The sequence below is a fragment of the Sphingomonas sp. CFBP8993 genome (assembly GCF_034044895.1).
In the GTDB taxonomy this organism is placed as follows: domain Bacteria; phylum Pseudomonadota; class Alphaproteobacteria; order Sphingomonadales; family Sphingomonadaceae; genus Sphingomonas.
The window spans coordinates 113,291-170,961 of sequence record NZ_JAXCWU010000001.1; the positions used below are offsets into that span (position 1 = coordinate 113,291).

At 66.6% G+C, this 57,671-nt stretch carries 47 protein-coding genes (2 of these 47 running past the window's edge); 19 read left to right on the plus strand and 28 right to left on the minus strand.

The window, feature by feature from the left end:
- A protein-coding gene (locus SOM26_RS00520; protein WP_320450776.1) for an amino acid adenylation domain-containing protein crosses the window boundary here: on the minus strand, window positions 1–823 show its 5' end (the start). The gene continues 1,631 nt to the left of window position 1, outside the view; the window shows 823 of its 2,454 coding nt (coding positions 1–823); it begins with the start codon at window positions 821–823; its stop codon lies off the left edge, out of view.
- Here SOM26_RS00520 and SOM26_RS00525 point away from each other — a divergent pair.
- Window positions 822–2,051: a glycosyltransferase family 4 protein gene (locus tag SOM26_RS00525; RefSeq protein WP_320450777.1), complete on the plus strand. Its 1,230-nt coding sequence runs from the start codon at window positions 822–824 to the stop codon at window positions 2,049–2,051. The genes SOM26_RS00520 and SOM26_RS00525 overlap by 2 nt on opposite strands.
- On the opposite strand, the gene SOM26_RS00530 is transcribed toward SOM26_RS00525, so the two are convergent.
- The gene (locus SOM26_RS00530; RefSeq protein ID WP_320450778.1) at window positions 1,975–3,291 is read right to left on the minus strand and encodes a glycosyltransferase; all 1,317 of its coding nucleotides are present in this window, start codon (window positions 3,289–3,291) and stop codon (window positions 1,975–1,977) included. The genes SOM26_RS00525 and SOM26_RS00530 overlap by 77 nt on opposite strands.
- A complete protein-coding gene (locus tag SOM26_RS00535; protein WP_320450779.1) occupies window positions 3,263–4,390 on the minus strand; it encodes a glycosyltransferase in 1,128 nt (375 codons plus the stop codon). Before SOM26_RS00535 ends, SOM26_RS00530 begins: the two co-directional genes overlap by 29 nt.
- A 148-nt stretch (window positions 4,391–4,538) precedes the next feature.
- Here SOM26_RS00535 and SOM26_RS00540 point away from each other — a divergent pair, with 148 nt between their 5' ends.
- Complete coding sequence (locus tag SOM26_RS00540; RefSeq protein ID WP_320450780.1) at window positions 4,539–5,690, plus strand: acyltransferase family protein; 1,152 nt, start codon at window positions 4,539–4,541, stop codon at window positions 5,688–5,690.
- A gap of 2 nt (window positions 5,691–5,692) precedes the next feature.
- Window positions 5,693–6,388 carry a small ribosomal subunit Rsm22 family protein gene (locus tag SOM26_RS00545; RefSeq protein WP_320450781.1) on the plus strand — a complete coding sequence of 232 codons (696 nt, stop codon included), beginning with the start codon at window positions 5,693–5,695 and terminating at the stop codon, window positions 6,386–6,388.
- On the opposite strand, the gene SOM26_RS00550 is transcribed toward SOM26_RS00545, so the two are convergent.
- Window positions 6,354–7,829, minus strand: a complete 1,476-nt coding sequence (locus SOM26_RS00550; protein WP_320450782.1) for an oligosaccharide flippase family protein — start codon at window positions 7,827–7,829, stop codon at window positions 6,354–6,356. The genes SOM26_RS00545 and SOM26_RS00550 overlap by 35 nt on opposite strands.
- Window positions 7,830–7,890: 61 nt before the next feature.
- Between SOM26_RS00550 and SOM26_RS00555 the strand changes: the two genes are divergently transcribed.
- From SOM26_RS00555 to SOM26_RS00570, 4 genes are read left to right on the plus strand one after another with little or no spacing between them, the layout of a single operon-like run.
- Window positions 7,891–9,447 carry a DUF6418 domain-containing protein gene (locus tag SOM26_RS00555; RefSeq protein WP_320450783.1) on the plus strand — a complete coding sequence of 519 codons (1,557 nt, stop codon included), beginning with the start codon at window positions 7,891–7,893 and terminating at the stop codon, window positions 9,445–9,447.
- Window positions 9,444–10,442, plus strand: coding sequence for a glycoside hydrolase family 71/99 protein (locus tag SOM26_RS00560; RefSeq protein ID WP_320450784.1), 999 nt, complete (start codon window positions 9,444–9,446; stop codon window positions 10,440–10,442). The genes SOM26_RS00555 and SOM26_RS00560 overlap by 4 nt, the downstream gene beginning before the upstream one ends.
- Window positions 10,442–11,626: a glycosyltransferase family 4 protein gene (locus tag SOM26_RS00565; protein WP_320450785.1), complete on the plus strand. Its 1,185-nt coding sequence runs from the start codon at window positions 10,442–10,444 to the stop codon at window positions 11,624–11,626. Before SOM26_RS00560 ends, SOM26_RS00565 begins: the two co-directional genes overlap by 1 nt.
- On the plus strand, window positions 11,623–12,810 hold the full coding sequence (locus SOM26_RS00570) for a glycosyltransferase family 4 protein (RefSeq protein WP_320450786.1): 1,188 nt from the start codon (window positions 11,623–11,625) through the stop codon (window positions 12,808–12,810). The genes SOM26_RS00565 and SOM26_RS00570 overlap by 4 nt, the downstream gene beginning before the upstream one ends.
- On the opposite strand, the gene SOM26_RS00575 is transcribed toward SOM26_RS00570, so the two are convergent.
- The gene (locus SOM26_RS00575; protein ID WP_320450787.1) at window positions 12,804–13,454 is read right to left on the minus strand and encodes a sugar transferase; all 651 of its coding nucleotides are present in this window, start codon (window positions 13,452–13,454) and stop codon (window positions 12,804–12,806) included. The genes SOM26_RS00570 and SOM26_RS00575 overlap by 7 nt on opposite strands.
- Window positions 13,455–13,812: 358 nt before the next feature.
- On the opposite strand from SOM26_RS00575, the gene SOM26_RS00580 reads away from it, so the two are divergent.
- From SOM26_RS00580 to SOM26_RS00600, 5 genes are read left to right on the plus strand one after another with little or no spacing between them, the layout of a single operon-like run.
- Window positions 13,813–14,439, plus strand: a complete 627-nt coding sequence (locus tag SOM26_RS00580) for a polysaccharide biosynthesis/export family protein (protein ID WP_320450788.1) — start codon at window positions 13,813–13,815, stop codon at window positions 14,437–14,439.
- A complete protein-coding gene (locus SOM26_RS00585; protein WP_320450789.1) occupies window positions 14,436–15,767 on the plus strand; it encodes an outer membrane beta-barrel protein in 1,332 nt (443 codons plus the stop codon). Before SOM26_RS00580 ends, SOM26_RS00585 begins: the two co-directional genes overlap by 4 nt.
- Before the next feature lie 8 nt (window positions 15,768–15,775).
- Entirely contained in the window at window positions 15,776–18,010 is a 2,235-nt protein-coding gene (locus SOM26_RS00590) for a GumC family protein (RefSeq protein WP_320450790.1), read from the plus strand.
- Window positions 18,011–18,012: 2 nt separating this feature from the next.
- Complete coding sequence (locus SOM26_RS00595) at window positions 18,013–18,780, plus strand: Crp/Fnr family transcriptional regulator (protein WP_320450791.1); 768 nt, start codon at window positions 18,013–18,015, stop codon at window positions 18,778–18,780.
- On the plus strand, window positions 18,746–19,324 hold the full coding sequence (locus tag SOM26_RS00600; RefSeq protein WP_320450792.1) for a 4'-phosphopantetheinyl transferase superfamily protein: 579 nt from the start codon (window positions 18,746–18,748) through the stop codon (window positions 19,322–19,324). Before SOM26_RS00595 ends, SOM26_RS00600 begins: the two co-directional genes overlap by 35 nt.
- Here the strand turns inward: SOM26_RS00600 and SOM26_RS00605 are convergent.
- The gene (locus SOM26_RS00605; protein WP_320450793.1) at window positions 19,264–20,199 is read right to left on the minus strand and encodes a ferritin-like domain-containing protein; all 936 of its coding nucleotides are present in this window, start codon (window positions 20,197–20,199) and stop codon (window positions 19,264–19,266) included. The two genes, SOM26_RS00600 and SOM26_RS00605, sit on opposite strands and share 61 nt — an antisense overlap.
- A 154-nt stretch (window positions 20,200–20,353) precedes the next feature.
- Here SOM26_RS00605 and SOM26_RS00610 point away from each other — a divergent pair, with 154 nt between their 5' ends.
- A complete protein-coding gene (locus SOM26_RS00610) occupies window positions 20,354–21,469 on the plus strand; it encodes a hypothetical protein (RefSeq protein ID WP_320450794.1) in 1,116 nt (371 codons plus the stop codon).
- On the opposite strand, the gene SOM26_RS00615 is transcribed toward SOM26_RS00610, so the two are convergent.
- Window positions 21,466–21,681, minus strand: coding sequence for a hypothetical protein (locus SOM26_RS00615; protein WP_320450795.1), 216 nt, complete (start codon window positions 21,679–21,681; stop codon window positions 21,466–21,468). The genes SOM26_RS00610 and SOM26_RS00615 overlap by 4 nt on opposite strands.
- A 314-nt stretch (window positions 21,682–21,995) precedes the next feature.
- Window positions 21,996–23,351 (minus strand): serine hydrolase domain-containing protein, encoded by a 1,356-nt coding sequence (locus tag SOM26_RS00620; protein ID WP_320450796.1) that lies wholly within the window; start codon window positions 23,349–23,351, stop codon window positions 21,996–21,998.
- Window positions 23,352–23,467: 116 nt separating this feature from the next.
- Here SOM26_RS00620 and SOM26_RS00625 point away from each other — a divergent pair, with 116 nt between their 5' ends.
- On the plus strand, window positions 23,468–24,103 hold the full coding sequence (locus SOM26_RS00625) for a glutathione S-transferase (RefSeq protein WP_320451255.1): 636 nt from the start codon (window positions 23,468–23,470) through the stop codon (window positions 24,101–24,103).
- Window positions 24,104–24,391: 288 nt separating this feature from the next.
- Here the strand turns inward: SOM26_RS00625 and SOM26_RS00630 are convergent, their stop codons facing one another.
- From SOM26_RS00630 to SOM26_RS00675, 10 genes are all read right to left on the minus strand, one after another.
- A complete protein-coding gene (locus SOM26_RS00630; protein WP_320450797.1) occupies window positions 24,392–25,003 on the minus strand; it encodes a response regulator transcription factor in 612 nt (203 codons plus the stop codon).
- Window positions 25,000–26,094, minus strand: a complete 1,095-nt coding sequence (locus tag SOM26_RS00635) for a sensor histidine kinase (protein ID WP_320450798.1) — start codon at window positions 26,092–26,094, stop codon at window positions 25,000–25,002. Before SOM26_RS00635 ends, SOM26_RS00630 begins: the two co-directional genes overlap by 4 nt.
- Entirely contained in the window at window positions 26,091–26,846 is a 756-nt protein-coding gene (locus SOM26_RS00640) for an ABC transporter permease (protein ID WP_320450799.1), read from the minus strand. Before SOM26_RS00640 ends, SOM26_RS00635 begins: the two co-directional genes overlap by 4 nt.
- Window positions 26,843–27,754: an ABC transporter ATP-binding protein gene (locus SOM26_RS00645; RefSeq protein WP_320450800.1), complete on the minus strand. Its 912-nt coding sequence runs from the start codon at window positions 27,752–27,754 to the stop codon at window positions 26,843–26,845. Before SOM26_RS00645 ends, SOM26_RS00640 begins: the two co-directional genes overlap by 4 nt.
- Window positions 27,751–28,701 (minus strand): acyl-CoA thioester hydrolase/BAAT C-terminal domain-containing protein, encoded by a 951-nt coding sequence (locus tag SOM26_RS00650; RefSeq protein WP_320450801.1) that lies wholly within the window; start codon window positions 28,699–28,701, stop codon window positions 27,751–27,753. Before SOM26_RS00650 ends, SOM26_RS00645 begins: the two co-directional genes overlap by 4 nt.
- 175 nt (window positions 28,702–28,876) lie before the next feature.
- Window positions 28,877–29,689, minus strand: a complete 813-nt coding sequence (locus tag SOM26_RS00655; protein WP_320450802.1) for an MFS transporter — start codon at window positions 29,687–29,689, stop codon at window positions 28,877–28,879.
- A 14-nt stretch (window positions 29,690–29,703) separates the two neighbouring features.
- Complete coding sequence (locus SOM26_RS00660) at window positions 29,704–30,249, minus strand: cytochrome b (protein WP_320450803.1); 546 nt, start codon at window positions 30,247–30,249, stop codon at window positions 29,704–29,706.
- On the minus strand, window positions 30,246–31,667 hold the full coding sequence (locus SOM26_RS00665; protein WP_320450804.1) for an efflux transporter outer membrane subunit: 1,422 nt from the start codon (window positions 31,665–31,667) through the stop codon (window positions 30,246–30,248). Before SOM26_RS00665 ends, SOM26_RS00660 begins: the two co-directional genes overlap by 4 nt.
- Window positions 31,664–34,771, minus strand: a complete 3,108-nt coding sequence (locus tag SOM26_RS00670) for a multidrug efflux RND transporter permease subunit (protein WP_320450805.1) — start codon at window positions 34,769–34,771, stop codon at window positions 31,664–31,666. Before SOM26_RS00670 ends, SOM26_RS00665 begins: the two co-directional genes overlap by 4 nt.
- Before the next feature lie 3 nt (window positions 34,772–34,774).
- The gene (locus tag SOM26_RS00675; RefSeq protein WP_320450806.1) at window positions 34,775–35,851 is read right to left on the minus strand and encodes an efflux RND transporter periplasmic adaptor subunit; all 1,077 of its coding nucleotides are present in this window, start codon (window positions 35,849–35,851) and stop codon (window positions 34,775–34,777) included.
- A 182-nt stretch (window positions 35,852–36,033) separates the two neighbouring features.
- Between SOM26_RS00675 and SOM26_RS00680 the strand changes: the two genes are divergently transcribed.
- From SOM26_RS00680 to SOM26_RS00695, 4 genes are all read left to right on the plus strand, one after another.
- Window positions 36,034–36,711: a response regulator gene (locus SOM26_RS00680; protein WP_320450807.1), complete on the plus strand. Its 678-nt coding sequence runs from the start codon at window positions 36,034–36,036 to the stop codon at window positions 36,709–36,711.
- Window positions 36,696–37,763, plus strand: a complete 1,068-nt coding sequence (locus tag SOM26_RS00685) for an ATP-binding protein (RefSeq protein WP_320450808.1) — start codon at window positions 36,696–36,698, stop codon at window positions 37,761–37,763. The genes SOM26_RS00680 and SOM26_RS00685 overlap by 16 nt, the downstream gene beginning before the upstream one ends.
- A 251-nt stretch (window positions 37,764–38,014) precedes the next feature.
- On the plus strand, window positions 38,015–39,004 hold the full coding sequence (locus SOM26_RS00690; protein ID WP_320450809.1) for an amidohydrolase family protein: 990 nt from the start codon (window positions 38,015–38,017) through the stop codon (window positions 39,002–39,004).
- A gap of 291 nt (window positions 39,005–39,295) precedes the next feature.
- A complete protein-coding gene (locus SOM26_RS00695; protein WP_320450810.1) occupies window positions 39,296–41,650 on the plus strand; it encodes a bifunctional diguanylate cyclase/phosphodiesterase in 2,355 nt (784 codons plus the stop codon).
- Between the two features lie 566 nt (window positions 41,651–42,216).
- On the opposite strand, the gene SOM26_RS00700 is transcribed toward SOM26_RS00695, so the two are convergent.
- Complete coding sequence (locus SOM26_RS00700; protein ID WP_320450811.1) at window positions 42,217–42,594, minus strand: response regulator; 378 nt, start codon at window positions 42,592–42,594, stop codon at window positions 42,217–42,219.
- 37 nt (window positions 42,595–42,631) lie between these two features.
- Window positions 42,632–44,956: a PAS domain-containing sensor histidine kinase gene (locus tag SOM26_RS00705; protein WP_320450812.1), complete on the minus strand. Its 2,325-nt coding sequence runs from the start codon at window positions 44,954–44,956 to the stop codon at window positions 42,632–42,634.
- Between the two features lie 440 nt (window positions 44,957–45,396).
- Between SOM26_RS00705 and SOM26_RS00710 the strand changes: the two genes are divergently transcribed.
- Window positions 45,397–46,212 (plus strand): transporter, encoded by an 816-nt coding sequence (locus SOM26_RS00710; RefSeq protein WP_320450813.1) that lies wholly within the window; start codon window positions 45,397–45,399, stop codon window positions 46,210–46,212.
- Window positions 46,213–46,630: 418 nt separating this feature from the next.
- Here SOM26_RS00710 and SOM26_RS00715 read toward each other — a convergent pair whose 3' ends face one another.
- From SOM26_RS00715 to SOM26_RS00750, 8 genes are all read right to left on the minus strand, one after another.
- On the minus strand, window positions 46,631–49,873 hold the full coding sequence (locus SOM26_RS00715; RefSeq protein WP_320450814.1) for an efflux RND transporter permease subunit: 3,243 nt from the start codon (window positions 49,871–49,873) through the stop codon (window positions 46,631–46,633).
- Between the two features lie 4 nt (window positions 49,874–49,877).
- A complete protein-coding gene (locus SOM26_RS00720) occupies window positions 49,878–51,026 on the minus strand; it encodes an efflux RND transporter periplasmic adaptor subunit (RefSeq protein ID WP_320450815.1) in 1,149 nt (382 codons plus the stop codon).
- Window positions 51,026–52,315, minus strand: coding sequence for a TolC family protein (locus SOM26_RS00725; RefSeq protein WP_320450816.1), 1,290 nt, complete (start codon window positions 52,313–52,315; stop codon window positions 51,026–51,028). Before SOM26_RS00725 ends, SOM26_RS00720 begins: the two co-directional genes overlap by 1 nt.
- Before the next feature lie 60 nt (window positions 52,316–52,375).
- The gene (locus SOM26_RS00730) at window positions 52,376–52,672 is read right to left on the minus strand and encodes a hypothetical protein (protein ID WP_320450817.1); all 297 of its coding nucleotides are present in this window, start codon (window positions 52,670–52,672) and stop codon (window positions 52,376–52,378) included.
- 289 nt (window positions 52,673–52,961) lie between these two features.
- A complete protein-coding gene (locus tag SOM26_RS00735) occupies window positions 52,962–54,161 on the minus strand; it encodes a GTP-binding protein (protein ID WP_475527922.1) in 1,200 nt (399 codons plus the stop codon).
- Window positions 54,162–54,401: 240 nt separating this feature from the next.
- Complete coding sequence (locus tag SOM26_RS00740; RefSeq protein WP_320450819.1) at window positions 54,402–55,397, minus strand: SDR family oxidoreductase; 996 nt, start codon at window positions 55,395–55,397, stop codon at window positions 54,402–54,404.
- A gap of 250 nt (window positions 55,398–55,647) precedes the next feature.
- Window positions 55,648–57,096 carry an efflux transporter outer membrane subunit gene (locus tag SOM26_RS00745; protein ID WP_414711993.1) on the minus strand — a complete coding sequence of 483 codons (1,449 nt, stop codon included), beginning with the start codon at window positions 57,094–57,096 and terminating at the stop codon, window positions 55,648–55,650.
- A protein-coding gene (locus SOM26_RS00750) for an efflux RND transporter periplasmic adaptor subunit (protein ID WP_320450821.1) crosses the window boundary here: on the minus strand, window positions 57,089–57,671 show its 3' end. Its footprint extends 593 nt past the window's final position; 583 of the gene's 1,176 nt are visible here — the last part of the coding sequence; its start codon lies off the right edge, out of view — the gene reads right to left on this strand; its stop codon occupies window positions 57,089–57,091. The genes SOM26_RS00745 and SOM26_RS00750 overlap by 8 nt, the downstream gene beginning before the upstream one ends.

Here is a 57,671-nt window from a genome sequence, read left to right on the forward strand (position 1 = left end):
CGCCGGCCAGGATGCGCAGGCCCGGCACGCCGGTCCAGCCATGCTCCAGAAGCGCGCGCCACGTCGACGGCGTCCCCTGCGCGAGGTCGGGGCGATACTGAGCGAAGGCGGCGGCGAGCCGTTCGGGATCGGCCGCGACCGCCTGCTCCACCAGCGCCAGCGATCCGCCGGTGAAGAAGGGCAGGAACATGTCGGGCACCGACAGGTCGAAGCTGACCCGAGTGAGGCCGAGCATCCGTTCGCCGCGCGAGAAGCCGGGGCTGACCGCCATCGTCGCCATCAGTGCGACGAGCGAGCCATGTTCGATCTCCACCCCCTTCGGCCGGCCGGTCGAGCCCGAGGTGAAGATGACATAGGCGAGGTGTCGCGCCGTGATCGTGGCGAGCGGGGGCGGCGCGGCAGCGGTCCCCGTGTCTTCCGCGATCAGGACCGGTACGCCGACATCTGCGACGACATGCGCATGTCGTCGGCTCGCGACGATCAGCACGGGTCGCGCATCCTCCAGCATGGGGGCCAGCCGGGCAGGGGGGATCGTCGGATCGATCGGCAGATACGCCGCACCGACCCACAGGATCGCGAGCAGCCAGGCGGGCAGGTCTACGTCTCGGGCGAGGCACACCCCGATCAGGCGCTCCGGCGCACCCGTGCCGAGCCGTGCGGCAAAGGTCTCGACCCGCGCCGCCAGTTCGGCGTAGCTGCGCCGCTCGCCGTTCGCTTCGACCGCTAGCGTATCGGGGTCGCGGCGCGCATGATCCGCGAACACCTGTGGCATCGAACGCCAGCCGGCGGTGTCGGTCGATGCCGTCGTCTCGTCATGTTGCATGGGGCCCCCCATCGTCCCGCGCGGCCGTATCGGCTCACGCATCGCCACGCTGATGGCGGATCGCCAGCGGCGCGATACGTCGAATGATGCATGGTGGCGGGATCGCGGTGGCTACACGACCATCATGCCGATATCCGCACGCCTGTTCTTCAACGGAAAATTCTATGCGGGCGGCACCAATGGCGTGCATCGCGTCGCCGACCGCTTGCTGCGCGAACTGGATGCGCTGGCGGTGGCTGGAGAAGCGCCGGCCGAATGGGACATGCGACTGCTGCTGCCTGCGCGGCCCACCTGGGCACCGGCTTTCGCCCGGATCGTGCCAGTGCCGCAGCGGCTGGGACACAGCCAGTTGTGGGAACAGGCGATCCTGCCTTTCGCGGCGAGGACCGGCGTACTGGCGAGCTTCGCCAACCTGGCGCCGGGGCTGCACGGCGCAAAGCTGACCATGGTGCATGACGCGCAATTTCGCCTGTCACCCGAAAGTTATCCGGCGAAGCTGCGCTGGGGATACCGGCTGCTGGTGCCGCGCGGCGCTTCGTCGAGCCGCGTGGTGCTGACCGTGTCGGACTATGCGCGCGACAGCCTGGCGACGTTCGGTATCGCGCCGGCGGCGATCACGCAGGTGCTGCACAATGGCGCGGACCATGTTCTGGAGACGGCGGCCGACCCCAGCGTGCTCACGACGCATCGACTGGTGCCGGGGGGCTATACGCTGATGTTCGGGTCGGTCGCGGATTATAAGAACGTCGCGGTGGTCTTCGCGGCCTATGCGCGGGGGCGGATCGACCTGCCGCTGGTCGTGATCGGGCCGTCGCGCGCGACGCTGGAGGCGGCGGGGCTGCATCCGCCTGCCGGTGCCGTCTTTGTCGGCGGGGTGGACGATGCGGGGCTGCGCGCGCTGTACGAAGGGGCGCACTGCCTGCTCTATCCGTCGCGGACCGAGGGGTTCGGCCTGCCGCCGGTCGAGGCGATGCTGTGCGACTGCCCGGTGGTGGCGGCACCCGCCGGGGCAATTCCCGAAATATGCCGCGACGCGGTCGTCTATGCGGGCATGGACGATGCCGCCGAGTGGGAGTGTGCCGTGCTGACGTTGGCGCGGCCCGAATGGCGCGCGGCGAAGATCGCGGCGGGCCGGGCGCGGGCGGCGACGTTCACCTGGGCGGCGGCGGGGGGCAGGCTGGCGGTGATTCTGGAGACGCTGTTGGCGACGGCGAAGCCCGCGCGCTGACCCGGCGCGCGGTGTCGCGCAGGTCGAGGCCGAACTGGCTTTCGGCCAGTTGCATGATGCGCGCCGCATGCCGTTCGGGCGACAGGAAGGCGCGCAGGGCGTCGTGTTGCCGGGTCGGCACGGGCGGCGTGCCGAGCATTCCGGTCAGTTTCGCGGCCAGATCGCCGGGCCGCCCCGGATCAAATGTCTGGCCACCGCCGAAGCGCCGCACCAGCTCGGCCGATCCCGCGCGTTGCGATACCAGCACGGGCACACCGGCGGCCATCGCCTCCGGCACGATCAGGCCCCATGTCTCGTTCCACAGCGAGGGCAGCACCACGACCCCGCACGACCGCATCGCCGCCGCCATTGCGTTACGCGGTTTCCACGGGTGGTGGGTGATGCCCCGTGTCTGAGCGAGGCGGGGTTGCAGCGCGCCCTCGCCGACGAACAGGCCAGTGTGGCCGCCCGCGACGATCGCGTCGATCAAGGGGGCGATACCCTTGTCGCTTTCCAGCCGACCGAAATAGCCGATGTCGTGCCGGGGGTGCGGCGGTGGCGACCATGCCTCGCCGAGCGGCAGCGGGTTGTACAGGATGGCGTGGCGCTCGCCCTGGAGCAGCGGCGCCGCAGTGCGCTGCGCATGTTCGGAGAGGTGGAGGAACAGCCGTCGGCCGGGATCGCCATGGGTGGCAATCTGGCGCACCGCCTGCCGGGCGACGCGGCCCAGTTTCTGGACACGGCCCTGGCGATCGCAATTCGCAGTCAGGCAGGCCGCATGCATCGGCCGCCGCGTGCAGGGCTGCGCTTGCTGGAAGTCGTAATACAGGCCGTTGGGGCAGGGCCAGAAGTAATCGTGCATGTATATCATCGCCGGAAAGCGGCCGACGACGCGCAACGCCGCCGGTGACAGGTAGCGCGTCCATTGGTGAAGGATGATCAGTGTCGTGTCGGGGTCGGCATCGGCGAGTTCCCCTGCCAGCGCCACCTGTGCGGCGGGATTCCAGATCGCGCGCAGCATGTCCCCGGCACCTCCCGCGCGCAGGTCGCCGCCGCCTAGGGAGGCGAAGCGGTCCGCTGCGATCCCCCCGCCGCCGCCGAAACCCGCGACGGCGCGGACATCCGCCCCGGCGGCACGCAGCGCGCGATAGCTGTCGAGCGCGGCATGGCCCGCCCCGCCGCTGCCCGGACCCTCGCCACCGATATAATCGGACAGGAGGACGACCCTGCCGCTACGCAAGCGCTGGCGTTCCAGGATCATATTGCGGGTCGGCGGCGGGGGGCGAAGACAGGTCGGCATAGAGGGTGGCAAGTTCGGCGTTCATGCGACGCGCGGTGAACTTCTCTTCGTAGCGCAGGCGCCCGGCACGGCCCATCGCCTGCCACGTCGCGCGGTCATGCCGGGAAAGGGCGCGCATCAGCCGCTCGGGACTGTCGGGGGGAACCAGATAGCCGGTGACGCCATCGACTATGATTTCGCGCAGGCCGCCGACGCTCGACGCCACGACCGCGCGCGATCCGCACATGGCCTCCAGCGCCACGAGGCCGAACCCCTCCCAGCGCGACGGGATCGCGACGACGTCGGCGGCGGCGATCTCTGTCGCGACCTCCGACAAAGATCGCCAGCCGAGATACTCGATCTGCGGCGTATGGGGGCGCGGCGTGCTGGCGGGCCCGGCCACCGCCTTGCCGATAACGCGCACGGTGACGCGATCCTGGATCGGGGCTACCGCGTCGAGCAGGGTGTCGAACCCCTTTTGCGTATCGAGCCGACCGACGAACAGAACGCGCACCCGCTCGTCCACCCATCGTGCGGGCCGGTCGCTGTGCAGGTCGGCGATGCCGTTCAGCACCAGCGTCATGCGTTCGGCTGCGATGCCGATGCGCAACCCCTCGCGCTGTTCATGTTCCGAGATCAGGACGATGCGGTCGGCGCGGGGCGCCAGATCGCGCTCGATCCGTTCGATCAGACGTCGCTTCATCCCCGACGAACTGCGGTCGAACGCCCAGCCGTGCGGGCAATAGACGATGCGAAAGGGAGGGCGTTTCCCCCATCCGTACATCAGCCGCAGGACGCCGCCCGCGACGCTGGAATGGACATGGACGACCGTCGGCGCGAACTGCGCGATCTGCCGCCGGATCGCCGCCGCCAGCTTCAGGATGCTGAACGCGGACCGCTCGCGCCGTTGCCAGGTGACGAGCAGGCGGCGGTCGACGCCGCTCAGATGTGCGGCATGTTGCGCGGGCACCAGTGCGCGAATGTTCGCCTCGCCGAAACGCCGTGCCTGATCGGACAGGATTTCGGTGAGATAGGTGCCGACGCCGCCCTGTGCGGACTCGGCAATGTGAAGAATCTTCATCCGGTCCCCGAAGCGATGGTGGCTGTCGATCGATCTAGCGGCGGGAAGGACGGGGCATTGCGTCATTTGAGGTGAAGCCCGGCGCTGCGCTGTGGTGGTTGGCGCCATGGATCGCGATGGCCGGGACAGGGATGGAAGCCGGCAGGCAGTGCAGCCGGTCGGCGCGGTCGCGCCGGTGCGCGGGGACACGCTGTGGACCGTGCAGGTGATGCGCGGCGTCGCGGCGCTGATGGTCGTCGTCGGCCATAGCCAGAGCGCGGTGGTCGGCATCGTCGCCGCGACCGGCGGCGGCTTCGCGCGATCGACGCTGGTGCCTTGGGGGGCGGGGGTCGACCTGTTCTTCGTGATCTCGGGCTTCATCATCGTCCACGCCTCGACCCGCTTGTTCGGCCGACCCGGCGCTCGCGCGGAATTCCTGCGGCGGCGATTGGTGCGGATCGTGCCGCTCTACTGGCTCGTCACCACGCTGTTCCTCGCATTGCTGGCGGTCGCGACGTGGAAGGGGGGCGACCGCTTTCCCGATGCGGCGGCGATCCTGGCCTCCTATGCTTTCCTGCCGGCGGATACCTATGGGGACGGGCGGCTGTTTCCCGTCTTCGACCTCGGCTGGACGCTGAATTACGAGATGCTGTTCTATGCGCTGCTGGCGCTGGTCGTAACGCTGCCACGGGGGCGGGCGCTGGCGGCGATGGCCGTCCTGCTGGGGCTTGGCGTCGCGATGGGCACCGTCCTGCCGGGCCCGTCGGCATTGTGGTTCTGGACGCGGCCGATCATCCTCGATTTCGCGCTGGGGATGCTGATGGGTGCGTTCTTCGCGCGCGGGATCATCCTGCCGCGTGGGGTTCGTATCCTGCTGGCGGTCGGCGGCGCGGCGCTGTTGCTGGCCGATCCCGCCCATATCTTCGACGGACCGATTGGCATGACCGTCGCCAATGCCTGGCCGCGCGTGCTGCTCGCAGGGATGCCGGTCGCGGTGGTGCTGGCGGCAGCGGTGCTGGGCCCGGAGCCGCGCCCGCCGCGTCTCGCCCTGCCGTTCACCCGGATCGGCGATGCCTCATATTCGCTCTATTTGTTCCACCCCTTCGCGTTGATAGCCACCGAGAAGCTCGGGCAGAAGCTGCCCTTCGTTCGCGAGTCCGCCGGTTGGCCGCTGGTCGCCGCGACGGTCGCGGTGGCGATCCTTGTCGCGCTTGCCGCCCACCGCTGGATCGAACGACCCATGACCGCTGCCCTGGCGCGGCGGTTCGTGCGGCCTGCACCCAAAGGCGCGTTCGCCCCCGCGACCCCATCAGGAGAATGAAGATGCCGAGTTTGCGCCAACGATGGCGGCACTGGACGGGCCGCGCCGATGCCTTTGCCCCCGAACCCGGTCTGGAGGCGATCTATCGCGACCTGTTCCTGCGCGAACTGGCGTTGCTGGGCGAGGAGGACCGCTTCTTCCCGACCGGCGGCGCGGCGAATTACAGCCTGTTATACCTGATCCTGCGCATCGGTGCGGAGTTCCAGCCGGCGTCGGTGCTGGATGTCGGCGCGGGACAGAGCACGTTGCTCTGGGCGATGCTGCAACGGCGCGGTTGCGTCGGCGAGGTTCTGACGCTGGAGAATGACCCCGAATGGGGTGCACGGATCGCAGGCCAGGTCGGCCATGAGGTGCTGGTGACGCCGCTGCGGCGGATGCGGGTCGGCGGGCGGACAATGATGACCTATGACTGGACAGCGGCACAGGCCGGTCGGCGGTTCGACGCGATCGTCTGCGACGGGCCACGCGGCACGCCGCGACATTCGCGCGGCGGCATCCTGTCGATGCTGGGCGACCTGCCGCCCGATTTCGCACTGGTGCTGGACGATGCCGAGCGCGACGGCGAGCAGGATACGATCGCGCAGGTCCATGCGCGGTTGCAGGCGGACAAGCGCGACTATGCGGTCGGCGTACTCCGCGCCGCCAAAAGCCAGGCGGTGTTCGCTACGGGGCGGTTCCTGCCGGCGACGTTCCTGTAATCGGCGCGTCGGTCGTCGCGGACAGCGGGGTGTCGCGTGCCAGCAGCACCGCCAAGGTGCGCCGGACGTGGAGGTGGAGACACGCATAGCTGCCGAGGACGACCACGGCATAGAGCGCGGTGGCGCCGATCCACTCCGGCCAGCTCGCCGGATGCGTGCCGATCCCCAGCGCCACCGCCGCGACGCCCGCGCCGCTGGCGAACATCGCGGGCAACAGCGCATGGGCAAGCCGCCGCAGGCCCAGTCCGGTCAGCGCCACGATCATCGCGATGAACGCCAGGCTGAGCAATGTGATCGCGGCGGTATAGGCATGAACCAGCGCCATCAACCCGTATGGCAGCGCGAGGACGAAGGTCGCGACGAGCACGATGGTGTTGACCACGCTCAACGCGAATTGCGCGCGGGCGTGGCCGGCGACCATCAGCAGCGCGCCGTTATACGATGCGATCGCCTGCAACGCGCCAGCGGGGGCCAGCCACGCGACGATCCCCGGCACCGCCGCCCAGCGCGGCGACAGCAACGCGGAGACGGGAAAGGCCAGGCCGAAGGTCAGGTACAGCATCGCCGGCACGACCACGAGCGCGGTCGCCGCGAGCACGCTTTCCACCATCTCCTGGGCGCGGGCCCCGTGCGGGTCTTGATCGCGCAGCGTCGCCATCAGAATGCCGCTGGTCGGCCAGGTTATCGCCATCAGCGGCGCGAGCATGAACTGATAGGCCAGGCCATAGACTCCGACCGCCGCCGCCCCCAGCCATGCGCCGATCAGCAGATTGTCGCTGTTGCGCGCCAGGAAGCTGAGGATATTGTTCGCCAGGACCCAGCCGCCGAACGACAGCAGCGTACCGAGCTGGCGAAAGCGGGTATTGGGGCGCAACGCCGTCCGCGCCGTCCACCAAAAGGCCGACAGCCGCATCGCCTGCACCAGCAAATTATAGAGGACGAGCGACCAGACCCCAACGCCATGCCAGGCGGCGACCAGCGCGGCGGCGGCGGCGATGGCGATCCCCCCCGCCTCGATCCGCGCGATCAGCGTATAGCGAAGCTGTCTCTCCAGCAGCGCACGGGGTGTCGCCGCCGAGATCGACAGCACTACGACTCCCCCCATCGCCGCCATCACGGGAGCAAGGCCCGCCATGCCGATCGCGTGTTCCAAGGGCCAGGCGGCGGCGACCAGCAATACGGCGCAGGCAACCCCGCCGGTCATCATCGCCCCCATCGCCGCGCCCGCCTCGTCGCGGGACAGCGTCGGCGCGCGGGTGATCGCGCTGGTCATGCCGAGGTCGGTCAGCATAGCGATCAGCACGACGAACGGCGTGGTGAACACGATCAGGCCATAGTCGCCGGGCGCGACGAAGGCGGCGATGGCGATGTTCATCCCGAACTGGATGGCGTTGCGGTAGAGACTGAGCCCCGACATCGAGAGAATATTCTTACCGAGCACGACGGCTACTCCTGTGGGCGGCACCGCCCTGACCATGACGGAGGGCGCGGCCTTGCCTCATTTGACGCATCGGGCGGCGGGTCGCGGTCGTACCGCCGGTGACATGATCCGGGCAATGAACAGCGGCGGCACGGCCGCCATGGACGAAGCGGCGGGCAAGGACACCCGGTCGACCCGGCCATTGCCGTTGGGTGCGATAGTGGCGCTCGTCGCACTGCTTGCGGCCAATTGGTCGCTCGCCGCGGCGTGGCCGAACATATTGTTTTCCGGCAGCTCGCTGGTACTGTTCGGTGGTCTGTTGCTGCTGCTCGGCCGGATCAGTCCGGCGGGGCTGATCCTGCTCTTGCCGCTGGTCATCACCCGCGGCGCGACGCTTGTCTCGTTGCTGGTGATCGAGGCCGGGGCCTATATGCCGGAGGTCAACCGGCTGGGCGAACCCGGCGATGCCAGCGCGTCGTTCTTGGCGTTCACCGCCCTGTTCTTCCTCGTCTTCGCGCTGGTGTTCCGCCGGCTCGAGGCGACGGTCCTCGCCTATGCGCGCGCGCCGCTGCTCGACATGGTGGTGGCATGGCTCGGCTGGCCGGTCGTGCTGCTCTGCATGGCGCTGGGCGGCATCGCCTTCCTCCACGGGCTGCAGGGCGGGTTTCCGCTGTTGGCGGGGGTCGACCGCTTTCTCTATCGTCGCGAATATAGCAGCGGGCTGGTGTTGATCCTGCTCGACAACAAGTTTCTGTTCGCGGCCATGCTCGGCGCGGTCGCGTTCGCCCCGCGCTATCAGCCGCTGCTGAAGACCGCTGCGATCGTGGCCTTTCTCGGTCTCACCGGCTTGTATTTCCTGTTCGGCGACAAGTTCTTCACGATCTTGGCCGAAGTGGCCTTTTTCGCAATGCCGCTGCTGCTCACGCGGCAGGGACGACTGGCGGGGACGATGCTGCGGCTGGCGGTGCCGGTCGGCGCGCTGCTGTGCGCGGCATTGGGCGCGACCCTGTACATCTATTCGGGCTATGGCCGCCTGCCGCTCGACCGAACGGTGACGCTGGTCGGCGAACGGATCGCGGGCCAAGGCGAGTTGTGGTTCATCGCCAGCCGTGACGCGCGGCGGATGACCAACTGGGACGCCCATCTGGTCGATCGCAACATCGATACGCTAGGCGACAAGTCGCCCCCCGCCTCCGCCTTCGCCAATGGCGTAGAGACCTATTATTTCATCGAGCGCTATTCCCCCTCCAAGCTTGCCGCCAGCTTCCGCAAGAACCAGGGCTGGGTGCAGTTGACCATGGGGACCGAGGCGATGGCGCTGGTGATGTTCGGCTATGCCGGAGTCGCCGTCATCATGGCCTTGCTCGGCGCGTTGGTGGCGTTCGCCGCGCTGTACCTCCGGCGGGCGTTCGAATCGGGCTTTCCGCTCAGCCTATTCTTCGCTGTCTGGACGTTCCTCCAGATCTATTTCGCGGTCCAGCAGGCCTCGCTGTGGAGTATCGCCGCGCCGGGGCAGATCAACCGGTTGCTGCTGTTCTTGACGATCGAGATCGCACTGCTCGCGGTCAATCGCGGGCAGATCCGTTCGGCCTGGGGCCGGGCGCGGGCGGCGACCTTCAGCACGGGGCGGCATTCATGATCTCACGACGCAGCATCATGGCGGGCGGCATCGCGCTCACGGCCGCCCCCGCCATTGGCAAGGGGGGAGGGCGCTACCCACGACAGGTGCTGGCCTTCTATTACCCCTGGTACGGCAATCCGGCGACCAGCGGGAACTGGTCGCACTGGCAGGGGCCGAAGAACGAAGCGCCGCGCCAGAGCCCAACGCTGAACCATCCGCGGCTCGGCCTGTATGACAGCCACGATCCGGCGGTGATCCGCACCCATTTCGCGCAGATGAAGGCGGCGGGTATCACCGCGCTGATCGTCAGCTGGTGGGGGATCGGGTCGTTCGAGGACAAGGCGATGCCCGCGATCCTCGCCGCTGCGGCGGCGGTGGGGCTGCATGTCACCGTCTATCTGGAACAGCAAAAGGATGGCGCGGCAGGCGCGGCGCGGGATATCGCCTATCTGACCCGGACCTACGGCGCGCATGGCAATTGGCTGCAGGTCGCCGGGCGGCCGGTACTGTTCCTCTACCTCCAGGCGCTGCGCGACCTGCCTGCGCGCGACTGGCGCAAGGCGGCGGGGCGGGCGTTCCTGGTCGGTGATGTGTCGCCGCGCGAGACGGCTGATTTCGCCGCCTGGGCCCCGTTCATGGATGGCATCCATGTCTATGTCCTCGCCCCCTATCTGAAGGGGATGACCCCGCCGCAGATGGCGGCCTGGGCGGACCGGACCTATCCGGTCTGGCGGCGGATGGCGGGGGGCAAGCTGTTCTGCGCCACGGTGATTCCCGGCTTCGACGACACGCGCGTGCCGGGCCGAGCGGCACCGAGGCCGACCGTCGGGCGGTTCGATGGCGCAACCTATACCACGCTGTGGGATGCAGCGATCCGCCATAATGCCGACTGGGTGCTCGTCACCAGTTTCAACGAATGGCACGAGGGGTCGGAGATCGAGCCGTCGCGCGAATATGGCGATCGCTACCTGACGCTGACCGCGCCCGCCGCCCGCCGGTTCATGCGCCGCTGATGCGTATCCTGCACATCAGTTCGGTCTATCCGCCGCATGTCGTCGGCGGCGCGGAAAAGGTGGTCGCGATGCTCGCCGAGGCCCAGGTCGCACGCGGGCATAGGGTCGGTGCGGCCTATCTTACGCGCGAAGCGCAAGATACCGGCGAACGGCATGGCGTGATCGTGCTGCCGCAGCGGAGCCGCAACCTCGTCTGGATGGAGGAGGTGTTCGCGGCGCCGCGTGCGATGCGCACCGCCAACAAGCTGGGCCAGATGGTCGACTATCGTGCCGCCGCCGATTTCGGACGGACGATCGCCGCGTTCCGGCCGGATATCGTTCACACCCATTCGATGGTCGAACTGCCGCCGATGATCTGGTCGGCGATCGCTGCCAGCGGCGCGAAGAGCGTCCATACGCTGCATGATTACGACCTGATCTGTTCACGCGCGTCGCTGTTCCGCAACGGGCGGTCGTGCGAGACGCTACATAGCTCATGCCGGGTCACGGGTGCGTGGAAGGGGCGGTTTGCGCGGTCGATCGATGCGGTCGCGGCGGTGTCCGCCCCGGTGCTCGCCACGCATCGCCACTTCGGCCTGTTCCGCGAACTGGGCGACGATCGGGCGCGGGTGATCTGGAACGCGGTCGATGTTCCCGCCGCCGGGCCGCGAGCGGTGCGGCGTGGCGACATCACCTTCGGTTTCCTCGGGCGGCTGGTGCCGGAAAAGGGGATCGAGACCTTGCTCGCCGCCTGTCGCTTGTTGCCGCCGCACGGCTGGTGGCTGCGCGTCGCGGGGCGGGCGCAGGAGGGCGATGCCGCCTACCGAACGCTGGCGGAGGGGTTGCCGGTCGAATTCCTGGGGTTCGCCGATCCCGACGCCTTCCTCGACACGATCGACCTGCTCGTCGTGCCGTCGATCTGGCGCGAGCCGTTCGGCCTGACGGTGGTCGAGGCCTATGCGCGCGGCGTGCCGGTGATCGGATCGCGGCTGGGCGCGATCGCCGATCTGGTGGGGGCGGTCGGCGAGGAATGGCTGGTCGCGCCCGGTGACGCGGCGGCGTTGGCGGCAAGGATGGCGGCGGTGATGGCGGAGGGCCGCGAGGCGCTGCCCCAGCCACCGGCGTTCGCGAATGTTCTGGCGGCGGTAACGCCGACGCGGATGCTCGACGGCTATGACGCGCTTTACGCCGAGGTGCTGGCATGAGGGTGCTGCACCTGTCCAGCCTCTACCCGCCGCACATCGTCGGCGGGGCGGAGCGATCGGTCAGCATGCTCGCCGAGGCGCAGGCCGCCGCCGGGTGGGACGTCGCCGCCGCCTGCCTGACGCCGGGAGAGGCTGTGGAGGAGGAGCGGAACGGCGTGCAGGTATTCCGCATGCCGCACGGCAACGACTTCTGGCTGGAGGACTGGCTGGAGCACACCCCTCGCCAGCGCGAATGGGCGAAGTTCAAGCAACAGGCGAATTTTGCGATCGAGCGGCGCTTCGGCGCCGTGCTCGACGCCTTCCGGCCCGACATCGTCAACACCCATTCGATGGTCGATATCTCGACCCGCGTCTGGCACGCGGCGCACCGGCGCGGCATCCCGATCGTCCATACGTTGCGCGACTTCGACCTGCTATGTGCGGCCAGTTCGATGTATCGCGAGAGCGGGCCGTGCACGCACCGACACCTCAAATGCCGCATCCTGACCTTCGCCAAGCAGTTCGACCAGCGGCTGGTGTCGGCGGTGACGGCGGTCGGCGAGGAGGTGCTGGTGCGACATCTGCATTATGGATTTTTCGACGACATCCCGCCTGACCGGCGACGGGTGATCTGGAACACCGCGAAGGTGGAGGGGGTGGCTTTGGACTATGCCAAGCCGCCGCTCCACGGGCCGATCGTCTTTGGCTATCTCGGCCGGATCAGCCCGGAAAAGGGCGTCGATACGCTGTTGAAGGCGGCGCGGCTGTTGCCGCCGACGGGGTGGCGACTGGAAATCGCGGGTGCCGCGCTGGGGCCGCTCGCCCCTTATCTGGCGTTGGCCGAGGGGCTGCCGGTCCAATTCCTGGGGTTTCAGACGCCGAGGCACCTGTTCGACAGGATCGACGTGCTGGTCGCGCCGTCGTTATGGGCCGAACCGCTGGGGCGCACGGTGCTGGAAGCGTATCAGGCGCATGTTCCCGTCATCGGCGCACGCAGCGGCGGGATTGCGGAGATTATTGCCGACGACGCGTGGCTGGTGCCGCCCGGTGATGTCGAGGCGCTGGCCGAGCGGATGACGCGCCTGATCGAAACGGGCCGCCCCGGCGCGCCAGCAGGGCGAGACCGGGTGATCGCGCGGACCACACCGGAGGCGGTCGCGACCGCCTTTACCGCGGTCTACGACACGGTCCTTCGTCCTCAATAGGCGCCGTGGCCGGTCAGCACGCTGCGCGCCGTGCCGATCAGCACGCGGGCGTACAGACGGGGCGACATCCGCCTCGCCATCAGGCTGTCCATCGCGACGCGGCGGCGATAGCTGGTGTCGTTGCGGCCGCTGATCTGCCAAATCCCCGTGATGCCGGGCCGTACCGAGCAATAATCGGCGAAATGCTTGCCATAGCGGCGTACTTCGGCGGCGACGATAGGACGCGGCCCGACGAGGCTCATCTCGCCGCGCAGGATGTTGAACAGCTGCGGCAACTCGTCGAGACTGGTCTTGCGGATGAACCGGCCGATCGTCGTCACGCGCGGGTCGCGACGCAGCTTATGGTCGCGATGCCATTCGGCACGCGCGGCCGGATCGCTGGCCAGGAGTCGGGCAAGACGCGCGTCGGCATCCAGCGCCATCGACCGAAACTTGTAGCACAGGAAGGTGCGCCCCTCCTTGCCGTAGCGGCGATGTCCATAAAATGGCGATCCCCCGCGGTTGCCGATGGCGATGAGCAACGCCAGCACCAGCATGACTGGTGAGAGTATCGTCAGCGCCAGAAAGGCGAGCGTGACATCCACCGCCTGGAGCAGGCGGGGACGGGCGTGGAAATAGGGCGAGGGGTTTCGGGTGGCGATCATGGGGACACCTCACGACTGGTGATAACCGCAGGAAAACGCGCCCTCGCCATGCATGAGCCCATCAATTGATGGGATTTGCAGCCTTCAAAGGTCAACCTGGCCCCACAAACATCTAATGATGTAATGATTTATCAACGATTTTGAAAAATGCATTATAAGTTAATGTCGCTCCGGTGGATGTCGCATACTAGACATATCATAAGAGTTGAATTGCGAGCCGGGCGGCCAGCAGCCGTCTCGTCGAGCGTCGTTTGTTTCGATGTAATCATCGCGTAAATTCTGGACGTGCGGAATATTTCCGTGCGGAGCCGAAAATTTGACCATTCAAGCAAGGCGGGTGACCGCCGAAGGAGAACGCATGTCCACGCAAGGCCCGTTCCGTGCGTCCGCAATCATGCTGGCGGCGGCATTGATCGTCGGAGTGCCATTCGCCTGGCCGGTGGCGGCACAGATCGGCGACCCGGCACGAACAGGCGTGCCAGCAAGCGCTGCAACGCCCGCCGATCCGGCCGCGACATTGCCCATCTACGCCTATGCGCTGTCAGGCGGCGACCGGGTGCGCGTCGTGGTGTTCGGCGATCCCGCGCTGGGCGGTGAATTCACCATCGGGGGGTCGGGCTTCATCTCGCTGCCGCTGATCGGCGAGGTCGATGTGCGCGGCCTCACCTCGACGCAATTGCAGGACCGGATCGTCGCACGGCTTTCGGACGGCTATGTGAAGGACCCGCGCGTCGCGGTGGAAGTGCTGACCACCCGCCCGTTCTACATATTGGGCGAGGTCAACAAGCCCGGCCAATATCCCTTCGCCAACGGGCTGACCGTGCTGGGCGCGGTCGCCCAGGCGGGGGGCTATACCTATCGCGCCAAGACCAAGCAGGTGCTCATCAAGCACGCGGGTACCGACGCCGAGGTGACGGAAGACGTCACGGCCAAGACGATGGTCGCCCCGGGCGACACGATCCGCATCAAGGAGCGCTGGTTTTGATCCTTTCCCTGGACATCAGGCGCCTGGCGCGCGGCGCATCGCTGCTGGTCCTCGTATGCGGAACGGCGGGCGCAGCGGCGGCGCAGCTGGTGCAGGATGTGCCGACCGTGATCGTGCCGCCCGAGCCGCCGATCACCACTGCCCAGTCGGTCTTCACCCGTTCGCGGGACGTGGGCGTCGCCGACCGCATGCTGCCCGCCTTCACGGCGCAAGGCACGACGGTGGGTGCGTTCGACGTGTTTGCCGGCTTGTCGATCGGGGGGCTCTATACGTCCAACCTGTTCGCCAACAACGTCGACCGGCGCAGTGATTTCGCCGCCGTCATCCGACCCGAACTGACCGTGCGCACCAGCAGCGGGCCGTATCAGGTCGCCGCCTATGCGCGTGGCGATATACGCCGTTACGCCCGCTATACGAGCGAGAATACCGAGGAGGGGCTGGTCGGATTGCAGGGTAGCGTCGCCGTGGGGCCGCTCAGCGCGCTGACGGCCGGGGCCAGCTACGGCACGTTCATCACCCCGCGCTTTGCGGCCGACTCGCCGATCAACGCCGCCAAGCCGATCGAGTATAACGCGCTCAACGCCTATGCGAGCGGTACGATCGAGAGCGCCAGCACCCGCGTCATCGTCCGTGGCGACGTCGCGAACCTGCGCTATCGCGACACGACCGATACCGCCGGCGGCACGTTGTTCACCCGCGACCGCGATCGGACCCGCTACCAGTTGCTGGTCCGCGCAGAGCGGGCGTTGAGCCCGGCTGTGTCGATCTATGGCGCGGGTAGCGTCAACACGATCGACTATCGTTTCGCCACCACCGGCAACCGCGATTCGAAGGGCTATGGCCTCTATGTCGGGTCGAGTTTCGAGGTGACGTCGCTGCTGCGCGGAGACGTGCGCGTCGGCTATATCCATCAGAATTTCGACCTTGCCGGGGTCAAATCGTTGTCGGGGCTGGGGACGCTGGGCAAGCTCGTCTATTTCCCCAACCGTCTGTGGACGATAACCGCGACGGCGGAGAGCAGCATCCAGGACAGCGGTGTCCCCGGCACCGGCGGGGTGCTGCATCGCGGCGGATCGCTGCGCGCCGATCACGAACTGCGGCGCTACATCATCTGGTCGACCGAGGTCGGTTATTACCGCGACACCTATCGCGGGATCGAGCGGCGCGACCGGCTGCCTTATGTCGATGCGGGCCTGACCTATCTGTCGCGCAACCATTGGAATGCGCGGCTCGGCTATCGGTATTTGGCGCGTGATTGCACCTGCGCCGTCGGGGTCACGGACTTCGGCGACCATCGCGTGTCCGCAACCCTGACCTTTCAGAATTGATCCCCCCAGTGATCGGAGCCGCAACGATGGCCAGCCTGCCCGCACGTTATGACGGCATCCACGCGATGCCCGCCATTCAGGACCGCCCCGCAATCCATGGCGGGATGATGGACCTCATCAAGACCTATCGCCGGCACCTGGTGCTGTTCCTGGCGGTTGCTGGCGGGATCATGCTGCTGGTGGCGGCTTATACCTGGGCGCAGACGCCGCGCTATACCGCGACGGCCACGTTGGTGATCGCGCCGCGCCCGGCGGAGATCGGATCGGACCGGACGAGCGCGTTGAGCGATCCCGCGGCGGATTCGAGCGTCGATACGCAGGTTGAACTGCTGCGCAGCCGTACGCTGGCCGGGCTGGTCGTCGACCGCCTGGGTCTGACCGAGGATGCGCGGTTCGACGATCTGATGCGGACGCCCTCCGTCCTCGCCCCTATCCTCGATCGCGTGCCGATGCTGGCGGCGACGCCGAAGCCGGTGCCCATGGCGGCGCGGCGCGATGCCGCGATCGAGCGGCTGGTGCAGGGCATCGACGTGCATCGGACCGCGCAGACTTTCGCCCTCTCCCTGTCGTTCGAACATCACGACCGCCAGTTGGCGACGGCGATCGTCAATAGCTATGCGCAATCCTTCGTGGGGCAATCGGGGTCGGTAAAGCGCGAGGGCTCCGAGGCTGCGGCGGCACTGCTGCGCAGCCGATTGGACGGCGCACGCCGCGAGGTCGAGGCGGCGGACAGTGCCCTTGGCCGCTACAAGGTCGCCAACAATCTGATGAGCGTGCAGGGCGGCACGATCGCCGAGCAACAATTGTCGTCGCTCGACGGCCAGGTCGCGCTCGCCCGTGCCGGTGAGGCGGAGGCGACGGCGCGGTTGCAGACGGCGCGCCAACAGCTTGCCCGTGGCTCGCAGGGGGATGATCTTGGCGAAGCGCTGGGCTCGCCCGTCATCCAGCAATTGCGCAGTCAGCGCGCCGTCGTCAGCGCCCAGGTCGCCGATCTCGACGGCAAATACGGCGCGAAATATCCGCCGCTCGCCGCCGCGCAGCGACAGGTGGCCGACATCGATTCGCAGATCCAGGGCGAGATCAAGCGCACCATCTCCAACCTCGAAGCCCAGCGCGAGGTGGCGTCGCGGCGCACCGGGTCGCTGGCGGGTAGCGCCGGGGGGGCGCGGGCGCAGGTGGTGAACAACAACGTCGCCTCGATCGCGCTCGGCGGATTGCAGCTGCGCTCCGACACTGCGCACCAGAGTTATGCGCAATTGCTCACCCGCCTGAACGAGATCGGGACGCAGGGCGCGACCACCCAGTCGGATGCGCGCGTCGCCAGTTTCGCGGCGGTGCCGACACGGCCCAGCGCGCCCAACCGGCCGATCAACCTGCTGGTCGGCGCACTGTTGGCGACGGCGATCGGCCTAGGCGTCGTGTTCCTGCGGCAGGGCACCGATCACGGCATCAGCACGCTGGAGGATGTGGAGGGGCGGTTGCAGCTTCCCTATCTCGCGGGTCTTCCGACGCTGGGCTCGGCGGTGCGCCATATCGGTGGCAGCGACCCGATCAGTGCGCTGGTCGACCATAGCGGATCGGCCTATGCCGAGGGCTATCGCAACCTTGCCGCATCGGTACTGCAATCCGCCGCCAGCGGCTCGGTGCGGACGATCGCGCTGACCTCCGCCCTGCCCAACGAGGGCAAGACGACCGCCTCGATCGGCCTTGCCCGCATCGTCGCGATGAGCGGGGTTCGCACCGTGCTGGTCGATGCCGATATGCGCCGCCCCAGCATCGCCAATGCGCTCGGCCTGCGGCCTGCGGTCGGGTTGCAACAGGTGCTGGAGGGTGCGGCGACGCTGGACGAGGCGCTGGTGCCCGATGTGGACTCGCCGCTCACTATCCTGCCGATGTTGCGCGCGGGCCTCAGTGGATCGGCGGCGTTGGGGAATGGCAGCTTCGATACGCTGATCGAGGATCTGAAGGCGCGGTTCGATGTCGTGATCTTCGATGCCTCACCGGTGCTGCCGGTGGTCGACGGGCGGTTGGTCGCCAAGAAGTCGGACGCGACGGTGCTGCTGGTGCGCTGGCGAAAGACGCCCGATGCGGCGGTCGAGATGGCGATCCATCTGCTCCAGACGTTGGGTGTCAAGGTGAGCGGCGTGGCGCTGAGCCGTGTCGATCTCCATGCGCTGGCGCGGTCGGGTTATGGCGATCCGGCGCGTTTCATGGGCTCCTACAGCACCTATTATGCGAATTGACCGTGAGTGTCGCGACGCCCGCCGATCCGCGCGGCACCGGCCGGGCGCTCAGCACCGAATTGCTGCTGTACCGATTGCGCAATCTCACCACGCTGGCGTCCCACGAGATCGAGCTGGTGCTGTCGCTGGGCGAACAGCCCAAGCCGCATGCCGCCGGCACCAGCATCTGTCCGCATGAGGATTGCAGTCCGCATCCTCGGCTGATCGTCGGTGGTTGGGCGTGCCGGCCGCGCATCCTCCCCGATGGACGCCGCCAGATGCTGGGCCTGTTGCTGCCGGGCGACATGATGGGCGATCGCGGCGAGCGGCGGCCGCTGGCGCTTAATCCGGTGGTCGCGCTGACCCCGGTGCGGACGATCGGCATCGGTCGGCTGGTGCAGGCGGTGCGGCATCAACCCGACGATCATCCGGGTCTGGTCCGCGCGCTGGCCGCGATCGACCGGGGAGAGGAGATGGGGCTGCTCGACCATATCGTTCGCCTGGGCTGCCAGAATGCGTTGCAGCGCGTGTCGCACCTGTTGCTCGAACTGCACCAGCGATTGTCGGCGATCGGCTTCGTCCATGCAGGCACCTTCCCGATGCCGCTGACGCAGGATACGCTGGCGGAATTGCTGGGCCTCAGTCTGGTCCATATCAATCGCATCGTGTCGCAGTTGCGTCGCGAAAAACTGGTGACGATGCGCAGCGGGATCGTGATGATCGCCGATTTTCCCCGACTGGCGCTATTGGCGGACCGTGCCGATCCGACCCGCGACAGCCCTGCAGTCTGACCTGGACGGCACGCTGGCGCCCTGCATCCGGCCGCTAGTCGCGGTCCGGCACCACAGGGGGTGGCGGGCGGTACTGCCGGAGGGGGTGCTGACCTTCGGCGACGAACCTATCCATCGGGCAGGGGGGATTGCCAGCCGCAGCGCCGTGCCCGGTTGTCATGCCGAAATGGTGGCGAGCAAGGGTCGGATCGGCCTGGATGTCGAGACGCTGGCGCGGATCGCGCTGAACGCCGCCCCGGGCGATCCGTGGCTGGCACCGTGTGAACGGCGTATCGTCGCGGCGGCGTCCGATCCGCTGGTCGAGTTGGCTGGCCGCTGGGTGCTGCGCGAGGCCTATGGCAAGGCGCTGGGTGTGGGGCTGGCGATGCCGCTCGATACGCTGGTCTTCCAGGGGCGGGGCGATCGCATCACGCTGTGGGGAGTGGCAGAGGGCTGGTCGTTCGCCCTCTATCGCTGCGGCGACACCATGTTCGGCATCGCGCGTCAGGCGACGCCGTTCGCCCCCATCGGCAGGAACCCACCCGCCCCGCCGTTCGACAGGTAGAGCGCATTCAGCACCTGCCCCGTCGCGCGCGTGAAGGGGATCGGCCTGCCATCGGCGTCGAGCAGATTGGCGCCCGTGCCATTACCGCCCAGTGTCTGGTCGCCGACATTGGTGCCGTCGACCGCAGTCAGCATCGCGCTCATTTGCGTCAGCGCCGCGCCGATCGCGGGATTCGCATCGGCCTGATGATCCAGCAGCGACCGGATCAGTCCGCCCTGATAGATCGCATCGGCCAGGAGCTTCGATGCGGCGGTGGCGGCGGCGCTGTCGCCGCCGGTGAGGAGCAACGTCCGATAGCTGGCAGCGACCGCATATTCGATCAGGAACCCGCCGAGCAGAAACGCTGTGTCGCCCGCATAGGGATCGAAAGCCTGCCCCCCGGCGACGATGCCGGCGCGCTGGCCAGCAATGGCGAAGGCGCTGGTCGTGCCGGTCGACAGGTCGATCGCCGGCTGCGCCGCCACGGCCGTACCGATCGCGGTGCGCAGCGTGGCAACCTGCGCCGCCTTTTCATCGGCAAGTTCGACCGCCAGTGCCGCGATCATCGGGTCGGCGAAGGTGACGCGCCGTCCGCCCGTCACCGCCCCGGCATTTCCCGTGCCGCCGGTCAGCGTCGCGGGCAGGCCACTGCCCCGCGACGCCACCGCATGATATTGCGCGCCGAGATAGGCGAGCATCAGCGCGAGGTTGAGCGGATGTGTGACGGCGGCCGAGGGCGGCGCGGCGGGCACCACCGCGACCGGTGCGCTGACCACTGGCACGCTGTCGTCGGAGCCGCCACCGCCACCGCATCCCGATAGCAGGGCGCCGGTCGAAAAGCCGGCGGCAAGGCGCAGGAACCGGCGGCGATCTTGGGGAAGGTCGTTGAACTTCATGCCGCCCCAAGATGGCAAACAGCGTTGCCAGAATATTAATGCCTTCCATATATCGCCCGTAAATACATCAAATGATGTAACAAAGTCGGATAGCGGGGCGGTGGTCGGGGAACGTTAACCGTCGGTGCTCTTAACCAGGGGAATGACGAACCCCATGGCCTATCCCGACATGACCGCCACGCTGCAAGCCGCGCTCGACGACGCGGCTGGCAGCCGTCTTCCCTTCACGATTCCGCCCGGTGGTCACCGCCTGGCCGCGACGGGGCTAGGCTATGCCAGCAACGCGCGGATCGTCGTCGGCGGCGACCTCTACAATGATCACGGACCGCGGGTCGGCACGCTTTACTGCCTGACCAACCGTTCGGGCAAACGGCTCAACAACGTCACGATCGTCGGTGCAGGCGGGGCCTTTGTCGGCGCGGCATCAGACCCTGCCGGCGCGACGCGCAAGGGCCTGGGGATCGTCGACACCGATGGCTTCACCGTTATCGGCGTTCGGACGGAGGGCCCGCTGACCGGCTTCGCGATGGAGATCAAAAATGCCGCCGGTGGTCATATCAACGGCCTGACGCTCAATTCCGGCGTCCCCCGGCCGGGCGCCGACGGCCTTCATTTCTTCGGCGCGTGCAGCAAGGTCACGGGATCGAACATCGCCGTGCAGAGCGGCGACGACGCCTTGTCATTCACCTCCGAAAACCAGGAGTCGATCGATGCGGTGATGGATCGGATCACGCTGACGACGATGACCCTCAACAGCGCCTCCTTCTCGTGCATCAAATTCTATACCAGTACCACGACGGGAAAAGCGACGATCCGCAACGTCACGCTGACCGGGATCAAGGGGCGAATTACGCAGGGGCCGACCGGCTGCCCGCTGATGATGCAGAATAATGGCGTCGCGCAGGGTTGCGTGATCGATCGCGTGACGATCGCCAATGCCGACCTGGATTTCGGCGCGGCGACCCAGGACGGGCCGACCGCCTATCTGACCGATTGCAGCAACGTGACGCTGCGCAACGTGACGTTGCGCGGCCGCCGCAACGGCCAGTTTATCCGGGCGGTCCGCTGTTCCGGTCTGCGCGTCACGGGTGAGGTGTGGGACACGATCCCCGGAAATCCGATGAACGACCTCGTCCAGCTGGAATATTGCAGTGACTATGACATCGATCTGATAGTCCGCTCGGCAAGCGGCGCGCGGATCGGGTCGTTGCGGGTCAGCAATGGGGGCACCGATACCGCGATCCGCTATATCGGCATGACCGACAATTAATCGACGTCGCCCGATGGCCGTTCCGGTGGCAGGCGGGCGACCAGCTCGCCGATGATGAGCCTCGCATCGTCGTTCATCCCGCACAGCGAGACCAGCGATTGCAGCAGCGTCTGCGTCGAAACGCTCGACAACAGGCTGCCAATCCGTTGCTGCTCATCGGCGGTCAGCGGGCTTTCGTGCGGCGGGTCGCCGGAGAAGGGGCGTGACGTCATGCCACGGCGATAGCAGCGGCGGCGACTGCGATCCGATCAATTGAGACACGCGCGAAAGTGAGAGCTCTGTCCAACCCACATCGCAGGCGGGCCAGAAGGCTGATATTGATGGCGCAGCCGGCGCGGCGGCGTGAACAAATTTGACCCGGTATCTGGCGGTGGTGAGACGGACCATGCCGAGGATGCTGCTGGGCAGTTGGTCTTAGCGGGTGGCTATGGCACGGATGACGTCTGCGTCGCAGCCCTTGTCAGCTAACCGGGCACGAACTACCGTGCTCACGAGGCAGTCGTGCGCCAAGCGAGGGCGCGCGGCGCTAGGGCAGCGCTGCGGCGATATCGGCGGCAAAGCGTGCGATGTCGAAACGGGCCGCGCCAGGATCCTCGCCCCGTCGGACGATCACCAGATGTCGCCCCGGAATAACCATCACATATTGCCCGCGATTGCCCTGCGCGGCGAAACTGCCCTCGGGAAGGCCCTGTTGGGGGCCGAACAGCCACATCGTCGCGCCATAGCCGGGACCGCTGGGTGGTTGCGGTCCGCTCGGCGTCGTCATGCTGCGCATCCAGCCCGCCGGCAGTAGGCGCCGGCCCGCCCAGACCCCGTCCTGCGACCAGAACAGCCCGAGCCGCGCGAGGTCGCGGGCGGTCGACCACACCTGGCTGGAGAGGACATAGTTGCCGTGCCAGTCCGTCTCCGCGACCGTATGCGCCATGCCGAGCTTGGCGAACAAATCGTTCGGCCATGTGCGATAGCGGTCCTCGCCGATCCGCTGCCGCGTGGCATAGACGGCAAGCAGGATGTCGTTGTTCGCATAGCGGAAGCGCGTGCCGGGCGGGGCCTCCAGGGGCCAGGACGCCGCCTGCTCGTCCACGGCCGTGCCGCCGAAATAGATCGCGTCGGTGCGGTTGCCGGCGGTGTCGCTGTGCAGGCCCGACGCCATGCGCAGGAGGTGGTCGAGCGTGATCGATCGCCGTGGGTCGCCTGCCGTCCATTGCGGTATGGCGGCGGGGGCCTGGAGGGCGCGGGTATCGGCAAGACCGATCAGCGTTCCGGCGATCGACTTGCCGACCGACCAGGTCCGGTTCGAGACATAGGGCCCGAAACCGGGGCCATAATGTTCGGCAACGATCTTGCCGTCCTGCACGACGAGCACGCCGACCGTCTTGGCGCCGGCGCCATAGCCGTCGGCGAAGGCCTTGCCGATGGCCACGTTCAGCGGCGCGGCAGGGCGCGCGGCGATACCGGCATCGCCCTGCGGCCATGGACGCGGATCCGCGCCGGCAATCGGTGGGGGCGCGGCCGATGCGGTGCCCGCCGGTGGTTCGCTGCCGATCGGCAGCGTCACGCAGCCGCGGCCGCCCCGCCAGATGGCGTATCGCGGCGGCAGCGCGGGGTCGAAGGCGACGGCGACGGACCCGCGCGCGCGGTCGACCTGCGCGACGAGCGTCGGCACGATCTTCTCATAATCGGGATAGATGCCGGTCAGTTCGTCGGCATCGATTTGCGCCGGGGTGCGCCCGGCATTGAAGAGCCCCGAGCAATAGAGGGCGGCCTTGTAGCCAGCCGCCACCGCGCGCGAATAGGTGCCGGCCGAAGGCTGGGCGACGATCTGGGCGTTCGCGTGACCCGCCAGGAGGAGGGCGAAGGCCGCTGATGTTCGTATCCGCATCGGCGCATCATTCCATTGCCGCCAGGATAGGGCAATCCGCTTATCCCATACGCATCCTTGGACTTTCCCCGATCGGGGGGATTTTTGCGGCAAGGAATGGGTCCTATGGCGGCGGGATGACTGACCCGATCCTCTACAGCTTTCGTCGTTGTCCCTTCGCGATGCGGGCGCGACTGGCGCTGGACGTCAGCGGGGTGCGTCATGAGCTTCGGGAGGTCAGGCTGTCCGACAAGCCTGCGGAAATGCTTGCCGCATCCCCCAAGGGCACGGTGCCGGTGCTCGTAACGGCGCAGGGTGGGGTGATCGAGGAAAGCCTCGCGATCATGCGGTGGGCGCTGCGGTTCCGAGACCCGGAAGACTGGCTCGCGCGCGACGATGCTGCACTGATCGCGGCGAACGACGACGTGTTCAAGCACCATCTCGACCGGTATAAATATCCCGATCGCCACGGCTCGGACCCCGTCCGGCATCGCGATTGCGGCTTCGCGTTCCTAAAAGCTCTGGAGACGCGGATCGAGGCAGGCGGTCAACTCTGCGGCACGAAGACGGGCCTTACGGATGCCGCCCTCATGCCGTTCGTCAGGCAGTTCGCCCAGGTCGATCGGGGGTGGTTCGACGCCTTGCCCCTGCCACGGCTGCAATCATGGCTGGCCGGCCATCTCGCATCGGATCGCTTCGAGCGGATCATGCACAAGGTTTCGCCCTGGTCTCCGGATGGAACGGCTATTGTCGTCGAAGGTGAAGGTAAGTGAAGGTCATGCGGTTGAACGTATCGCGGCCAGGCTATGATCAACGCGCGCCCGCTTTCAGGGGAGCGCCGAGCACGTCGGAATGCCTGAATTCGGGTCAGCCCGTCGCTGTCAGCGGTGTGCCTTCAAGCGCGCCAGGCGTCGCTTTCGCGCCCTGATCAAAGGCGCGCGTGGTCGGTCCGAACCTCTCGCCGTCCGTGAGGGAGGCGAGCGGCGCTGGTTACATTCTCATGTTGAATAAAGGCCCGGGATCGGCGAGGTGGCCGCACATGGGGACTGAGCCTTTATGGGCTACAACCACCCGTTCCGCCGTGCCGTGCGACCTGCTTCGATGCGGTTCGCCGCGCCGAGTTTCCCTGCCGCGTCGGACAGGTAGTTGCGGACGGTCCCGGGCGACAGACCGAGCCGATCGGCGATGTGCTTGTTCGATAGCCCTTCCTCGGCGAGACGCAACGTATCGCGTTCGCGATCGGTGAGCGGATCGCGACCGATCTCACCGGCCGCTGCTGCGAGATCGGCGGGGATCGCGCGACCTCCGGCTACGACGGTGCGGATCGCGGCGACCAGGTCGTCAACCGGTGCGTCCTTGAGCAGATAGCCGCGCACACCGGCACTCCGTGCCCGAGCAAGATAGCCCGGCCGAGCAAAGGTCGTCACGATGACGACGGCGGTGCGCGATCGCTCGTCGGCCAGCCGACTCGCAAGGTCGAGGCCGGTTGGACCCGGCATCTCGATATCCGTCAGCAAGATGTCTGGCGCCAGATTCCGCACCATCGCGAGCGCCACGTCGCCATCGGCCGCGCGACCGACGATCGTGAAGTCCGGCTCCAGAGAGAGCAACGCGGCGATGGCGCCCAGCACGAGCGCCTGGTCTTCGGCGATGACGATACGGATGGATGTCATGTCGGCACGCTCGCTTCGAGGCGGGTGCCGGGTCGGGCAGGACTGAGGTGCAGGGCACCGCCTGCGGCGACCAGTCGCTGGCGCATGCCGGTCAGGCCGTTACCCTCGCTGCGGGAAAAGCCGACGCCATCGTCCTCGACGACCAAGCGGGCGTGGCCCGTGTCGGCGACGATATGGATCGTGCAATGCCGGGCGTCAGCGTGGCGAATGACGTTGGTGACGGCCTCGCGCAGCGTCATCGCCAACACCGCGCCGGCGTTGGCAGGAACGTCGGCGGCGTCGCCTTTCATTGTCGGGTGCACGCCGGCGGTTCGCAACGCGGCGATCGACGCCGAGGCTTCCTGCGCCAGGCCACCGCCAGCCTGCCCGGCCAGCGCCGCGCGGACATCGGCTAGGCCGGCACGTGCGGCGTCGGCGATCGCCTCCACCTCCGCGCGTGTCGCAACCATGTCCCGCTCGAGCAGTCGGCCGGCAAGATCGGCCTTCAGCGCGACGAGCGTCAGCGTACGGCCAACGACGTCGTGCAGATCGCGTGCGATCCGTTCGCGTTCGGCCGTGCCAGCGAGGCGACGGACCTCTTCCTGGGTCGCGAGCAGCGCCTGGGTGCGCTCGTAAAAGGCCTCGCGCGAGATGGTCCCGCCGCCGGTCATGACGACGAGCAGCACCCCGGGCAGCCACCATAAAGTCGGTTGGCTCAGCACGAGACCGGTTACGGTCGTCGCCACCGCGATCGCGGCGATGCCGATGGTCGCGACGCGTCGCGGACGGGCATGCCCCATCGCCGACGCGGCGTAGATCGGAAAGACGGTCCATCCCACCGGCCAGGCGGCGAGGGCGATGCCGATCGCGGTGATCGCGGCGCAGGCGCCGAACAGCTTCCCGCCTTGCCAGCGATGCGCCAGGACGTAGAGGGGCAGGAAGACCGCCACCGCCAGCGCCGAAGCGATAAGCGTCGCCGCGTCGGGCCGCTTCCACAGCCATGGTAGGGGGAGGAAGACGAGGTAGACGAGCCACGGCCACGGCCCGTCCCACCATCGCTGTTCCGCCGTGCGCATCGCGCCACTGTCGGCGTTGTAGGCGCGTTCGGTCAAGCCGGGCTCCGCCGCCATCCGCTCCAGGCCCAGACGATTCCCCCGGCTGTCATCGCGGCCACCGCCGTCGCATGGCCGAAGGACGAGCCAAGCGTATCGACGCCGACGATCCCGCGCGCGAGCTGGCCGAGATGGTAGGACGGCGTGATCTGGCCCAGCGTCCGCATCCAGCCGGGCAGCATGACGGTCGGAATCCACAGGCCGCCCAGCACCGATCCGCCGAGGAACACGGCGTTGGCCACCGCCACCGCGCCCTTGCCGCTCATCCGCATGCCCATGCCGAAACCAATCAGCGCAAACGGGATCGCCGAGCCGAGATGGAGCAGGGTCAGCGCGGCCCAGCTTGCCGCCGACAAGCGGACACCTGCGATGATCGCCAGTGCATCGATCAACACCAGCGCCAGCGCGGTGGTGGCGACGGCGGCGACCAGTTTCGCCGTGACATAGGCACCGGCCGGCATCGGCGACACGCGCTTCAATTCGATCAGACCTTGCTCGCGCTCCATGGCAACGCCGGCACCGAAGCCGAACAGCGCCGGACCCGTCGCGGCGAACACGCCATAGCCCGCCAAGGTCGCAAGGGCATATTCGGGGGAGGGCGACCTGGCGACCGCCAGCGTGAACAGGCCATAGAACGCGGCGGGGGTCACCACGGTCGGAACGAGGAACTGGGGCAATCGCGACGTGCGCTTGAGTTCGGCGACCGCTTCGCGCAGCCACACGCCGTTCGGGATTGCGACGAGCGCGGTCATGCGGCGATCCTTTCCGGCTGGGCGACAAGCAGGGCGGTGATCGCATCCTCCAACGTCGCATCGGCGACGCGCAAATCCATGAGCGTGGTATCGGCATCGAGGAGCGCGCGCACGGTCGCGGCGGCATCGGCGGTGACGATGCGCAGGTCCGCGCCGTCCATGGCAGCGTCTCTGACCGCCGGTGCCGACGCGGCGCGGTCCGGCGTCAGTCGGCTGCGGCAGCGGATCACCGATCCTCCCGCTCGTGCCCGCAGGGCGGCAGGCGTGTCGTCGGCGACGATCTTCCCGGCGTCCATCACCACGATCCGGTCGGCCAGCGCATCGGCCTCCGCCAGGTCGTGGCTGGTCAGCAGCACCGCCGTTCCGTCATCGGCCAGGGCGCGCACGGTGCCCCACAACATGCGGGCGGAGGCCCGGTCCATGGCGGCGGTGGGTTCGTCGAGGACGAGCAGGTCGGGGCGGCCGCAGATCGCCAGGGCGTAATGAACGCGGCGTGCCTGACCGCCCGAAAGCGCCGAGCAGCGGCGGTCGGCAAGGTCGTCGAGCCCCGCGAGCGCCAGCGTCTCGTCCAGCGGGCGCGGGTCGATGTAATAGCCCGATTGCAGCGTCAGTAGCTCACCGATCGTCAGCACGTCGGGCAGGCCCGCGCTTTGCAGCATCACGCCCAGGCGGCGGCGCGCGGCGGGTCGGCGCGGGTCGAGCCCAAAAATCTCTGCGGTGCCCGTGTCCGGCGCGATGCGTCCGGTGAGCAGCGAGACGGAGGTCGTCTTGCCCGCGCCGTTCGGGCCCAGCAGCGCGGTCACCTCACCGGCGCGGATGCCGAGATCGAGTTCCGCGAGGACGCTTCGTCCGCCAAGCCGTTTGGACACGCGCGCCAGCCGCGCGACGTCGGACAGATCGCCGCTCATCGACCGGCCTCCGGCATCAGCACGGCATCGAGTGCGGCCAGGACTTTCGGCCAGCCATCGACCCGCGCCGCGCGGTTGCCGGCGATGCTCCCGCCAAGCGAAGCGGCCGTGCTCGCCGCCTGCCAGGCAGGATCGGGGGGCGGGCCGAATGCGGCATGGCCCGCGTCGGGATAGGCAAGCACCGTGACGGGATGTCGATAACTGGCGGCGTGCAACCGTGCTTCGACCGCCCGCGCCATCGGGCAGGACGGCCACAGCCCATCCGCCTCGCCACAGACCATCACGATGGCGGCTTGCGCGCGCTCGGCCGGGATGGCGCCCTTTGCGGCCTTGGCCGGATCGGCCAGCGCGTCGGCATACAGGGCATGGATGCCGCGCCATTCCCCCGTCCATCCATAGGGCGTGAACGGCACCGGCCTGCCACCCTCGGTCCATGAGCTTTCGGTGACGAGTCCCTGTCGGTCGATCCCCGGCCAAACGACGCTGGAGGGGACGCCGAGCACCGCGATCTTGAGATCGCTTCGGCGCGAGGCGACAAGCAACGCTGCCTCGGCGCCTTTGGACGTGCCGACGATGCCGATGCGATTGTCGGCGACCCCAGGCTGCGTCTTTAACCAGTCGAGTGCGCGGGTGAAGGTTTCGACGGGGATCGACTTCAGGGCGGCAGGCTGGCCGGGGCTGCCGAAATACGAAAGCTGAAGGACGACATAGCCATGGGCCGCCAGCGCCGCCGCCTGTGCAGCGGCCCCCTTGCCAAGGCCGCCTTCCGACCCGCCGAGCAGCATGATCGCGGGTGCGCGGCCGGGACGCGCGGGTCGGTAGAGATTGGCGGTCATGCCGCCGTCACGGATGGGTTGCGGGGCGATGGCGGCTGGAGATGCTGTCGCGGGGGTGGCAGCGGCAGCAGGCGGCAGAGCGGCGGCAAGTGCGAAGGCAGTCAGGAACATCGTTCAACCTCGTCGGTGAGGCTCGTTCCCTGCGCCATGGCACGCGGCTCACGTAGTGACAGATGTCATGGTTTGGGGTGACCGGGTTCGATTTTTTTGAAAACGGCGCAGGAGCAAGATCGATGAATGGCTGAAATGGGTCTTTTTTATGAAGTCCGCGACCAGATGCCCTTGGTCAATCGGCGTCGCGCAACTCGCTGGAGAGGAACGCAGACAGGCTGACGAGCGTCCCCAGGCCGCCGGTCAAAACGAACATCCACCTGACGCCGATCAAGCCGCCAAGCGGAGCAGAGACCAACAGGCCGAAAGGGGCTGCCAGTCCCATCATCGTGCCGAGCAGTCCAAGGACACGCCCCTGTAATCGATTGGGAACGGTCGTCTGGATCAAAGCGGTGAACGGCGCGTCGCCCAAGATGAAGAACAGGCCGCTCAACGCCCAGAAGATCGCGGCCAGCAGGAACATGCCGGGCGGCATCAGCGCGATCGCAATCGCCCCCAGCGGCGCGGCGGCGACGGTCACAATGCCCATCAACGTCTGGTTCAGCCCGGCGGCGCGGGGAAGGAAATGCCGGGGCACCAGCATCGCCTCGCTGGCGGAGGCGGCGGGCATCTGAAACGCGGTCGCCGCGCTGCGGACGAACATCGCGAGATAGATGTGCCACAAGGCGATATGGCCGCTGAGGAACAGGGTAATCAGGACCACGATGCAAAAGGCCGAGAGCAGGTCGGCGACGATCATCAGCATCCGGCGGCTGTAGCGATCGGCGAACGTGCCTCCGACCGGCCCCAGCAGCGCCTGGGGCAGCAGCGCGGCCAGCCCCGCCGTCGCCAGCGCGCCGAGATCGCCGGTCGTGTCGGTGATCCACCAGATCAGCACGAACTGCGTCATCGCCGATCCGATCAGCGACAGCGATTGTCCGGCAAAGATCGACCAGAAGCGCCACTGCCAGCCGGGGCCGGGATCGACGCCCGCCGGGGTCTGTTCCATCGCAATGGTCTGGCTTATAACATCCTGGGCAGGACGTCGGCGGCCCGTCCGCGATCGAGGAAGCGGTGCTTGAGAACGCCCATGACATGCAGCGCGACCAGCGCCAGCAGCGTATAGGCCAGCACCTTGTGCGCGAGCGCGAAGACGGCGAAGGCGCGGTCGTTCTTGGGCAGAAGCTCGGGCAGGTCGGTGACGAAGAACGGCACTCCGTCGCTCTGGGTGAACGAGCTGGACATGGCATAGCCCATCACCGGTACGATGATCGCGAGCGCCAGCATCGCATATTGGACGATGCTCGACAGCATGACCTCCCACCGGGCGAGCCCAGCAGGATGATGGGGCAGGGCGGACCGGCTGCGCACGACCAGCGCGATGGTGCCGATCACGAAGGCCAGCACACCGAACTCCTTGTGGACGGGATACATCCATTCGAATTTGGCGGCGATGCTGTCGGGCAGCGAAGTCATCGTCCAGCCGAGCGCGATCAGCCCCAGGATCAGCGCGGCGCGGGTCCAGTGGAGCAGCCGCATCGGCAGGGTATAGCAGTCATGACGGGTCATCGCGGCGTTCCTTGGGCTTCGGTGTCGCCGCCGAGCGCGCGGTAGAGCGCGGCGGCGGCGGTTAGTTGGTCGCGCCGGACAATCAGCGCGGTCTGTTGCGCGGCATAGGTCGCGCGCTGCGCGTCGAGCAGTTCGAGGCGGCTGGTCTGCCCGGCGCGATAGGCGAGATCGGTCAGCTGGGCACGACGTTCGGCCTGGGTGACGACGGCGCGTTGTTCTGTCACCTGCCGCCCATAGGTTGCCTGTGCGGCAAGCCCATCGGCGACTTCGCGGAAACCCGTCTGGATCGCCTTTTCATAGCTTGCGACGGCGGTCGATGCACGCAGTCGGGCAAGGTCGAGATTGCCGCGTAGCTCTCCGCCGCGAAAGATCGGCAGGCTGATCGCGGGCGAATAGGACCAGGATCGGTTCGCCCCCTGGAACAGGCTGTCGAGCGCCAGGCTGGCGAAACCGAAGGCGGCGGTCAGCGACACGCGCGGAAAGAAAGCCGCACGCGCCGCGCCAATATCAGCATTGGCGGCGCGCAGATCCTGCTCGGCCTGAGCGATGTCGGGGCGGCGGGCCAGCAGGTCGGACGGCGTCCCCGCCGCCAGCGCGGTGCGGATCGGTTGTTCCATCAGCGGAGTGGGCGGCAGCAGGTCGCCTGACAGCGGCACACCGACCGCGAGCGTCAGCGCGTTGGTCGCCTGCGCCAGTTCGCGCTCGCGCTGCGCCAGATCGGCCTGGGCCTGCCGGACCAGCCCCTCGGCCTGCGCCATATCGGCGCCGCTCGACTGGCCCGCGTCCCTGCGCAACCGGGTGATGTCGAGCGATGCACGCCAGTCGGCCAATGTCGAGCGGGTCAGCGCCAGTTGCTCGTCGGCCAGCCGCTCGTTCCAATAGGCGTCGGCAACCGCGCCGATCACCGCCAGCCGCACCGCGCGCCGGGCCTCGACCGAGGCGAGCCAGCGGTGGAAGGCCGCCTCGTTCATTGCGCGCAGGCGGCCGAACAGGTCGATTTCGAAACTGGTCAGCGCGGCCTGAGCGCTGAACTGACCGAACGTGAAGCCCGTCGCCTCGCCCCCCGGCGTCAGGCCCACACCTGCTCCAGCGACAACGGCGGGCTGCCGCTGGCGGGTATAGCCGCCCTCGACGTTGAGGGCGGGCAGCGACTGGGCGCGCTGTACGCGCACCTGGGCCCGCGCGGCTTCGGCGTTCAGCGCGGCGATACGCAGGTCGCGATTGGCGTCGAGTGAGAGCGCGATCAGGGTTTGCAGCCGGGGATCGCCGAACATGCCGCGCCATTCGGGCAGCGCCTCGGTGCCGCTCGCGATCGGAAAGGCCTCGGCGACCGGCGGTGTCGGCAGGGTGAGCTTCGGCGTCATCGAACAGGCGGTGGTCGCCAGCAACAGGGGGAGGGGCAGGTATCGCATCGTCATGCCCCCTTCGCCCGGCGCGCGCGCCAGCGTTCAGCCAGGCCGACCACCACCACGAAGAAGGTCGGCACGAAGATCAGCGCCAGCACGGTGCCGGTGATCATGCCCCCGAACACGCCGGTGCCGATTGCGTGCTGCGTCTCGGCGCTCGCACCCCCCGCCAGCATCAGCGGCACGACGCCCAGCGTGAAGGCCAGGCTGGTCATCACGATAGGGCGCAGGCGCACGCGGGCGGCGGCGATGGCGGCGTCGATCAGGCTGCTGCCCGCCTCGCGATATTGCTTGGCGAACTCGACGATCAGGATCGCGTTCTTGGCGCTCAGACCGATGATGGTGATCAGGCCGACCTTGAAGAAGATGTCGTTCGACATGCCGCGCAGCATCACCGCGGACACCGCCCCGATCAGGCCCAGCGGCACGACCAGCATCACCGCCATCGGGATCGACCAGCTTTCATAGAGGGCGGCCAGCACCAGGAACACGACCAGCATCGACAGCGCCAGCAGCATCGGGGCCTGCGCGCCCGCTTCGCGTTCCTGCCGCGACTGGCCGGTCCATTCGATCCCGAAGCCGGGCGGCAGTTCGGCGGCCAGCCGCTCCATCTCGCGCATGGCATCGCCGCTCGACACGCCCGGCGCGGCGCTGCCGGTGATGCTGACCGATGGATAGCCGTTATAGGTCGACAGCTGGAGGGGGCTGTTGCTCCACACCGGCGTCACCAACTCGGCCAGCGCGACCGTCCCCCCGGCTGCGTTCTTCACGCGCAGCTTCATCACATCGTCCAGGGTCATGCGGTGGGCAGGCTCGGCCTGCACGATCACCTGTTGCAATCGTCCCTTGTTGGGGAAGTCGTTGACATAGCTGCTGCCCAGCGCGGTGCCGATCATGTCGCTGATCGCGGTGAAGGACACGCCGAGCGCGCGCGCCTTGGCCCGGTCGATGTCCAGCCGGACGCTGGTGCCAGACGGTAGCCCCTCGGCATAGACACCGGTCAGCCTGGGGCTGCGCTGTGTATAGGCGACCAGCATGTCGCGCGCGGTGAAGAGCGCATGGCGACCCTTGCCCGCCCGGTCCTCCAGCCGCAGTGCAAAGCCCGACGAGGTGCCGAGTTCGTCGATGGCGGGGGGCATGACATTCATCGCCTGGCCCTCATGCACGTCCCTGGCCATCGCGGCATCGGCGGCGGCGACTTCCTTGGCGACGTTCGTGCCGCCCCGGTCCTTCCAATCTTTCAACATGGTGTAGACCATCGCTGCATTGGGGCCGGAGCCGGAAAAGCCGAAACCCAGGATCGACTCGGTCGTCTCGACACCGGGGCGGGTGGCCATATGTTTTTCCAGTGCCCTGACCGCCGCCAAGGTGCGAGTGGCGGTGGCATCGGCCGGAAGCTGGAAGCTGGTCATGAAATAGCCCTGATCCTCCTCCGGCATGAAGGACGACGGCAGGTTGACGAAAGCGATAGCCAGCATCCCGACGATCGCGACGAAGACCAGCATCATCCGCCCGCTCGCCTTCATAAACGTCGCGACCCAGCCCTGATAACCGCGTGTCGCCCGCTCGAACTGGCGGTCGAACCAGGTGAAGAAACGGTTCTTGGGCCGTTCCGAGTCCAGTGGCTTGAGCAGCGTGGCGCATAGCGCCGGGGTGAGGGTGAGCGCGAGGAAGGCGGAAAACAGGATCGATACCGCCATCGCCATCGAAAATTGGCGATAGATGGTGCCGACCGATCCGGCCGCCAGTGCCATGGGGATGAACACCGCCGACAGGACCAGCGTGATGCCGATGATCGCGGGCGTGATCTCCTGCATCGCCTTGCGCGTGGCATCGGCGGGCGACAGCTTCTCCTCGTGCATCAGCCTCTCGACATTCTCGACGACGACGATCGCGTCGTCGACGATGATGCCGATCGCCAGCACCATGCCGAACATGGTCAGCACATTGATCGAGTAGCCGGTCGCCAGCATGACCGCGATCGTGCCGAGCAGCGCGATCGGCGCGACGATGGCGGGGATCAACGTGTAGCGAACCTTTTGCAGGAACAGGTACATCACCAGGAAGACGAGCAGCATCGCCTCGGCCAGCGTGTGCAGCACCTTCTCGATCGAGATGCGGACGAACGGCGCGGTGTCGAACGGCGCGGACCAGCTCATGCCCGCTGGCAACGCATGGGCAAGCTCGGTCATGCGGGCACGGACCGCCTTTGACGCGGCAACGGCATTGGCACCCGGCGTCAGCTGGATACCGACCGAGGCAGCGAATTTGCCGTTCTCGCGCGTGTCGTTGCCGAAGCTCTGCCGGCCCAGTTCGATACGGGCGACCTTATCCAGCGTTACCGATGATCCGTCTGCATTGGCCTTCAGGATGATCCCGGCAAAATCATCGGGCGTCTTGAGCTGCCCGTCGGCGGTCAGCGGGACCAGCACGCGCTGGCCATGGGCGGTCGGCTCGGCTCCCAGCGCGCCGGGGGCGATCTGGACATTCTGCTCGGCGATTGCTGCGGTTACGTCCGTCGCGGTCAGGCCATATCCGGCGAGCCTGGCGGGATCGATCCAGATGCGCATGGCGCGCTCGGCCGAGAAATTCTGGACGCGCCCGACGCCGGGAATGCGCTTCAACTCGTCGACGATGTTTCGGGTCATGTAATCGGACAGCTCGACCTCGTCCTGGCGCCCATCGGACAACACGCTGACGATCATCAGGAAGCCCGACGAAGCGGACTCGACCGTCACGCCGGTCTGGCGCACCACCTGCGGCAGGCGCGGCTCGATGGTCTTCAGCCGGTTCTGCACGTCGACCTGCGCCAGCTCCGGGTCGGTGCCGGGGCGGAAGGTCGCCGTGATCGTCGCCGAGCCCGAGGTATCGGCCGAACTTTCGAAATAGAGCAGGTTCTTCACGCTCGACAGTTCGCGCTGCACCAGCGAGACGACGCTGTCGTTCAGCGTCTGTGGTGTGGCACCGGGATAGCTGGCGTAGATGCTGACCGTCGGCGGCGCGACGCTGGGGAAACGGGCGACCGGCATTTGCGGGATCGCGATGACGCCCATCAGGACGATCGCGATGGCGATGACCCAGGCGAAGACCGGGCGGTTGATGAAGAATTGCGCCATGGCTCAGCCCGCCGTGCCACCACGCCAAGGGCGCTGGATGACCGGAGTACCGGGCTGGACGCGATCCTGCCCCTCGATGACGACCGTTTCACCGGCGCGCAGTCCCGACGCGATGACATAGCGACCATCGACCAACGGGCCGAGCGTGACGCGGCGGATATGCACCCGGTCCTGCCCGTCGACCACGCTGACCTGCGGCGTGCCGTCGCCCGTGCGCGTCACGGCCTGTTGCGGCACGGTCAGCGCAGCGGGCATCTTTGCAAGCGGCAGGCGGGCGCGGACGAACATGCCGGGCAGCAGCCGCTCGCCGGGATTGGGCACCTCGACCCGGACCAACGCGTCGCCAGTGCCCGGATCGACGGTGATCCCTGAAAACAGGATGCGTCCCTGCGCCGGATGGTCCCGGCCAGAGGCGGTGAGGATTTGGACCGCTCCGGCCGCCGCACCCTTTTCGCGCAATTCGGCAAAGCGTTCGGCCGGCTGTCGAACATCGACATAGACCCGGTCGATCTGCTGGATCGTCGCCAGCGGCGTCGCGTCCGCCGCCGTCACCAGTGCCCCCTCGGTCACATTGGCCGGTCCGATCCGCCCGGCGATCGGCGCGGTCACCCGCGAAAAGCCCAGGTCGATTCGGCGGCGGCGCAAGGTGGCGCGCGCTTCGGCCAGGTCGGCGGCGGCCTGCTCGCGTGCGGCGACCGCATCGTCATAGCTTTGGCGGCTGATCGCGTCGGCGGCGACCAGCGGTTTCAAGCGATCGGCCTGGGCACGGGCGCGAGCATAGGCGGCGCTGGCCTTCTGCACGGTCGCCTTGGCCGTGTCGGCATCGGCGCGATAAGGGGCAGGGCTGATCTGAAACAGCATCTGCCCGGCGCGTACCGCCGCGCCCTGTTCGAACAGGCGGCGCTGGACGATGCCGCCGACCTGCGGGCGGATTTCGGCGGTGCGGAACGCAACGACCCGGCCGGGCAGTTCGTCGGTTGCGGTGACCTCGGCCGGCATGACTCGCATGGTCAGCACCGTGACCGGGGCCGCCGGTGCAGCCGGAGCTTCGGCGGAACAGCCGCTGAGCCACGCTGCCATCGGCAGAAGGAGTGGCAGCGCGGGAAGCGTGCGGCAAACGAGAGATCGGCCCATCATGCCGCCGCCTATCCGCGTGGCTCGTTGCGCCTGCGTCGAGATCATGTGGAGACTATGTGGAGGCGGGCTGGTGGTACACCCGGCGCGGCTGATAGGAACATGGCCATGCCCTGTGGACCCGCCGCATGAACCCGCTCGCGTTGATCGCCGAGGATGACCGCGACATCGCCGAGATCATCCGCGCCTATCTGGAGCGCGAGGGGTTCCGGACCGTCCATGCCGGTGACGGGCGCACCGCGCTGGACCTGCACCTTGCGCTGAAGCCCGATATCCTGCTGCTCGACATCTCGATGCCGATTATCGACGGGTGGGGCGTGCTGTCCGAAGTGCGGCGGCGGGGCCATACGCCGGTCGTCGTCACCACCGCGCTGGACCAGAACATCGACAAGCTCCAGGCGCTGCGCATCGGGGCGGACGATTATGTCGTCAAGCCGTTCAACCCGGTCGAGGTGGTCGCGCGGGTCAAGGCGGTGCTGCGCCGGTCGGGCGGGGAGGGGGCGAACGGTATGTTGCGGGTCGGCCCGGTCGAGGTCGACACGACCGCGCATATGGTCCGCACTGAACGCGGCGAGGTAGCACTGACCCTGACCGAGTTTCGTCTGCTCGCCCATATGGCGCGCACGCCGAGCCGGGTGTTCAGTCGCAGCGAGCTGCTCGACGCATGCCTGCCCGGATCAGACGCACTGGACCGCACGGTCGACAGCCATGTCAGCAAGCTTCGCCGCAAGCTTGATCAGGCGGGGGTGCCCGACATGCCCGAGGGGGTGCGCGGTGTCGGATACCGGTTATGGTCGCGCGGATGAAGAACCGGATCAGCCTGACCCGGCAATTGTCGGTGGCGATGGCGACCCTGGCCTTCGTCGCGGTCGTGGTCAGCACGGCTGCCTTCTACATCGTCTATGGCGTGCTGGAGCGGCTGCGCATCGTCGCGCCGCTGCCACCGGGCGTGGCCGATACCACGGGTCTGGATGTCGGCATCACGCTGGCGGGCTGTGTGATCGGGGTGGTTCTGGCGCTGGCGGTCGCGGTGCGGTTGGCGCGGCGGATCGTGCAGCCGCTCGGCGCGGTGGGCGAGGCGGCGCGCCAGATTGCCGAGGGTGACCTGACGGCCCGGATACCCCCTGTACGTGTCGCGCATGGCGAGGCCGCGCTGCTGATCGCCGATTTCAACGTTATGGCCGACCGGCTGCAACGCATGTCCGACGATGTGAAACTTTGGAACGCGCAGATCGCGCACGAACTGCGCACCCCCCTGACCATCCTGCGGGGGCGGCTTCAGGGGGCCAGGGACGGCGTCTTTCCGCTCGACGACGAACTGGTGGTCGGCCTGATGAAGCAGGTCGAGGGCCTGACCCGATTGGTCGAGGACCTGCGCAGCGTCAGCCTGGCCGAGAGCGGGCGACTGGAACTGGAGGTCGCGAATGTCGATCTGGCTGCCGAGCTGGAGGATATGCGGCCGATCCTGTCATCCATGCTGTCGCCAGCGGGTTTCGAACTGGAGATGACGTTGGAGACCGGGGTCGTCCGGGCCGATGCGGCACGCATCCGACAGGCGGTGATTGCACTTGTCGACAATGCGCGCCGCCATGCCGATCCATGCACCTTGCAGATCGAGGTCGATTTTTCGTGGGACAAGGCGACGATCACGGTCATGGACAAAGGCCCGGGACTTTCCCCCGAGCTCGAGGGCAGCGCATTTCGCCAGTTCGTACGAGGCACTGGAAATTCCGGTGGATCGGGACTTGGTCTTTCCGTCGTTCAGGCGATCGCCCGAGCCCATGGCGGGGACGCTATCTATCAGAGGACCAAGGACCGATCCTTGTTTCGTATTCTCCTGCCGCTGCCGACAGCCTGACAGGGATTGATCGCGCTCCAGCCACCGCAGGCCAGACACGCGCACTGCTTTTCCCCGTGTCGAGCCCAACGCGAATGAAGGGCTGAAATCTGGGGGCTGGTTTCGACACCAGATGACCGCAACTGGGCTTCCGATTGGTGGAATGGGCTATGGCGCAGCCGGGCTTCTTCATCACGTCGAGCGAGCGCCCTTGCATCAGGGAAGCTTGCGGCGGATGTACCGGTTATTCCGGAATCCTATGCGAGACGTCCATGCGCCTGATCGCCATCGAAGAACATGTCCTGCCGCAAAATGTCCGTGACGCCTGGGCGTCAGCGCCGCCTCCACATGATCCCGTATCTGCGATCGCAGACGGGGGTGTAACGGGTGAGCGTCTGGCCGACCTAGGTGCTGGCCGTCTGGCGCTGATGGACGAGCAGGGCGTCGACGTCCAGGTATTGTCCCTGACCACGCCGGGTCTCCACAATCTCGAGCCTGGACCAGCGGTGGAGGCTGCCCGGCGCGTCAACGATCTCATCGCCGAGGCATGTGCGCGTCATCCCACCCGCTTTCAGGGTTTTGCGGCCCTCCCGACATCCGATCCGGACGCCGCCCCCCGCGAGCTGGAGCGCGCGGTCAAAGAACTTGGGCTGAAGGGCGCGCTACTTTGTGGCCGGACACGCGACCGGCATCTCGACCATATGGCGCTGCGGCCGATGCTGGGGAAAGCCGCAGAACTGGGCGTCCCTCTGTTCATCCATCCCCAAACGCCCGCACCGGACGTACGCGCGTCCAATTACTCCGGGATCAGCGACAGGGCGGATCTCGCACTCGCCGCCTTCGGTCTTGGCTGGCATTACGAGGCAGGATTGGAATGGGTCAGACTGGCGGCGGCGGGTGTCTTCGACGAACTGCCGGAGCTTCAGATCATCCTTGGTCATTGGGGCGAGGTGGTGCTGTTCTATCTCGAGCGGACGTCGGCCGTGATGAGCCGAGCGCTCGAACTCGACCGATCGCTGCATGAATATGCGCGCAGCAACCTCTACGTCACCGGCAGTGGCATGTGGAGCGAAGCCTATCTGCGGCAGTGCCTGGAGATCGTCGGCCCGGATCGTCTGCTGTTCTCGACCGACTTCCCATATCAGTACCGACCGGGCGGCGAGCCACGTCGCTTTTTGGAAACCGTCGACCTCGACGACGCTGCGCGCCGTGGTTTCGCCTTCGCAAATTGGGAGCGTCTGACGGGGGCAAAAGCGGCTTAGGTTCGATCGTCAGCTCGCTACCCTCAGAGTACCTGCCGAGCGGGAGGCTACTCAAGGAAAGCCGCCCGATTGCTCTACATGGCCGATGTTGCGTCGGTGACGGGGCCACCGTTACCCCTTAGTTGCAGGAATGGCGCTACCCTGTCGCTGGCCGTGTGGCAGCATGGCGATAGGATCCGGCCTTGGCTCGACCGTAGCTGGGAGGGCTATTTTAAATCGTTATACTAAAATAGATTGTTAATCAGGACATGTGATATACGCTGCCACTCTTAATGCCGTGATAGGGCCCCCTTGATCTCCTTCATACTGCCTTATTCCGCTTACCTTCTGGCGGTGTCTATCGGCATCTGCCTGACGTCGGGTTGGTTGGTGGCGCTGCTTACGGCCGAAATTCGTCATGCCCGGACCAGCCATATTGGCTGGCGCGACGGAGGGCTGGCGCTGGCCGCAGGGTTGGGGGTGTGGTCGACCCACTTCAGCGCGATGACCGCCTACCGCCCAGATTTGATCCTGACCTATGCACCGCATCGCACCGCGCTGTCTGCTATGGTGGGGATCCTCATGGTCGGCGTGCCCATCGCGGCCCTTGCCAAGGTACAGCGCCTAGGCACGAAGATCGCGCTCGCCGCGACGGCGGGTTTCGGAATCTGGTGTATGCATGCCGTCGGCCTGTCCGCGCTGATCGATTGCAATCACCAGTTTTCGGCCATGACCAACCTGATCGGTGGGCTGATCGGTACGGCGATCCTGATCAGCTGGCAAATCCGTGATACGCGGAGTTTCCCGCGGCTGGCGACTGGCATCTCATTTGTCGGCGCGGTGTGCGCTATCCATTTTATCAGCTTGGCTGGCGACATCGTTAACGCGCGGCTGGCGATCGTCCAGGGCAGCGCCATGTCACCGGGCCTCGTCGCGGCGTGCACGGCCTTTGCCGTCTCGATCGCCTGTCTGGGCGGCGTTCTATCTGCCTCGCAGGCGCGATTGCGACGCGAGCGGGAAGCGCAGACGCTCAAGGCGGTGATCGAGAGCATTTCCGACGGCTTGGTCTTTATCGACAAGGCAGGGCGTGTTCGCCAGTATAACCAGCGCTTCCTGACCCTGTTCGATACGCCGCCCGAGGCGCTGCGAACTGGCGTGACCATCGACACCTTTCTCGACACTATTGCACGATACCGAAACTGGCATCCCGACAAACGGTCCATTGTTGACCAGTCAATGAAGGCGTGGGTTCAGTTCGGTGAGCTTTTCGACCGCGAGTGCGAAATGGAGGACGGCCGAACCTATGTCGTGCGGTGCCGCCCGGTGATCAGACAAGGCGTGGTCCTTACATTCAATGACGTGACCTCCGAAAGGCAGGCCAGCCGCGAGTTGAGTTTTCACGCACATCATGATGTCCTGACCAATCTTGGCAACCGCCGGGCGCTTCAGGATCACGTTGCGGCCATGATCGGCAAGGCCGCGACGTTCAGCCTGCTTCTGATCGATCTTGATGAATTCAAGGAGATCAACGACACATTTGGCCATGGCATAGGCGATAAGCTCCTGATCCATTGTGCGGCCGTCCTGCATCGCCTGGTCAGCTCGGAAAGCTTCGTTGCTCGGATGGGCGGCGACGAGATGGCTATCGTGATGGCCTTGCCGATCGGCGAGGCAAGGACGTTCGCCCAGACGGTCGTCACCGAGATATCCAATCCCGTCATCATTGACGGCTATCGCCTCCAGCCGGGATGCAGCATCGGTGTAGCGGAGTGGGAAGCCGGGCTGTCGGGTGAGGAATTGATGAGGCGTGCCGACCTCGCCCTCTACGACGCGAAACGGGCGGGCCGTCGGCGCGCTCACTGTTATGAGCACGCCATGACAGAAGCGCTCCTCCAGCGACAGGAGATCGTTGACGGCCTCCATGGCGCCGTGAAAGACGGGGGCTTCCGCCTGGCCTTTCAGCCGATCGCCGACCTCGCTTCGGGCATCACCTGCGGCTATGAGGCATTGCTGCGATGGCAACATCCCGTTCGGGGATGGATTTCGCCCGATATATTCATTCCCATCGCTGAGGACTCAGGCCTGATCGACGAAATCGGGCGGTGGGTTATCGCGGAAGCATGTCGACACCTGGCGGGTTGGTCGCCGCATCTCTATGTAGCGGTCAACGTTTCTGCGGCGCAGCTGGCATCGGATGCCTTGCTCGACCACCTCACACAGGCCGTCATAGCTAATGGCTTGGCGGCTGAGCGGCTGGAAATCGAAATCACCGAGACGGCGCTGATCCACGACGCCGCCAAGGTCGCAGGCCGGTTGGAGCGTATTCGGAAACTCGGCTTCAAAATCGCACTGGATGATTTCGGGACCGGGCAATCGTCGCTGTCCCATCTTCGTGATCTGAGCTTTGACCGGATCAAGATCGATCGCAGCTTCGTGCTCCGCGCGGCTAGCGATCCGCGCTCGATGGCGGTGCTGCGGGCGACGGTTGCGCTCGGACGCGAGCTGGGTGTCGTGACCCATGCCGAGGGGGTCGAAACGCCGGAACAACTCGCATTGTGTCGGGAAATCGGCTGCGACGCTCTACAGGGTTATCATATCGGCCGTCCCCTCATCCCGCTGGTCGACATGGGCACGCCGTACTATGTCCACACCAATATGGTGGCCTGACCGTAGCCTGCGCGGCGGATCATGACGCTCGAAAGGCGGGGTAGCAGCGCCTGACATTCGCGACGGCGACGATCCGCATGATTTCATGGTCCGAAATCCTGTACGCTACGCAGTGTTCGTGCCGTTCGTCGCGGCTAATCGCTACTTTACGAGCGACGTATCGCCCATGCCGAAGATGGATGAATGGCAGAAGTCGGGTGGGCCAAACCAGCACCCGAACGACCGAATATGGGTCGATGCCCCGCAACCTGCCCGCCGTGGACGTGACGAATCTCATCCGTCACGAACAGCCAAGGCACATCGCGAACTTCGACGGCAGCAACAGGTCGAGCACGGTTTCCGGGCAGTGTGGCCAAGCTGTGCTGTCGCCAATCTAGTCATAGGCCTGGGTTCGTGACCAAGGTGTGCCTGCCGCCAGCAACGGGGTCATAGAGCGGTTTCAGGCGGATGACCGTCTCGATTTGTCCGAAGGCCGGTGATCGACGACACTCCCACCGTCAGGAGCTCACCACTTTCCGGCGAAGCCTAATTTAGCCTTGCACCGGCGGACAAAGGCGATGGTGCGCTTAGGACTGTTCTGTCCGATCATGTCCGATCAGCCGCCGCATGGCTTCAACGATCTCGATATGATCCACCGGCTTGGGGTAGAACTCGACCCGTTCGGGCAGCTCGACGCTCTCTCGCGTGAAATACGCCGCGGTCAGGATGATTTCGATCGGCGGCCAGCGTTTGCGGATCGCCGCTGCGATCTCGATGCCTTTGCGACTGCGCGGCATGTCGAGGTCCATATAGACCAAGCGGATGTCCAGACGCTCCTCGAGGAGCCGAATGGCGTCGGCGCTGCTCAGCGCCTCGACGGCTTCGAAGCCGGCCTGCTCGACCATGCTGATCGCGTCGAGCCGCAGGATCGGCTCGTCTTCGACGACCAGCACCGGCCAGCGCATGATAGGTTGAGACTGTCCCATGTCGTCAGGTTGCGCGTTACGCCTCTTGAACTTGGTAAAGGGGGGCAGAGGCCTCCATCGTGAGGCCCTGTGCTTCGTAGCGCAGCTTAACGCCCCCGGAGCCGCTTAGACCCATACGGATGATCCGCGAGCCGAAACCCTTGCGCGTCGGTTCGACCGCAGGCGGGCCACCTCGCTCGGCCCAGCCCAGATGGAGCACGTCCTGATCGCCCTCGCGGTGGACCGCCCAGTTCACCGTGACCTTGCCGTCCGGCACCGTCAGCGCGCCATATTTGGCGGCATTGGTCGCGAGTTCGTGCAGCATGAGGGTCAGCGCCAAGGTCGCGCGTGGCCCGATCGTGACCTCGGGTCCGGCCAGCGCAAAGCGATCCTCGCCGAATGTTTCCAGCGCGCCGCGCGCGACATCGCCCAGCTTCGCCGCCGACCAATGGTCGTGGGTCAGCGCGTCATGCGCGGAAGCGAGCGCACCCAACCGCTTGCCGAACGCGGCGACCGCCTCCCGATCCTCTGCCTTGCCGAGCGTCTGGTTGGCGATCGCCTGCACGACGCTCATCGTGTTCTTGATGCGATGCGCCAGTTCGCCGTTGAGGAGCTGCTGCTGTTCGCGTGATTTCTGAAGCTCGGTGTGGTCACGCGAAACCGACAGGATGCGCGCCACTTCGCCATCAGGGCCGGGGATCGGCGATACGGATACGGACCAGTGTTTCGGTGTGCCGAGATACGTGTCGGCCGGCGTTTCGAAATGCGTCGTGATGCCCCGTTTCGCCGCTTCGAGCGCCTCGCGGGCTTGTCTCGGGCCGTCTTCCCTCAACAGGTCCGGCCACGGACATCCGCGGACCGCATTGAAGTCGCTGATCTCCATCACCTCCATGCCGCCTTCGCTCATGAACGAAAGCGTGCCGTCCAGTTCGACGACCTTGATGCAATCGGTGGACGCGGCAAGGACGCTGCGCATGAAGGTTGCGGTCTCTCGCACGTCCTTCTCGGCGCGACGCCGTTCAAGCGCGGCGCGGGTCCGATTGGCGGCGTCGGCGATGAACGCCAGCTCTTTGGGCGTCCAGTCGCGAGGGGTATCAGAATTGATGTAGAGGACGGCAACCGTTCGCCCCTTCTCCACGATCGGCCGGTTGACCAGGCTACGGACCGCCAGCTTGTCCAGCGCTATCGTGTTGGACAACGTGCGGGGATCGAGACGGATGTCGGGAATGACGACGGTGCGACCCTGGCGAAGGTCGTCCGCATAACCCCCGTAATCATCCATATGATAGGTGCCGGCGAGGCTCGGATAGCCTTCGGCCGTCCAATCGTTCGGCACCGTGAAGGTCTCTCCGTCCTCTGCAAGAGTGCCGTACCCGACGCGGCCGACATCAAGCGTGCGTCCGATGATCGCCGCCGCCGCACGCACGACTTCGTCCGGATCGCCGATGGCCAGCAACACGCGACCAAGTTCCGCCAGGGCTTCGCGCCGTCGTTCCGACTGGATGCGCTCGGTGACCTCGAGGAACAATATGGTGAACCGATCGGCTCCGGCGGGCTGGCATATGCCGTCATACCAACGTTCGAGATTGCCCACCTGGCGCGTGAACCGTATCGCCTCGCCCGTCTCCACGACGCGGGCGATCTCTGTCACCCATTCATCCTCGACACCGGGAAAGACCTCCCGGATCGTCCGTCCGACCGCGCAGCCGCGTTCGACACCGACCAGATCGTACCAGGCGTTGTTGACCTCGTCGTAGCGCCAGTCGACGATCCGGCCCGCGCCATCGCGGATAACCTCGCCAAGGACAAAGCCCTCTTCCAGCGTCTCGAACAGGTCGCGCCATTTCGCGTCGTTGACCGAGAGCTCGTCCACCGAGCGATCACGTTCTCGCTGGGCGGTCACGCGTGCCGTGCTCTCCGACGTGACGTTCAGCAGGCCTACGACCTTGCCCTCGTCGTCCCGCACCGGCGAGTAGGCGAAATCGTACCACGTCTCTTCGGGAAAGCCGTTACGCGTCATGGTCAAGGGCTGGTCGCGGAATGCGACGCTCTCGCCAGCGAAGACGCGGTCGATCAGCGGCTCGATGTCATACCAGAGTTCCGGCCACACCTTGATGGTCGGTCGCCCGAGCGCGCCGGGATGGCGGGTGCCCAGGATCGGAGCATAGCCGTCATTGTAGAGGAGGATGCGTTCGCTACCCCAGATCAGACACATGGGATGCAGCGACGCCAGCATCGTATCGACCGTGATCCGCAACGAAGCTGGCCAGGTGCTGCGCGCTCCCAGCGGACTGTTGCTCCAGACATGTCCGGCAACCAGCTCGGCCATGCGCGGTGTGGCGTGATCGGCGTCCGTTACCATTCTTGCCGTCGCTTCCTTGAGCCTTATGTCCGACATCTCCCGCCCCCACGGCAGGCCAAATTATACGTTTAGAAGATGAAGCAGAGAAAGGGAACCGGACGCTGGAAGGTTCCCTGCGTTTCTGTGCCCTGACGGCTGGACAACATGGCATACCCCGCATTGCGGCTATTGCCCTCCATCGTGCAGAAGGTCGCCATCGCGCTTTCTCCAAGCCTCGCCGCTTGTCCGCCATGGCGTGAGCCCTGTTGGACCGTCAGTTACAAGATCAACGAATGGCGGACGCCGGGAGACGAATAGGACGCTCTGAATGACTGGTCCTCGGTCACCGTCCTCGATCGCTCTGTTGCCACTTCACAGCTTTGGTGCGGTCGAGAGAATAGGCGCGATAGTCCATGGCATGGTCGGTCGCTTTGCGCTACGCCGCTCGTGAAGGGGTAATAATGCGCAATTTGATCAAAGCGTTAGCTTGTGGCCTAGCATGGGTTCCGGTGGCGGCTACAGCGCAGAACAGCAATGCCGATCGGCTGTGCAGCGAGCGCCCCGGCCTGACGACCAGCGCGTGCATCACGGCAGCCGGCCGCTTGCAGACCGAAACGGGACTGGCAGACTGGACGCTTGAGCGTCGCGATGGCGAGCGGGTCGACACGGTACTGATCGGGGACACGCTGATCCGCTTCGGTATGGGCGGGAAGACCGAGTTGCGGTTGGGATGGACGCCGTTCGGCGTTCAGCGGGACCGCGACGCGGACGGTGCCGTAATGCGGACGCACCGGGTCGGGGACGCCAGCATTGGCATCAAGACATCGATCGTCGAACGAAAGGGCGATACGGGATTGGCGATGTCTGGCATCGCCACCGCGCTGGTGCCGGTGGGACGCCAGCCGATCGGCGCCGGTGACTGGGGCGCGACGTTCCAGCTTCCCGTCACCTATCGCACGTCGAAGACGGTCTCGCTGCAAGTCACCCCGATCGTGTCGGCGGCGGTTAATGACGACGGTCGGGGCCGCCATGCGCTGTACGGCAGCGCGGCCGAAATCGAATATGAGTTCAGTGAGACGCTGAAAATCGATCTGAGCACGCAGGTCTTGCGCGACGACGATCCGGACCCGACCGTACGTGGTACCCCCGCTCTGGGCAGCTTGGCGGTATCCTGGCAATCGGATCACAACACGCAATTCGATCTTGGCACGAACGTCGGGCTGAACAGGGCCGCACCTGACATGCAGGCGTTCCTTGGAGTATCGCATCGATTTTGAGAGCCTGGGTATATCCTGCTTCGGGGACAGCCTGACATCAATCGTTCCTTCCGTGCCTGGCGTTCAAATCATCGAATGACCTAAGCTCTGGTTAGGGAATGGGGCAGGAATGTCCGGTAGCGGCTCGTCGCGGCCTGCAAATTTCCTTAGCTGCCGAAAGCTTCTCGGAGGTTCGATGGGATCGGCCGGGCGTCCCTGTCTCACGCAGCGCCGGAGAGGTGTTTAGGCAGGATTGGTCCACCGATCGCCAAAGGTACGAAACTACCGAGGATGCCCGCGTAGCGGCCCAGATAGGGGCCCACTTCTCGACCAGGAATCATACCACCGACCGCTGCGCACACGACCCAGAGCCTTCCATCCATATCGACGCCTTTCGTAACTCGAGTGCCGATGCGATCCGCGTGCGAGGCGGATATGGTCAGTCAGGCGCATGTGCGGCCTGCATCGTCGGGGCGACGTCCGTCTCCGCACTGTCGTCGGCCGTCGTGCCGATCGCCCGCTGCCCGAAGCGGGCATAGAGCGTCGGCAATACGAACATGGTCAACAGCGTCGCGGAGATCAGCCCGCCGATGACGACTGTCGCCAGGGGCTTCTGCACCTCGGCACCTGCTCCGTGGCCAAGCGCCATCGGCACGAAGCCGAGGCTGGCGACCAGCGCCGTCATCGCCACCGGACGAAGGCGTTGCTGCGCTCCGGCATAGGCCGCTTCCGCCCGGTCCATGCCGCCGGCGATAAACCCCTGGATCGAGCTGACCATGACGAGACCGTTGAGGACCGCGATACCCGACAACGCGATGAACCCGACCGCAGCCGAGATCGAAAAGTCCATACCGCGTACGAACAGCAGCAGCACGCCGCCCACCAGCGCGAAGGGCACGCCGGTGAAGACGATCGCCGCGTCCCGCACCGACCCCAGGGCCCCGTACAGCAGGAACAGGATCAGGACGAAGCACGCGGGCACCACGAGCTTCAACCAAGCGCTCGCCGACGCGAGATTTTCGAACTGACCGCCCCATTCGAGGTAGCTGCCCGAGGGGAGGCGGACCTGTCGCGCGATCGTCGCCTGCGCCTCCGCGACGACCGATCCGACGTCGCGGCCGCGGACATTGTCCTGGACGACCACCCGCCGCTTTCCATTTTCGCGGCTGATCTGGTTCGGCCCGTCGGTGATGCGGATGTCCGCGACGCTCGACAGTGGCACGAACGCGCCTCCGGCGACCGGCACCGGGACCTGCTGCAACAGGTTCAGGTCCGCACGTTGCGTCTCGGACAGGCGGATGACCACCGGGAAGCGACGATCGCCCTCGAAGATCATTCCCGCCGTGCGACCGCCCAGCGTTGCGGTGATCGTGTCCTGCACGTCCTGCGCGGTAACGCCGAGCCGCGCCATCGCGTCGCGGTTGACGCGGATGTCGAGCATGGGGAGGCCCGTCGTCTGCTCGACCTTCACATCCACAGCGCCCGGCGTCTTGCGGAGCACGCTGGCGATCTGCTCCGCGGTGCGGTTCATCGACGCGAAGTCGTCGCCGAACACCTTGACCGCGATGTCGCCGCGCACACCCGCGATCAGCTCGTTGAAGCGCATCTGGATCGGCTGGGTGATCTCATAGGCATTGCCGGGGAAACGGGCGAGCTGGCCCTCCAGCCGACTGACCAGAGCCGCCTTCGTCAGCTTCGGGTCGGGCCATTCCTCGCGCGGCTTGAGGATGACGAACATGTCCGTCGCATTGGGCGGCATGGGGTCCGACGCCAGCTCGGCGGTGCCGGTCTTGGAGTAGACGAACTTCACCTCCGGCTGGTGCGACATCATCCGCTCGATCGGCACCTGCATCGCCTGGCTCTGCTGGACCGAGGTCGCCGGTATGCGCAGCGACTGGATGAGGAGATCGCCCTCGTCGAGCTGGGGCAGGAACACCTGACCCAGCGCGGTGAACGCCAGCGCCGCCAGGACGAGGCTGCCGACCGCAGCGCCGATCGTGATCGCCGGGCGCTTCATGGCCTTGGTCAGTCCCGGCTCGTACCGGCGCTTCAGCCATGCGACGATCCGGCCGTCCTGTTCCTCGACGCGCTTCGACAGCGCGATCGCGATCATCGCGGGCACGAAGGTGAGCGACAGCACGAAGGCGAAGGCGAGCGCGATGATGACGGTAAGCGCCATTGGCACGAAGGTCTTGCCCTCCACCCCGGTCAGGGTGAGCAACGGCACATAGACGAGGATGATGATCGCCTGCCCGTAGACGGACGGACGGATCATCTCTCGCGCCGAGGTCGCGACCGTGGCCAGCCGCTCCTTCAGCGTCAGGAGCCGGCCCTTGTCGTGCTGCAACTCGGCGAGGTGCCGCAGCGAGTTCTCGACGATGATGACCGCGCCGTCGACGATCAGGCCGAAGTCGAGCGCACCGAGGCTCATCAGGTTTGCCGAGACGCCGGCGCGGAGCATTCCGAACCCGGTCAGCATCATCGTCACCGGGATGACCAGGGCCGCGATGATCGCCGCGCGGAAATTGCCGAGCAGGAGGAACAGGACGACGATCACGAGGATCGCGCCCTCCAAGAGGTTCTTCGCCACGGTTTTTATGGTGGAATCGACTAGCGCGGTGCGGTTCAGCACGGGCTGGACGACGACATCGGGTGGCAGCGAGGCGTTGATCGATCGGAGCTTGTCCGCTACCGCGGTCGCGACATTGCGGCTGTTCTCGCCGATCCGCATGATCGCGGTGCCGACCACGACTTCGGTGCCGTTCTCCGATGCCGATCCCATGCGGATGGCCTGGCCGGTCTTGACGGTCGCTACCTGATCGAGTGTGATCGGCACCCCGCCTCGCGAGGCGACGACGGTGCGCCCCAGCTCGGCGGTGTTGCGTAGCAGCGCGTCGGATCGCACCGCCATACCTTCGCCGTTGCGGTTGACGAAGCCTCCGCCGACGCTGGTGTTGTTGCGCTCCAGCGCGGTGCCTAGGTCGGTCAGCGTGATCCCGAGCGAGGCGAGCTTCGCCACGTCGGGGACAACGAGAAACTGCTTGGCATAGCCGCCGATCGAGTCGACCCCGGCAAGGCCCGGGACGCTCTTGAGCAGCGGCGTGACGATCCAGTCCTGCGCGGTTCGCAGATAGGTGGCCTTGTCCTCTTCGCTCGTTAGTCGCTCGCCTTCGGGCGTGATGTAGCTGCCGTCGGGCTGCTGCCCCGGTTCACCCGGCTTGTGCGTGTCGTCGGCACGATGCTGGAGCCGGACGGTATACATATACACCTCGCCGAGCCCGGTCGCGATCGGGCCCATTTCCGGGTTCACGCCGTCCGGCAAGCTTTCCCGGACGCCCTGCAACCGCTCGCCCACCTGCTGGCGGGCGAAGTAGATGTCGGTCTTGTCCGAAAAGACCGCGGTGATCTGTGCAAAGCCGTTGCGGCTGAGCGAGCGGGTATATTCGAGGCCAGGCGTCCCGGCGAGCGCGGTCTCGATCGGGAACGACACCTGCTTTTCGACCAGCTCGGGCGACAGTGCTGACGCGCGGACGTTGATCTGGACCTGGTTGTTGGTGATGTCGGGCACGGCATCGATCGGCAGTTGCCGAAGCGAGAAGGCACCGATGGTCGCGGCGATGGCGGTGAGGAGCAGGACGAACCAGCGTTTCTCGACCGCCCATGTGACGATGCGGGCGATCATGCGATCAATCCTCCGCCGCTTCGCTCTTGCCGAGTTCGGCCTTGAGCGAGAAGCTTCCCGTGGTGGCGATCTGCTCGCGCCCGGTCAGGCCGGAGCGGACGATGACGGTATCGCCCGACGCATCACCCAGAACGACTGGCGTTGCCTGGAAGCCGGTCGTCGTTCGCACGAACACGACCGAGCGACCGTCTTCGCTTTGCACCGCCGTCGTCGGTACGCGGATCGCCGCGTCGCGCCCGCTGCCGGTGAGCTGGATCGAGGCCGTCACCGGCTCGCCGACACGCCATGTACCGCCGTGATTGTCGAGCGTCGCGATCGCGGGCACCAAACGCGTCTGCGGATCGAGGGCAGGTGAAACGAAGGCGATGCGGGCCGTCGCCTGCCGACCCGCTGCGCGAACGGTGACGATATTGCCGGGACGAATCTTGCTCGCGTCGTCCGGCTTCAGGCTAAGCGATAGCGACACCCGCGCAAGATCGGCGATGCGGTAGAGTTCGGCGTCTGCCGCGACAGTCTGTCCCAGCACGACCGGGCGGGCGATGACCTGGCCCGAGATCGGCGCAACGATGCCGAGACGGTTGAGGCCGCCTCCGTGGCCCCCCGCCGCCGAGATCATACTCTGCGCCTGGCGCAACGCGATCCGCGCTTCGGTCGCGGCGGTACGAGCCGCGATCAGGTCCTGCTCGGGCGACACCTTCTGCGCGAACAGGCGCTGCTCGCGCGCGAGGTTGGAATTGGCGAGTTGCAGGCGCGCGCGCGCTGCCTCGACCTCCCCCTTGAGTTGTGCCGCCTCACGGCTCTCGATGACGGCGATCGTCTGTCCGCGTCCGACCGACTGGCCGAGGTTGCGGGTCAGCGACACGACGCGTCCGGCGATCGCTGCGGAGACGACCTGCGTCCCCTGCGGATCGCCCTCGATGATGGCAGGCAGGTCGATCGTGTCTGCGCCGCCTATGATCGGGCGACCAAGCTCGACGCCCGCCGCGCGGATCTGGTCGGTCGACAGCGTTACCGCCCCCTTCTGGACGGGGGCTGCCTGGGGCGCCGAGGCAACTTCCTTGCCGGCGCTCTGATCGCCGGCGTCACGGCTACCGCCGCAGGCGGACAGTATCAGCACAAGCACGCCTGCACCGACGAGATAGGTCGTCTTCATCACTGGGTTTCCCCCGATATCGTGGATGTCGGCGCGGGGGCGGTCAGTCGCTCCAGCCGCGCACGGGCGTTTTGATAATTGGCGAGCGCATCGATCGCGGCGACGCGCGTTTCCGCGAGCGTTCGTTCCGCATCGAGGAGATCGAGCTGATCGAACTTGCCTTCGCGGTAGCCGATCCGGGCGATTCGCGCGGCTTCCTGTGCTGCCGCCACTGCAGGCCCCGTTGCCGCGCGTGCGGCAGTCGCGGCATTGGCTTCTTCAGCCCTGGCGTCGGTGATCGCCTGCTCGACGTCTAGCGTCATGGCGCGACGTAGCGCCTCCGCCTGGGTCCGCTGCGCGGTCGCCTGGGCGATCGCAGCATGTCCATTGTTGAACAGCGGGATCGGGATCGAGACGGTGAACACTGCGGCGGTGTCGTTGGTCGCCTCGAGGCGGCGCAGCGCCGGTCCGATATTGAGGTCGGGCACGCGGTTTGCACGCGCCAGCCTGACCCCGGCATCGGCCACGCTGAGTTCGGCATTCGCTGCCGCCAGCGCCAGCGTACCGGAGGTATCGACGGGCGGCATTGGGCCGTATGTCGCGATAGTCGGCAGACGATCGAGCAAGCCGGAGTCGAGCGTTCCGTTGATCGGCTGTCCGATACGACGTGCAAGGTTCGCCCGCGCCGCATCGGCCAACCGCGACTGTCGCTCGACGTTCGCCTCCGCGTTGATGCGGGCGACGTCCGCGCGCTGCTGCTCCAGCGGAGAGGCACGCCCGGCCTGGACGCGAATGCCAGCCGCCTTCGACGCATCGCTTGCGATCCGCGCCTGATCGCGCGCGGTGATGACACGGCGATCCGCTGCCACCGCCTGGATATAGAGTTGCGTGACCTGAAGCCGGACATCGGCCGCAATGATGGCCGCCTGCAATTCGGTCCGGGCCAGATGGGCGTTCGCGACCGCCACGCGGGCACCCCGCTTGCCGCCGAGTTCGATCGGAACAGCGAAGCCGACCGTTGTCTCAGCTGATCGCAGACCACGATATGGGCCTGATCCGATGACGTTTTCTACCTGGCCCTGTACGACCGGGTTGGGGCGCAGGCCCGCGACGTTGCGGCCGGCGCGCGCCGCATCGATGGCGGCGGAGGCTGCCGTCGTAGCGGGCGCAGTGCCCCCCGCTGCGGCGACAGCTTGCTCAAGGGTATAGACGGGCTCGGTCGATGCCAAGGGCGCGGCCATGTCCATCTGCGCCGGCGCCACGGAGGCGCACGACGCTGCGGCCAGGACTGCCGCAAGGGTGCGATACATGAATAGGGACTCCTGACGATGAACGACACGGGCGCGCCAATGCGCGCCCTGTTCGGAACGTCAGGCTTGCGGGGGCCTCAGGTCGACGGTGCCCGCCGTGCCGTTCAAAGGAGCAATGAGGGAGGCAACCGCCTGCATTCCACGCGCAACATGCGCCCATGCCGCACCGGCCTGCATCGGCTTGCCGACCTCATGTCCGTGGCAGACGGTGTGATGATGCGGATAGCCCTTGTCGCTATCCGAAGGGACTTCGTCGCTATCGCCGTCCGTATGCGCGGCCAACTCGACACCAGCGATGCTGCCCCCCGCCACATCGGCAGCATGAGCCATGCCCGACATAGTCGTCAGCATCAGCATCAAGCAGGCCAGGAGGGGGAGGAGGCGGCGCACGGAGCTTGGATAGTGTAAAAAGGTGTAGATGTCACTGCGAAGGGTTGGCGTCCCTTCCGCCCTCGTTTTCGGGACAACTCGCGATGTAGCTACCTGCCGCGGGGCTGCTGATAGCATCCTGGAGCACGCCGATGCCGAACGCTGCCCGGAACGCGTTGATCTTGCGCAGGGACACGGCGTCTTGATTGGCGCCGAGCGAAGATCATCACGATGGACTTACAGGCCAAGGCACCGACGTCCTCGACCATGCCAAGCGTCATTCAGCGATTTCCAACTGGCGTGCGCCCCATGCCGGGAACGGATCGCGCAGCGCTGTCCAAAGCGCGGGGGTGAAGGCAGCGGCGGAAACGAGGCAGGCATCCAGTCTCGCGCGGATTCGTGCCTCGTCCATGTTGATGCCGATGAACACCAGTTCCTGCCGCCGGTCGCCCCAGATCATGTCCCAATGCCTGGCGACGAATTCCTCGAACCGTCCGTCATCGGGCCATTGGTGTTTCGGGATAGACGCCCACCAGCGGCCCATGCGGGCCGTCTCGGTCTGGCTGCCCGCGAACGCGAGTTCGCCGATCCAGTCTGGCCGGGTCGCCAACCAGAAATGCCCCTTGGCGCGCACGACATGGTCGAGGCCGCCATCGGTCAAAAATGCATGGAAACGCGCCGGATCGAAGGGCTGTCGGGCGCGATAGACGAAGCTTTCGATCCCATATTCCTCGGTCTCGGGCTGGTGATGGGCATAGCCGTACAGCTCTTTCGCCCAGAGCGGATGGCGCGCCGCTTTTTCCTCGTCGAACAGCCCGGTGTCGAGAATGAGGTCCAGGTCGACGCGGCCGTGATCGGCCGTCACGATCACGGCATCCGCGTTGAGGCTGGCGATCAGCTTCTTCACGATGCCAAGCTGTTCCGGCGATACCGACGACGCCTTGTTGACGATCACCACGTCGGCGAACTCGATCTGCTCGACCAGCAAGCCGACCAGGCTGCGGGTATCGTCTTCTCCCAATGTCTCGCCACGGTCGGCCAGGAAATCCTGGCTCGAATAATCGGTGAGCAGGTTCAGGGCATCGACCACCGTCACCATCGTGTCGAGCCGCGCGACATCGCCTAGCGACACGCCCTCTTCGTCGCGGAACGAGAAGGTGGAGGCGACGGGCAGCGGCTCCGAAATCCCCGTGCTTTCGATAACAAGGTAATCGAACCGCCCCGCCTCGGCGAGTGTGCGGACCTCGGCCAGCAGGTCGTCGCGCAGCGTGCAGCAGATGCAGCCATTGGTCATCTCGACCAAGGCTTCCTCCGACCGGGACAATGCGGCCTCACCCCCACGGACGAGATCGGCGTCGATATTCACCTCCGACATGTCGTTGACGATCACCGCCACTCGCCGCCCCTCGCGATTGGCGAGGATGTGATTGAGCAGCGTCGTCTTTCCGGCGCCGAGGAAACCCGACAGCACGGTCACGGGAAGGCGGGAATCGGACTGGGAAAGACGTGTCATGACGATCATCCGGCGAGTTATGTTACAACATAACATAGACCGGAAAAAAGGAGGATGTCCAGTGGCATCATCGAGCGGCGACGCTGTCGTCGACCCGGGTTCCACCCATCTCGGATGACCGCTCACGGGTTGGTGGCAGTTTCGAGATCGGCATTGGGACCGCCTGTTGCGTGCCGCAACTCCGAAGAGTTGCGGCATGATTGGTCATGCCGGTTGACCGTTTCCGCCCGTCGAACCGAAAATCTGGCCCGTCGAGTAGCTCAACGACGGATCGGCGGCGGCCACGTAAAGTGCCGCAATTTCCGCCGGCTGGCCTGCTCGCGCCATTGGCGAATCTCCGCCGAAGTTCCGCAACTTCTCAGGCGTCGCTCCGCCGCTGACCTGTAGGGGAGTCCAGAACGGGCCGGGGGCAACGGCGTTCACGCGGATGCCGCGGCTGGCGACTTGCTTGGCCATGCTCTTGGTGAAGTTCAGCACCGCGGCGCGCGTCAGTGCATAGTCGACGATGTCGGGCGAGGGATTGCCAGCCTGTTCGGACGAGGTGTTCACGATGACCGCGCCCGCGCTCATCCGCTCGAGTGCCGCCTTCGTCAGCCAGAACGGTGCGTAGACATTGGTTTTCATCGTGTCGTCGAAATCCTGGCTCGAGATATCGGCGATACCGGGACGCGTCTGCTGGCGTGCCGCATTGTTGACGAGGATATCGAGGCCGCCCAGCTGTTCGCTCGCCTGCTTCACCAGTTGGCGGCAAAAACGTTCGTCACGCAGATCGCCGGGAATTGCGATCGCCTTGCGACCCTCGGCCTGGATCAAGGCCACGACCTCGCGAGCGTCCGGTTCTTCGGCGGGTAGATAGTTGATCGCGACGTCCGCACCCTCTCGCGCATAGGCGATCGCCGCAGCCCGGCCGATGCCGCTATCGCCGCCGGTTATCAGGGCCTTCTTGCCAGCCAGTTTGCCTGAGCCCTTGTAGCTTTTCTCACCGTGGTCCGGGCGCGGGGTCATTTTCGACGCAAGACCGGGCCAAGGCTGGCGCTGTGCGGGATAGGGGGGCTTGGGATAGGCTGCGGCCGCCGATGTCGTCGCGGTATTGTTGCCGCTACCCTGCGTTGCGGCATTTGCGGCTGTCGCTGCGATGGCGCCAGCGGTGACGGCTGCACCCGTCACGAATGTGCGTCGTGTGGTATCGGTCAATGTCATAGCTCCCGGAATGATCACATTCACAAGCGCCAAACGATTGCTTCTGTTCCAAATTGAGGGATGCTGCGGCGTTGTTTCTTCTGCGCCGTCTGCATTTGCCGGGCGGCCAATACGGGTGACCATCCGCAAGCGGCATTTGTCCCGTCTCGACCACGTTTGTGATGCCGAACGACCAGATGATTGCGTGTCTGATGCGGGGATGCTTGGCCAAGCGCATGAGGGCTCGGTTCTGGGGCATCTCGTCGGCCCGCTATTCACTGGCTGTCGGTGATCCTCCGCCCAGCGTACGGGCCAAGGCGACGCTCGCGGTCAGGCGTTGGTTCTGCAACGACAGGGCGCTTTGCTGGTCTCGAAGGAGACTTTCCTGGGCGGTGGCCACATCGAGATAGGTGGTGGCGCCTTTGATGTAACGGTCCAGCGCGATCTGACTTGCCTTGGCGGCGGATGCCACCGCTTCGTTCTGTGCGGTCTGGGCTTCATCAAGATGATGGAGGATGGCCAGGGCATCCTCGACATCCTGGAATGCCCCAAGGGCGCGGACCCGGTAATCGGCTGCGGCAGCGGCCCAGTCAGCGCGCGCGGCGGCGACATCGGCGCGGCGCTTCCCGCCGTCGAACAGGTTGAGGATCGCGCCCGGTCCGATCGCCCAGAAGATATTGGGGGCGGCGACCAGCCCCGCCAGCGCCGTGCTCTGGAACCCGCCTGTGCCGCCCAGCATGATCTGTGGGAAGAATGCGGCCCTGGCGACGCCGATCCGCGCATTGGCCGCCGCCATGCGCCGCTCGGCCGCCGCGACATCGGGGCGTCTGGCGAGCAGGGTCGAGGGGATGCCGACCGGAATGGCGGGCAGGGCGAGCGGGGTATCGCGACGCGGGATCGAGAAGACCGAGGCAGGTTGTCCGACCAGGCTGGCGATCGCATGTTCGGTCACGGCGCGATCCGCCTGCAACACGGCATATTGCGCGCGCGCCTCGCCGAGTAGCGCACCGGCCCGGCCGACATCCATCCCGGTCGCGATACCGCCGCGGAAGCGGTTGCGGGTCAGGGCATCCGCCTTGGCGAAGGCATCAATCGTCTGGGCGAGAAGCGCCAGTTGCTGATCCTGCCCCCGCAAACGCACGAAGTCCGAGGCCAGCTGGCCTTGCAGGGCGAGCTTGACCGCCGCCAGGTCGTCGCGGCTGGCTTCGGCAAGCGCACGGCCGGAGGCCACGGAGTTGCGCACGCGCCCCCACAGATCGGCCTCATAGGATATGTCGCCGCCCAGTGTTGCGGCGCTATAGAAATCCGGTTGCGACCCGCCGCGCAAGGGACGCTCGTCCGACTGTCGGTTGCGGGTCAGGTTCGGGGTCAGCTCGACACGGGGGAACAACCCGGAACGCGCGCCCGCCAGGGTGGCACGGGCCATGTCATAGCGAGCCAGCGCGCCCGCCAGCGTCGGATTGTCGCTGTCGATCCGCGCTTCCAACTGGTCGAGCAGCGGATCGCCGAAGCCGGTCCACCAGGCGGCGGGCAGGGTCGTGGTCGCCGCATCGGCGGTCTTCCACACCGTGTTCCCGGCCGTCGGCATTTCCTTATACGCGGCAGGGGCGGGGATGACCGGCGGGTGATAGGCGGGGGCCATCGAACACCCGCCCAGAAGCGCCAGTGCCGTGCCGGCGAGCCAGCGGGATGCGATCGATAGGGACACGGGCTTAGCCATGACGATTCTGCCCCACGCGGACCAGCTCGCCCTGCGCCAGCGAGTCCGGCGGATTGTCGACGACCTGTTCGCCGGGCGTGATACCCGACAGGATCTGCACGGTCGGGCCATTGTCCTGCCCGATATGGACCGGATGCATCACGATATGCCCGCGCGGGTCGACCGTGGCGACCTGTGCGCCGCCCGCGCCGAACAGGATGGCGCTGGATGACACTAGCGCGGTGCCCGGCTGGCCGGGCAGGTCGAAGCGCGCCTGGGCATAGCCGCCGGGCTTCAACAGGCCGTCGGGATTGTCGGCGAGAAGCTGGACGCGGAAGGCACCCGATTGCGGATCGATGGCGCTCGACAGGCCCGCGACCGTGGCGGTGAAACGGCGGCCCGGAAAGGCGGGGACGCTCAGCGTCGCGGTCATGCCCGGCTTGATCGTGGCCGACAGCGACTGCGGCACGTTGACATAGACGCGGATGCGGCGGGTGTCGGCCACGCCGAACATCGGCGACTGCGCGGCGGTGCCGGGACCGACGAGATCGCCCACCTCGGCATTGCGCGCGGTGACGACCCCGGCAAAGGGCGCG

Bases quoted from the DNA above. Each gene is read 5' to 3' on its own strand.
- SOM26_RS00615 (WP_320450795.1), bottom strand. From the start codon at position 21,681: ATGACGTCACGCCCCTTCTCCGGCGACCCGCCGCACGAAAGCCCGCTG.
- SOM26_RS00725 (WP_320450816.1), bottom strand. From the start codon at position 52,315: ATGTATCGCACCCTTGCGGCAGTCCTGGCCGCAGCGTCGTGCGCCTCC.
- SOM26_RS00525 (WP_320450777.1), top strand. From the start codon at position 822: ATGGGGCCCCCCATCGTCCCGCGCGGCCGTATCGGCTCACGCATCGCC.
- SOM26_RS00690 (WP_320450809.1), top strand. From the start codon at position 38,015: ATGCGCCTGATCGCCATCGAAGAACATGTCCTGCCGCAAAATGTCCGT.
- SOM26_RS00575 (WP_320450787.1), bottom strand. From the start codon at position 13,454: ATGATCGCCACCCGAAACCCCTCGCCCTATTTCCACGCCCGTCCCCGC.
- SOM26_RS00700 (WP_320450811.1), bottom strand. From the start codon at position 42,594: ATGCGCTGGCCGGTGCTGGTCGTCGAAGACGAGCCGATCCTGCGGCTC.
- SOM26_RS00710 (WP_320450813.1), top strand. From the start codon at position 45,397: ATGCGCAATTTGATCAAAGCGTTAGCTTGTGGCCTAGCATGGGTTCCG.
- SOM26_RS00530 (WP_320450778.1), bottom strand. From the start codon at position 3,291: ATGATCCTGGAACGCCAGCGCTTGCGTAGCGGCAGGGTCGTCCTCCTG.
- SOM26_RS00545 (WP_320450781.1), top strand. From the start codon at position 5,693: ATGCCGAGTTTGCGCCAACGATGGCGGCACTGGACGGGCCGCGCCGAT.
- SOM26_RS00620 (WP_320450796.1), bottom strand. From the start codon at position 23,351: ATGCGGATACGAACATCAGCGGCCTTCGCCCTCCTCCTGGCGGGTCAC.
- SOM26_RS00640 (WP_320450799.1), bottom strand. From the start codon at position 26,846: ATGACCGCGCTCGTCGCAATCCCGAACGGCGTGTGGCTGCGCGAAGCG.
- SOM26_RS00685 (WP_320450808.1), top strand. From the start codon at position 36,696: ATGGTCGCGCGGATGAAGAACCGGATCAGCCTGACCCGGCAATTGTCG.
- SOM26_RS00730 (WP_320450817.1), bottom strand. From the start codon at position 52,672: ATGCTGATGCTGACGACTATGTCGGGCATGGCTCATGCTGCCGATGTG.
- SOM26_RS00740 (WP_320450819.1), bottom strand. From the start codon at position 55,397: ATGACATTGACCGATACCACACGACGCACATTCGTGACGGGTGCAGCC.
- SOM26_RS00705 (WP_320450812.1), bottom strand. From the start codon at position 44,956: ATGGTAACGGACGCCGATCACGCCACACCGCGCATGGCCGAGCTGGTT.
- SOM26_RS00655 (WP_320450802.1), bottom strand. From the start codon at position 29,689: ATGGAACAGACCCCGGCGGGCGTCGATCCCGGCCCCGGCTGGCAGTGG.
- SOM26_RS00745 (WP_414711993.1), bottom strand. From the start codon at position 57,096: ATGGCTAAGCCCGTGTCCCTATCGATCGCATCCCGCTGGCTCGCCGGC.
- SOM26_RS00630 (WP_320450797.1), bottom strand. From the start codon at position 25,003: ATGACATCCATCCGTATCGTCATCGCCGAAGACCAGGCGCTCGTGCTG.
- SOM26_RS00675 (WP_320450806.1), bottom strand. From the start codon at position 35,851: ATGGCAGCGTGGCTCAGCGGCTGTTCCGCCGAAGCTCCGGCTGCACCG.
- SOM26_RS00560 (WP_320450784.1), top strand. From the start codon at position 9,444: ATGATCTCACGACGCAGCATCATGGCGGGCGGCATCGCGCTCACGGCC.
- SOM26_RS00665 (WP_320450804.1), bottom strand. From the start codon at position 31,667: ATGACGATGCGATACCTGCCCCTCCCCCTGTTGCTGGCGACCACCGCC.
- SOM26_RS00715 (WP_320450814.1), bottom strand. From the start codon at position 49,873: ATGATCGCCCGCATCGTCACATGGGCGGTCGAGAAACGCTGGTTCGTC.
- SOM26_RS00605 (WP_320450793.1), bottom strand. From the start codon at position 20,199: ATGAAGTTCAACGACCTTCCCCAAGATCGCCGCCGGTTCCTGCGCCTT.
- SOM26_RS00660 (WP_320450803.1), bottom strand. From the start codon at position 30,249: ATGACCCGTCATGACTGCTATACCCTGCCGATGCGGCTGCTCCACTGG.
- SOM26_RS00670 (WP_320450805.1), bottom strand. From the start codon at position 34,771: ATGGCGCAATTCTTCATCAACCGCCCGGTCTTCGCCTGGGTCATCGCC.
- SOM26_RS00680 (WP_320450807.1), top strand. From the start codon at position 36,034: ATGAACCCGCTCGCGTTGATCGCCGAGGATGACCGCGACATCGCCGAG.
- SOM26_RS00610 (WP_320450794.1), top strand. From the start codon at position 20,354: ATGGCCTATCCCGACATGACCGCCACGCTGCAAGCCGCGCTCGACGAC.
- SOM26_RS00720 (WP_320450815.1), bottom strand. From the start codon at position 51,026: ATGAAGACGACCTATCTCGTCGGTGCAGGCGTGCTTGTGCTGATACTG.
- SOM26_RS00570 (WP_320450786.1), top strand. From the start codon at position 11,623: ATGAGGGTGCTGCACCTGTCCAGCCTCTACCCGCCGCACATCGTCGGC.
- SOM26_RS00535 (WP_320450779.1), bottom strand. From the start codon at position 4,390: ATGAAGATTCTTCACATTGCCGAGTCCGCACAGGGCGGCGTCGGCACC.
- SOM26_RS00580 (WP_320450788.1), top strand. From the start codon at position 13,813: ATGTCCACGCAAGGCCCGTTCCGTGCGTCCGCAATCATGCTGGCGGCG.
- SOM26_RS00625 (WP_320451255.1), top strand. From the start codon at position 23,468: ATGACTGACCCGATCCTCTACAGCTTTCGTCGTTGTCCCTTCGCGATG.
- SOM26_RS00650 (WP_320450801.1), bottom strand. From the start codon at position 28,701: ATGTTCCTGACTGCCTTCGCACTTGCCGCCGCTCTGCCGCCTGCTGCC.
- SOM26_RS00645 (WP_320450800.1), bottom strand. From the start codon at position 27,754: ATGAGCGGCGATCTGTCCGACGTCGCGCGGCTGGCGCGCGTGTCCAAA.
- SOM26_RS00565 (WP_320450785.1), top strand. From the start codon at position 10,442: ATGCGTATCCTGCACATCAGTTCGGTCTATCCGCCGCATGTCGTCGGC.